Here is a 57,671-nt window from a genome sequence, read left to right on the forward strand (position 1 = left end):
GCAGAAAAGTCCCATCTCTTTTGTTTAAAACAGGAAAAAAGGCGCATACTAGCAAAAAAGAGGAAAAAGGAGAGAAAGAAAAATGAACGCAAATGCAGAGCTTCTGAATTTTGTCTACCAGAATTCCCAGATGGGGATCGACACATTGAGTCAGATCATCGAAATAGCAGAAGATGAAAAACTGAAAGAGTGTCTGAAAAATCAGAAGGAGAAATATGAAGAATTCCACAGAGAAGCTGCAAAGCTTCTGAGGGAAAACGGACATGACGAAAAATCCATCGGCATGTTCGATAAGCTGAAAACGTATTTTATGATCAATATCCAGACGATAAAAGACAAGTCTTCTTCTCATCTGGCACAGATGCTTATCGAAGGCAGCAGTATGGGAGTAACGAATGCGCTTCAGGATTTGAGAAAATATGAGAAGGCGGATACGGACAGTCTTCATCTGATGAGGAAACTTTACAAATTTGAAGAAAACAATGTGGAAAAATACAAACAGTTCCTATAAAAAGAACGCAGGCTATCTGTCTTTGATAAGCGGATAGCCATAATGTTCATTAGAAATACTTACATATAGAAAGGCGATTACCACTGGAATACCAGTGGTAATTTGCGTTATAATGGAAAAGAAGCATGAAAAACAAACGGCAAAGGAGAAAATTCATGGAAATGTTATCAATCGAACAGGAACTGAAAGGCAATTCTTACCCGGGAAGAGGTATCATTATCGGAAAGTCACAGGATGGAACAAAGGCAGTGACTGCGTACTTCATTATGGGAAGAAGTGAGAACAGCCGAAACCGCGTATTCGTCGAAGAGGGTCAGGGGATCCGCACACAGGCTTTTGACCCGTCCAAACTGACGGATCCGAGCCTGATCATTTACGCACCGGTAAGAGTGCTTGGAAATAAGACGATCGTGACGAACGGGGATCAGACGGACACGATTTACGAGGGAATGGATAAGCAGCTCACATTCGAACAGTCCTTAAGATGCAGGGAATTTGAGCCGGATGCACCGAACTATACACCTCGTATTTCCGGTATCATGCATATCGAGAGCGGAACATATAACTATGCGATGTCTATTTTAAAGAGCAACGGCGGAGATCCGGACAGCTGCCACCGTTACACATTTGCGTACACAAATCCGAAAGCAGGAGAGGGACATTTTATCCACACGTACAAATGTGACGGAAATCCGCTTCCAAGCTTTGAGGGAGAACCAAAACTGATCTCCATACCGGACGACATGGATGTCTTTACAGATCTTTTGTGGAACAGTCTGAATGAAGACAACAAAGTTTCTTTATTTGTAAGGTATATTGACATCGCGACAGGCGAGTATGAATCAAGAATTGTAAATAAAAACAAATAGGAGCGGATGAAATAATGAAAGAATTAGAATTGAAATATGGGTGCAATCCAAACCAGAAGCCGGCAAGTATATTTGTAAATGACGGACGTGAGCTTCCGATCAAAGTGCTTTGCGGACGTCCGGGATATATCAACTTTATGGATGCGTTCAACGGATGGCAGCTTGTGAAGGAGTTAAGGAAGGCTACAGGACTTCCGGCAGCAACTTCATTTAAGCATGTATCCCCTGCCGGTGCAGCGGTAGGACTTCCGATGTCCGACACACTGAAAAAAATCTACTGGGTGGATGATCTGGGAGAATTGTCCCCGCTTGCATGTGCGTATGCGCGCGCAAGGGGAGCGGACAGAATGTCCTCTTTTGGAGATTTCATTGCACTTTCTGATGTATGTGATGTCTCTACTGCAAAGATCATCAAAAGAGAGGTGTCCGACGGCGTCATTGCGCCGGGGTATGAGCCGGAAGCACTGGAAATACTGAAACAGAAGAAAAAAGGAAATTACAATATTATTGAGATCGATCCGGACTATGTTCCGGCGCCGGTTGAGCATAAAGATGTATTTGGCATCACATTCGAACAGGGAAGAAACGAACTGAAAATAGATGACGAGTTGTTTTCTAACATCGTGACAGAAAACAAAGAGCTTCCTTATGAGGCAAAGATCGACATGGCGATTTCTATGATCACACTGAAGTATACACAGTCCAACTCCGTCTGCTATGTGAAAGACGGACAGGCTATCGGTATCGGTGCAGGGCAGCAGTCCCGAATCCACTGTACAAGGCTGGCAGGAAATAAAGCGGACAACTGGTTCCTGCGTCAGTGTCCAAAAGTCCTTGAACTTCCGTTTGTGGATGGAATCGGAAGAGCGGACAGAGACAACGCCATCGATCTGTATATCGGAGAAGAATACATGGATGTGCTGGCAGATGGAGCATGGGAGAAAATCTTCAAGACAAAACCGGACGTATTCACTGCAGAGGAAAAGAGAGCATGGCTTGATCAGATGACAGATGTGACTCTGGGATCGGACGCATTCTTCCCGTTTGGCGACAATATTGAGCGTGCGCATAAGAGCGGGGTAAAATATATTGCGCAGCCGGGAGGATCTGTGAGGGATGACAATGTCATCGCCACATGCGACAAATATGGAATGGTTATGGCATTTACCGGAATTCGCCTGTTCCATCACTAAAAGAAATTGCTGACAAAAAAATTGTACGAGTTCGTAATGAACCCGTACAATTTTTTACATCCGGGACATAAACTGGATGGATTGGATAATATGCCGCAGATTTGCCATAACCGTATCAGGATTGCTGATGACGACGTCCGGATGATGATCCCATATTTCGGAATAGAAGTTGTCGAAAAGATTCCGGATCATCGTATTGTTAAAAGAAACGATGTTTTTTTCAGCATTGCTTTTGACAAGCCTTAAATAACTGAAGATATCGGACAAAAACAGACAAGGATTGGCGATATATTGAAAGTCTGATACAAATTTGCCTCGGATCAGTTTGACTTTGAGCTGACGGTTTTTCTTTAGCAGCGACAGAAGATGCTGGACAAAACAGAGGCGCTGCTCAAAATTCAGATACACTTTGTGGTTATAAAAATCCAGTTCTCCGGATACGGCAAAATCATTGAGAGCTGACTCATACAGCATAATCTGTATGGACGCTTCATCGAGAATGCCCTTTGTGAAACTGTGAATGCGCTGAAGTTCTGTGATACCGATCTCCCAGTCCCCGGAAGAGTACGCCTTCATAAGAATCTGGTCGAACAGGTCATCCGGAAGAAAATGTTCCGTCATGTGACCGAGAAGCCAGCGCAGTTTTGTGGAAAGAATGGATTGGATATAGTTATAGTTTTTTAACATGTCCTGCATGGTAATCTTGCGAAAGATCAAAGACTCCCGGTTGAACATGGACTTCAGATTATGATATAAAGTATTGCAGATTTCCGGATCTTCTGTTGTAGTGACTGACATACAGTGATTTTGATCAAGAAGCATGCCTGAGATTGCAAATGCATCTTTTACGACAAACATTGCTTTCCCGTAAGCCTGAGTCCCGCCATAGAGCTGGAAATCCACGTTGGCAAAGCTGGTAAGCATATTGATCAGAAAGATCGAATCGTACACATAGTCCAGATCTTTGAGATCCAGGTTGATCAGCATAGAAAAGTGCACGTTTGGATAATCACCCTCATTGACAAGGTGTGAGTTTTGGATGCCTGCGATGGCAAGACGATATTCGTGCTCCATAGAAAGGATATCCATGGCGCACATGATATCCAGACTTTTGACGCGCCTCAGAACAGGATGCCACATTTTTGAGACAAACTGCGGGAGCGTAAGCTCTGGAAAAAAGGAAGTTTTAGGAGCAATGTCATGGCCGGTACTTTTTTTCAGCCCTTTGACATAGTTGTACTCCGCCGAGAGATGATCATAGACAGCCATTTCAAGATCGTGCTCTGTATCGACCCGATAGTCATTGTAAAGCGTCTGCTTGACAGCCGGATTCAGCGAGCAGACAATGGAATGGCTGATTTCCCGCAAGACTTTGGCCGCACTTTTTTCTGCAGGCAGCATTTTCCCGCTTACCCATTTGCTGATGTACGATACGTCGTACTGGAGGTCCTGGGCAAGCGTATAATTTTTCAAATCTGCTGTCTGCATCAATTGCTCCAGCAGATTGCTGAATCTGTTCTTTTCGTTCATTTCCCCACCTCATTCAAACAAAAGTTAATAAAAACAGTGTAACACAACCAAAAAGAATCGACAAGAAAAAGCAGTGAGAGCAGATTGGAAAATAGTGAGTCTTTTTTCTCACTTTTTATCCGGAAATATCCGAAAATATCCGGGACGTCATATAGATGGAAAAACCCCTTAAAACCGTTTGTTTTCTATGGGAAACAAAGGGGGTTTTTGTTGACAAACATATGCGGGAAGAGTAATATAACTATATACGTCAAAGGGGTTTTTCTGCCCTGAAATAACGGCGTAGGTTATCTGTTCTAGGGGAAAGTAAGGGGTAGATCAGACATTGCTGCAACACTCTTCGGAAACGAGGATACTTTCTTTGGAGAATGTTGAGGATAACCAGATAAGATGCCGGTTTTTCGGATCTTATCTGCCGCGGAAAGGGGAATACCCGACCTGCGGCGTCGGTACTTCCACTTGCAGACAGAAAAGGCTTCTAAAGGATTGAGGACACAGGATCATCTGAATTTGTAAAGTGTGACGTACTTGCAGGATTCCTGCACAGGATGCGGTCAAAGGGCTGCGTCCGGATTACAAATTTCATTATTTTAAGAGGAAAGGGGAAGAGAAAATAATGAGAAAAAGAATGAAAACCATTCTTGCTGTCATGCTTGCTGCATCCATGACAGTAGGAGCGGTACCTGCTGTGGCTCTGGCGGAAGACGCACAGACAACACAGGAGACAAGCACTTCTTCCGGGTTGAATCCGGCAGCGGCTGCGCAAGAGAGAGCGGATTCTTTCCTGAAAGCGGCAAAGATGCTGGGACAGACTTCCGCGATTTCTCAGCAATCTGCGGAAGAAAGCCAGGAAGCGCAGACAGTAAGAAAAGCTCTGGAGGCTCGTTCTGTCGACTATGAAGCAGTCAAAGGTGATATCGAGGAAAATATTTTCCTGGAGCCGGAAGCTACTGCCATGTATCTGTCCGAATACGGACTGAAGGCAGAGGAGGCGGAAGCCATCACAGAACAGGTGCTGACAGAGAACAGCGCCGACACACTGGTGGAGACGGAAGTGATCGCGGGAGCAGACGGACAGGCAGACGTCCTGACGATTTCCAGAGATCCGGCGCTCAAAGCCGCATCTGAGGAAGTAAGCGAACTTGCAGACGGCGAAGGCGGGGACGGAAGCCAGGAAGGCAGTGTCCCGATGACAGACGAACAGAAAACGGAGATTTTGACAGCCTACGCGCAGTATCAGGCTTTCATCGACTCTTATCCGGATATCTTCGGCGTGCAGACTCCGTTCTATGGCCAAAAGGAATCAGAGTCGACGGAAGACAGATGGTACGGACCACTTGGTTCCCTCCTTGTCACAGCTGGAATTTCCCAACAGGATATAGCAGACGGAAAAGTTGACTACATGACACTTTACGGCACTGTCATGATGTTCCAGTTGGGAAATGCGAAGGCAATGCAATATTATGGACAAGATCTGGCTGCCGCTATCCAGGAAGGAGTGAGCCAGATCAAAGATGGCATGACGACGGTACAGAAGCTTCTCGTCCTGAACGACTGGCTGGCAGAGTGGTCACAGTTTGACATGGGCATGCTCATGGGCATGACTTCCCCGGAGCCGGGCAAATCCTGGGTTCCGGCAGACGACCCGGAGATTCCGGCAGAAATGGCTGGAAATATCGAAGGACTCTGGAAAGGGAACCAGTTCGGACCGCTTGTCATGAAGAACGGCGTATGTCTTGGATACTCCAACGCGTACACTCTTCTTGTCCAGAATGCATTCCCGGAAATCTATAAAAACGAAAACGGATCCTGGAAGACAAAGCAGCAGCTGAATTACGTCAAGACAGGCGAAGAGCAGGCTGTTGATGAAGACGGCAATCCGGCGGTGGATGAAAACGGCGATCCGGTTATGGTTGACGTACAGGAGTGGAGTCCGGACGCGCCTTACATGGTAGACTATGTGCGCATCACATACGATGCAAGCGTTACCATGTTTGGAGAGGAGCAGGACAAATTCGATTCCGACCACTACTGGAACGCAGTGAAGGTGGACGGAAAATGGTACTATGTGGATCCATGCTACACGGACATCTACATCGAGTGTATGATGCGTGACCGCGTGGAGACAGACGGAAACATGAACCACCTGTACTTTATGGTAAGCGACAGCACGATCCGGAAGCTGTACGACGGCAATTACAGCAACATCGATACGTTATATCAAAATATTGCCACCGACACAACTTACGAATCTTCCTGGCTTCCGTTTATCAAGAGCCCGGTAGACGTGGTGGACGGCAAGTACTACTATTTCTATGATTCCACAGACATGGTTTCCATGCTTGGACAGTTCGGTGGTATGAACGGTGTTTCTACACAGGCTGAAGACGGCAACTCCGGCTGGGGAGACTGGCAGGAAGACACAGACTACCAGCTTGTTTATCACGATGGAAGTGAGGCGGACACATCCAAGACATTTACTACACTTGTAGACTTTGTGGAAGGTACTGTACTGGTTGACGGACAGATGGTGGCAAACGACCTCATCAAAGATCTGTATGCAAAACACCAGGCATACCAGGAAAAATATCCGTCCATCCAGATCTCCGGATCTGTGTACAACGGACTGTTCTACTTCAATATCGCCAATACAGTTTGTACATACAATCTGGAAACAGGCGAAGTAAAACAGATCCTGGAATACAATGAAGTCAGCGCGAAGAGAGATATGACGGTTGCACTTGGAGGACTTGGATTCAATGTTGTGCCGAACGACAGCGAGGACAAGGATATCACTCTTTACGACAAACCGATCGCATCCATGACGATCAAGAATGATGGCAACATGTACGTGTCTGTTGCCACAAACCTTGGCTGGATTTCCGGAAAAACAGGCATGGATGACCAGGAGAATCTCGGATATGCTTTTGAAGAGACAAACTACACGCCGGGATACAATTCCTACTTTAACTACAACAATGAAGTCAACGACAATGATGAATTCATGTGGAGTGCGAACTTTGTGGATGTAAAATCCATGAGTGAACTTACAGGCACAAGCCATAACTATACAGACGTCACGGTTGCTCCAAGCTGCGAGACAGAAGGGTACACAGAAAGCCGCTGTGCAGACTGTGGTCTCATCGAAGGAACAGAAAGGACAAATGCGACAGAAGCGCTTGGCCATCACTATCTCCCGGTAGAGGAGCAGTACTACACGAAAGATGAAAGCGGCAACTGGAATACAGGTTCCACGAACGTATGTCCGCGCTGCCTTGCTGCAAAGGATGAACTGGAAGAAGGAGATCCGACAGGACATACATACGGCGCAGTAGAACCGACATATTCATGGTCAGAAGATTATTCTACATGCCAGGCAACATTCCAGTGTGATGTATGCCCGACGGCGCTTGTTGACTGTGTTTACGGTCAGGATATCCCGACAAAAGTCGTTTCCGCTGAAGTCGAAAAGACATACGAAGAAGGATTTGAATGTGCTAAGGGCGGTAATGTGACTTACACAGCAAAAGTCAGCGAAGGCGGACATGAATGGACAAATTCTGAGACTGTGACACTTCCGGCCGGAACGCATGTAGAAAAATATACGTACAACAATGACGGAACACACAGCGCAGTATGTGAAGTGTGCGGTACTGTAATCGTAGAAAATGAAGCATGTACATACGATGAAAACGGTATCTGTACAAAATGTGGTTCCAAAGATGTTTCTGTCACATATATGAGTCATGTACAGACATACGGCGATCGTCCGTGGGTATCTGACGGCGAATCTTCCGGAACAGAAAATGAGAGCAAGCGTATGGAATCCATCTATATCAAGTTGGAAAATGCGACAGCGGAAGATTCCATTCAGTATAAAGCTCACGTACAGGGCATCGGCTGGCAGGATTGGGTAGAAGACGGCGAAATGGCCGGAACTCAGCTGCAGAGCAAACGTGTGGAAGCAATCCAGATCAAACTGGATGGACCGATTGCAGACAAATATGATGTATACTATCGTGTACATGCACAGCAGTTTGGATGGCTTGACTGGGCTAAGAATGGCGAAGAAGCTGGTACAGCAGGATATGGATACAGACTGGAAGCATTCCAGGTTAAACTTGTGAAGAAAGACGCAGAAGCTCCTGGCGACACAGAAAATCCATTTGAAGAAAAATTGATCGAGTATTCCGTACACGTACAGAATTATGGAGATCAGGGATTTGCTTATGATGGAATGACAGCCGGTACAGTAGGCGAAAGCAAGCGTCTCGAACAGATTCGCATCAATCTTCCGACAAACGATGGCAAGAGCAGTATCAAGTACAAAACACATGTACAGACTTATGGCTGGGAAGATGCATGGTCAGCTGATGGACAGCGCTCCGGAACACAGGGAGAAAGCAAACGTCTCGAAGCAATCCAGATCAAGCTGGAAGGCGATATGGAAGAGAAATATGATGTATATTACTGCGTACATGCACAGCAGTTTGGATGGCTCGGATGGGCTAAAAACGGCGAATCCGCAGGTACAGCAGGATACAGCTACAGACTGGAAGGCATCAAGATCATGCTGGTAGAAAAAGGTGCAGATGCTCCGGCACCAGTAGGAAGCGAAACAAGCGCTTTCAAAGAGAAATAAAAAGATTTTTTGCTGCCAGGCATCTTTGCCTGGCAGATAAAAAATAAATACATAAAAGAAAGGGAGTTATTTGGAAATGAAAAGGAAATGGCTGGCAGTTTTTGCAGCCGCAGTTGCTGTAACAGTGGGCGCAGGTACAGCGCCGCTGATGACAAAAGCAGCGGATACTACCGCGACAGAAGCGGATGCTGCCGTAACAGAAGACGGAAAGTCTGTCGTCAAAGATGTCTCAGTGATCCATTTTAAAGATCGCTATGTAGTGGAGACTTACGATGGAGAGGCACACGGACTTCAGGCGGACGTCTACAATTCAAGAGGCGAAAAAGTCGCAGAACCTACACTGTATTATGTGGGAGTGGATGGAAAATATTTTGATACAGAAAAACCGGTAGATGCCGGAACGTATCAGGTTACCGCAAGTTACCTCGGAGATGAAGATCATCTCCCGGCTGTAGATGTCTATGCAATGCTTGTCATCGAAAAAGCGCCGGAAGCTGTTGTGAAGATTGATGACATCACAACAGAACTTGGAAGCACGGATCCGATTGAATACACGTATCAGACAACAAACGTGGCTGCAAGAGATATTGACACGATCCTGGCTTCCATCGCATGTGAAGGTGCAGATGATGCTGTGGGACAGCACCCGATTAACGGTGTTGCAGATGAAACGACGGCATCTAACTACGAAAAAGTGACCGTGATCCCTGGAACGCACACGATCATTGAAAAAGAGGAACCGATAGATCCGGTAGATCCAGTGGATCCAGTGGATCCGACAGATCCGGAAGACCCAACGGACCCAACAGATCCGTCCAACCCGGAAGAGCCAGAAAATCCGACAGATACAGCGGGTAATGAAACTACAGGGGCAGAACAGAAGCCAGAGACAGTAAAGACAGGAGATAACGCTCCGGTTGCTGCTCTGTCTGGGGCAATGGCTGTTGCACTGGGTGCTGCTGCAGTTGTGATTTCTAAAAAGAGAAAATTTTAGTCACAGGAAATAAAATGGGTTCATTTTAGAAATCCTGAGGGTGTCCGAAAACCAGGAAATGGTTTGAGGACACCCTCTTTTAAAATATCAGATGCCCAAGACACGAAAAAGCACACTCGAAAGTGTGCTTTTTCGGAATTTAGGAAACATTTTGAGAGATACACATAGTGTAAAAAACTATTATATAAATAAATCTTTATACAAGAGTTTTTCCAAGTTCTATACAACTATTCTCGGCTTCTGCATCCGGGTCTTCATTACAGATGACCGGATTACACGTAAGAGAAGCACCATAGCCTTTGCAGTCTTCTTCCCAGTTTCGCATCCACTCTCCATCGCCCCATCCATAGGAACCGAACAGCGCGATTTTTTTCCCGCTTAGCTTGGATGTACATTCCTGGAACATCGGTTCAAACTCAGACTCTTCCAATTGTTCTGCACCCATGGAAGGGCAGCCAAACGCAATGGAATCAAAATCATCCATCATGGATGCATGGAATTCAGAGGCTGTCAGTACTGTGACATCTCCTCCGGCGGAAGAAGCGCCTTCTGCTACCTTGTTTGCCATGGCTTCGGTATGTCCGGTACCACTCCAATATACTACAGCAATACGACTCATTTGTGTTTACCTCCTGATAATAAATAGTATTATTCTTTTACATGAATGAATCTTTTTTTATTCGTAGGCAGCTACAGTGAGCTGCTGGATCGATCTGATCTGATAATAAAAAAGCCGTGTATAAACTTCCCGGCATTTATTGAATTTCTGAAATAATTTCTGTTTTGACTTTTCGTCGTCATAAACTTTCCAATAACCGCAGCATTTGCAGTTTTTTCCGCCGTTCTCGATAAAACCTTTCACGTCTTCAAAAGGATAACCGAGAAAAAGTCCGATCTCATGCGGGAAGGATTTTGATTCCTGAAGACGGCTTTTCAGTTTATGGATCGCCTGAAGAGCGGTAAAGTCTTCATATCCATAGTTTTTCAAAAAGCTTTTTACACACTCTCGTTTTAAGTCGGACTCAAGCCTGCCAGTGCGGCAGACATAAATAAGCGCGTTTTGATTCGTTTCTTTGAGAATGAAAAGAGTAATTCCTTTCGTATTTAAGCTCAGGTTCCAGCTTGCAACAATATTCTGGAGATCGTCTCCTGGGCAAAGCGAATAGGAAAAAAGATTCGCTGTCTTTAAACCAGCCAGGACAGCGGAACAATGTTCGACTAATTTTCTATCAAACATATACAAGTACCTCCTTAAAACGAGAGTTAGTAAAAGCTAACTAAGGAAGAAAAAAAGAAACGGATTAGGTAAAACTACCCGTTTGTTTTGGTTAGCATAAACTAACTAATGAAAAGATATCACAAAGAGAAAAGGTTGTCAACTGTTTTTTGGAAAAAAAGAAAAAATATGTATAGACAAAATAAACAGGAAATAGAGTTGCAAAATGGGACTCAGGTGGATATAATAATATAGACGCATGCAAATAGTACAAAAAAATCGGCAGATAAAACAAAAATATAAAGGAGTATAAGCGATGGGAAAATATTTTGGTACAGACGGATTCAGGGGAGAAGCAAATGTCGGACTTACGGTAGATCACGCTTTTAAAGTGGGACGATATCTGGGGTGGTATTATGGAAGAGAACACAAAGCCCGCATCGTCATCGGAAAGGATACGAGAAGAAGCAGTTATATGTTTGAATATGCGCTGGCCGCAGGACTTACTGCATCAGGTGCAGATGCGTATCTGCTTCATGTTACCACAACTCCAAGTGTTTCTTATGTGACAAGTACAGAAGATTTTGACTGTGGTATCATGATCTCTGCCAGCCACAATCCATTTTATGATAATGGAATCAAACTGATCAATGGAAAAGGATATAAGATGGAAGCAGAAGTGGAGAATAAGATTGAAGCTTATATCGATGGAGAAATCGAGGAACTTCCGCTTGCTGTGCGGGATGATATCGGCCGTACTGTTGATTATGCAGCGGGAAGAAACCGGTATATTGGCCATTTGATTTCCGTCGCTACAAGATCATTTAAAGATATGAAGATTGGTCTTGATTGTGCAAATGGAAGCGCATTTGCCATTGCAAAGAGTGTATTTGATGCACTTGGGGCGAAAACTTATGTGATCAGCAACAATCCGGACGGTACGAATATCAATACTGCATGTGGATCTACCCACATCGAAGTGCTGCAGGCACATGTGAGGGAAAAACATCTGGATGTGGGGTTTGCGTATGACGGAGATGCAGATCGCTGCCTGGCTGTGGATGAGAATGGAAATGTGGTTGACGGCGATTTGATTCTTTACATATGCGGAAAATATCTGATGGAGCAGGGAAGATTAAATGGAAATACGATCGTCACTACGATCATGTCCAACCTTGGTCTTTACAAAGCATGTGATAAGATCGGTATGAAATACGAAAAGACAGCTGTGGGGGACAAATATGTGTATGAAAATATGATGCAGAATAATTTTGTCCTTGGCGGGGAACAGTCCGGGCACATTATTTTCAGCAAGTATGCGAAGACGGGAGATGGGATCCTTACTTCCCTTATGTTGATGGAAGTCATTCTGGAGAGGAAGATGAGTCTTTCAAAACTGGCGGAAGAAGTGATGATTTATCCTCAGCTTTTAAAGAACGTCCGGGTGGCAGACAAGAAAACAGCACGGGAAAATCCAGAAGTCATCAAAGCGATAGAAGATGTGAGCGCCGCTTTGGGGGATAACGGACGTATCCTTGTGAGAGAGAGCGGCACGGAGCCGGTTATCCGTGTCATGGTAGAGGCGTCTTCGGATGAACTCTGTGAAAAATACGTAAAACAAGTTGTAGATGTGATGGAGAAAGAGGGGCTTGTGACGGCGTAAAATTATAAAAAGAGAATAAAAGAAAAAACGGGATGTGTTTCATGCCAAATGTCAAAAGAAACACATTCCGTTTTTTTGATGCCGTGCACGTCCAGATGCAGAAAGAGCGTCCGGTCTGTCAAGATCTTTGCAGCTGATTTTGGTTTCTCCATGTACGTGGAGAGAGACCGTACACATTTTTAAAAGCCCTGGAAAAATGAAGGGGATTTGAGTACCCTACAGCGCTCCCGATATCCTGAACAGTAAGTTTGGTAAGTTTCAAAAGCTCTGCTGCTTTGATCATACGATATTGGATCAGAAATTCCTGGGGAGATTGCCCGAGGGCTTTTCGAAAAATTGTGCCGAAATAACTCCGGTTCAGTCCACAGCGGGCCGCGATGTCTTCGATAGATATATCGTTTTGAAAATTCTGCTCAATAAAATTGATGGCTTCCTTGATATAAAATTCCTGGATAGATCCGCTCTTCATAAGGCGGAATGGCGTGATAGAGCGGGTAAAATAATCCAGAAACAGGTAGGCATGGCCAAGAAGATGGAGAGGAGGCTCTTGTGGATGATGTACAATATAGAGCATCTCTTCCTTCATGCTTTGACGGAGTTCTCTCGAGTGGGAGTGGTATACTGGCTGATCCTGTGAAAGGCCGGCAATCTGGACAGATTCTTTTACCTTCAGACCGTCAAATTCGATTCATGTATATTCCCAGGGGAGATCTTTGTCTGCCGTGTATGTACAGATTTGATTTGGGAAAATCATAAACCCCTCTCCGCTTTTGATCGTATAGCGGACGGTCTCTCCTTTCTTATTGTCGGCATAGAGTGTTCCTGTGCCGGAAATGACATAGTGGAACAGATAGTGATTTCGGGTAGCTGGCCCAAATGTATGTGCCGGGGCACAGTGTTCCCAGCCGTATTGATATAAAGCAAGATCGATAAAATTCTCATTTGGGAAAATTGAGAAAAGAAGATTGTTCATAGCGTGTCCCTCCTGTGCATATTATATACCAAAATGCTGGATTATATCAAATAATATGGCATAAAAACAGCATATGGGTATAAAACAGGCAAAAACATACCATTTTAGCAGCCTTGTTGCCATGTTATACTATTTACAGCAAAAGCAAGAAGAGAAAGGAGAAAAATCATGAGAAAGGGGAAAAAAGTAATCAGTGCTGCTTTGGCAGGATGCCTGACGGCCGGCATGTTCTTAAGCGGATGTGGGGACGGCGGAAACGACGGAAAAACAGAGATCGAGATTCTGCAGTACAAGCCGGAAGCTGCGAAGTATTTCGACTCTGTGGAAGAAGAATTCAACAAGACACACGATGATATTCATCTGACGATCGATTCGCCAAACGATGCATCTACTATCATGAGGACAAGGTTTATCAGGGAAGATTATCCAGACATTATTGGAATCGGGGGAGATATCAACTATTCCTATTATGTTGATGCAGGAATTCTGGCGGATATCTCCGATTTTGAAGGAATCGCAGATGTAAAACAAGCATATCTGGATATTGGGGAAGCGTTGAAGATCGTGCCGACAGATGGAACGTACATCTTGCCATATGTGGCAAACGCGGCTGGTGTACTGTATAACAAGAACATTTTTGAGGAGCATGGGTGGGAGATCCCGACGACATGGGAAGAGCTCATAGCGCTCTGTGATGACATCGAGGCGGCAGGACTTCAGCCATTCTACTTTGGATTTAAGGATACATGGACTTGTCTCGCACCTTGGAACTCTATGGCTGTGGATCTTGCTCCGGCGGATGTGTGCAAACAGGTAAACAGAGGCGAGACGACATTTTCAAAAGAGTATGGGGAAGTGTCTGAAAAATATCTGGAGCTTTTGGAGTATGGACCGGAAGACCCGTTCGCGTACAATTATAACGACGCATGTACTGCATTTGCGAGAGGGGAATCTGTGATGTATCCGATCGGAAGCTATGCTGTACCTCAGATCCTGTCTGTAAATCCGGATATGAACATCGACTCCTTTGTAATGCCGGCCAACAGTGATGCTTCAAAGAACACGCTGAACTCTGGTATTGACCTTGGATTTGCCGTGACTGCGGACTGCAAGAACAAAGAGGCGGCATATGAAGTACTTGAATTCCTCTATGAGGATGAGAATATCCAGAAATACATTGACGATCAGAACGCGATCCCGTGCAAAGAAGGAGACTTCGATCTGGCGCCGATGCTGGACGGCATGCAGGAATTCATCCAGTCAGGAAATATGACCGACTATCAGGACCATTACTATCCGTCCGAAATGGCGGTGGATGCGCAGATACAGACATTCCTGATCAATCAGGATGTGGACGCTTTTCTGAAGAAATTTGACAAAGACTGGCAGAGATACAACCGGGATACAATACGCAAAGTTCAGGAATATGAAGAAGAACAAGGGAATGCCGAATAGGAAAGGAGAGGAAAAAGATGAGGAATATGAATGAGAGAAAACGTACCTATCTGTTGATTACGATACCGATTCTGGCATTGTTTATTTGCTTCAATACCGTACCGCTGATCAGAGGCTTTATTTACAGTTTTACGAATTTTAAAGGGTTCGGAGATTATGACTGGGTAGGTTTCCGAAACTATGTAGATCTTTTTCAGGATCCGCGTGTCGGCAAATCCTATTTGTTTACCTTTAAGCTTGCCATCGTGGCGACAATTGTGACAAATGTTATAAGCCTTATCCTGGCACTTGGTTTGAACGGAAAGATCAAAGGAAAGAGCTTTTTCCGGGGGGCTTATTTCATTCCGAATGTACTTGGAGCATTGGTTGTAGGTTATATTTTCAATTATTTCTTTACATATATCCTGCCTGGAATGGCAAAAATGGCAGGGATCGACTCTTTGAGCGGAAGTATGCTTTCCGATACGAAGACAGCCTGGATCGCGATCGTAATCGTATGTGCATGGCAGGCGATCGCAATGAACACGATTATCTATATATCCGGTCTTCAGACTGTACCGGAAGATGTGTACGAGGCTGGATCCCTGGACGGTGCAACCGGATGGAAGAAATTCAAACATTTGACCTTCCCTCTGATCATTCCATTTTTCACGATCAACATGGTTCTTTGTGTAAAGAATTTCCTTATGGTATTCGACCAGATCATGGCGCTGACAAAAGGCGGTCCGGCACAGAGCACAGAATCCATCTCTTACCTGATTTACAACAATGGTATGTCAGGCGGACAGTTTGGATTCCAGAGTGCCAATGCAGTCATCTTCTTTATTGTGATCGTGGCAATTTCTGTTGCACAGATGCAGATTTCCGGTAGGAAGGAGGAACAGTTATAATGAAAGCGAAAGTAAAAGAAAAAACAAACTGGCCGGTAATGATCCTTTTGATCCTTGGGCTGATTACCGTCGCCTTTCCTCTGTATATGACGATTGTGATCGCATTAAAACAGCCGTCAGAAATGACGAACAGTATCGCGGGGATCTTATCTCTGCCGAAGAGTTTCAGCCTTTCCAACTTCAAAGAAGCAATGGAAGTAACAGATTTTTGGAATTCACTGAAAAACAGTTTACTTATTTCTGTGATTACAGTAGTATTATCTATTGTGGTCCACTCACTGATGGGATACGCTGTCGGAAGAAATAAAGCACACAGTAAATTCTATAAATTTGTATACATGTTTGTAGTAAGTGGTATGTTCGTACCGTTTGCCATCCTGATGATGCCTTTGGCAAAACAGACGGCAGAGATGGGACTTGGAAACTGGGTCGGAGTTATCATTCTGTATGTGGTATTTTATATGCCGATGAATGTCCTGCTCTACTCCGGATATCTCACGAACATCCCGATTGCCCTGGAAGAAGCAGCCAGGGTCGACGGAGCAAGCACATGGAAGACCTACTGGAAAGTCATCTTCCCGATCATGAAACCGATGCATGCGACAGTGGCTGTTCTCACAGCTCTGGCTGTATGGAACGATGTCATGACACCGCTTGTCATCATGGCAGGTACAGGACAGAACACACTGCCTTTGGCACAGCTGAATTTCCAGACGCAGTTCGGAACGAACTATAACCTTGCATTTGCGTCTTATCTGCTTGCATTGATTCCGATCGTAATTTTCTATATTATCTGTCAGAAACAGATTCTGAACGGCGTAGTAAACGGCGCAGTGAAATAAAAAATAAAAAGGACCGCTTAGGAGGACATAAATGGGAATTACATATCAGAAGGAAAAACAGATTTTTAATTTGCATACAGAGAATACAACGTATCAGTTTCTCGTGGATAAATATGGGTTTCTGCTGCATTTATACTATGGGAAACGGATAAACGGCGACATGGATTATCTTCTTACTTATTATGACAGAGGATTTTCCGGTAATCCGTCCGATACCGGGGCGGACAGGACGTATTCGATGGATGCGCTTCCGCAGGAATTTCCATGTCCAGGTACAGGCGATTACAGAAGTACTGCTGTTGCTGTGCGCAATGCAGATGGCTCATACAGCTGCGACCTGAGATTCCAGAGATATGAAATCTGTAAAGGAAAGTATTCTCTGGAAGGTCTTCCGGCAGTATACGCCAAAGACGAGGAAGCGGAAACATTGAAAATCTACTTGGAAGACCCGGTTACAAAAGTACAGGCTGTACTTTTGTATGGGGTGCTTCCGGAAAAAGATATCATCACAAGAAGTGTACAGATCATCAATCAAAACGAAGAAAAAATAGAATTGATTCGTGCTGCTTCGGCCTGTCTGGACTTTGTGGCCGGAGATTATGATCTGATCACATTTTATGGAAGACATGCAATGGAGAGAAATTTCCAGAGGGTACCTGTAAAGCACGGAAAACAGATGATCGGAAGCAAAAGAGGCTCTTCCAGCCACCAGTATAATCCATCCCTCATTTTGGCAGATTCTGGAACGGACGAGAAAAACGGAGGCTGCTACGGCATGGCGTTTGTGTACAGCGGAGGATTCGAGGCAGAAGCGGAGAAAGACCAGTTCAACCAGACGCGGGTCATGATGGGATTATCTTCAGACCAGTTTTGCTATCCCCTGGGAAAAGGAGAGATGTTCACTGTACCGGAGACGGTCATGACATACTCATCGGAAGGTTTCGGAGGGCTGTCATGGAATTTCCATCGGTGTTTCCGAAGGAATCTCTGCCGCGGGAAATACAGGACGAAACAGCGACCGGTGCTTGTCAACAGCTGGGAAGCAGACTATTTTGATTTTACAGGGGAGACACTTGTTACGCTTGCCGAGCACGCGGCGGAACTGGGGATCGATATGTTTGTCCTGGATGACGGCTGGTTCGGAAAGAGAGATGATGACAACTCCGGGCTTGGCGACTGGCATGTAAACGAAGAGAAGCTTGGCTGCACGATGGGAGAACTGATCGGAAAGATCAATGACCTGGGATTAAAATTCGGTCTTTGGATCGAACCTGAGATGGTATCGGAAGACAGCGACCTTTACAGACAACATCCGGATTGGGTAATGGCGATACCGGGAAGAAAACCGGTGCGTGCCCGCAATCAGCTCGTCCTTGATTTTTCCAGAAAGGAAGTCAGGGAAGAGGTGTTCAGACAGATTTCCCATGTGCTGGATCAGGGAAATGTGGAGTACATCAAATGGGATATGAACAGAAGCCTTGCGGACATTTATTCCTCAGTGACAAAGGATCAGGGGAAAGTACTTTACGATTACGTTCTTGGCGTATATGATTTTCTGGAGAAACTTACAGAGAAGTATCCGGATATTCTGATTGAAGGATGCAGCGGCGGCGGCGGACGTTTTGACGCAGGCATGCTTTACTATACCCCGCAGATCTGGTGCAGCGACAATACGGATGCGGTAGATCGGCTGGACATCCAGTATGGAACATCCTTTATCTATCCGATTTCCTGTATCGGATCCCATGTATCAGCGGTGCCGAACCATCAGACAGGAAGAGTTACATCACTCCACACGAGAGGAGTCGTCGCAATGGCTGGGACATTCGGATATGAGCTGAATCTTGGTATCCTTCCAAAAGAGGAGAAAGAAGAAATAAAACAGCAGATCAAAACTTTCAAAAAGCACGAGGGGCTGATCCACAATGGACGCTATTACAGACTTTCCTCTCCTCAGACGGACGAGATAGGCGCATGGGCATTCGTATCGGAAGAGCGGGAAGAGGTGCTTGTGAATGTGGTCATGCTGGCAATGCATGGAAATATGACTGTAAACTATGTTAAGCTGCAGGGACTTGATCCGGACGGTATCTACGAAGACGAGAATGGAAGAAGATACGATGGCGTCGGGCTTATGGAAGCCGGAATACCGCTTCCTATCGTGGCTGGCACATACCCTGCATGGCAAATTTATTTGAGGCTGGTTAAGGAAGAGAATGAAAATTCAGATGCAAAATAAAAACGAATTTGAAAGACGTCTGGAGGCCCGTAGAGATGAGCTGAAATGGCTGTACATGGAGTTGTACCAAAACGAACCTATGTTTCAGGAGCTTCTGGATCAGATGAAAGCGTTTTACAAAAAACGGAAAGAATCGCTGAAGGAACGGGACAGAGCAAGAGAAAAAGATAAAGAATGGTACCGAAAAAAGGATATGCTTGGCATGATGCTTTATATTGACAATTTTGCCGGGAACCTGAAAGGGGTACAGAGAAAAATTTCTTATCTGAAAGAGTGCAATGTAAGTTTTATTCACCTGATGCCGTTTCTGGATACCGTACCGGGAAGATCAGACGGAGGCTATGCAGTGGCGGATTTCAGGAAAGTGCGTCCGGATCTTGGAACGATGGATGACTTGGAGAACCTGGCGGACAAATGTCACGAAAAAGAGATCGACCTTTGTATGGATTTTGTCATGAACCATACATCGGAGGATCATGAGTGGGCAAAAAGGGCAAAAAAAGGCGAAGGGGAGTATATGAGCCGTTACTTTTTCTATGATAACCCATGGTATCCGCAGGAATACGAAAAAACGGTGCCTCAGGTATTTCCTACGACGGCGCCGGGAAATTTTACTTACCTGCCGGAGATCAGGCACCATGTCATGACTACGTTTTATCCGTATCAATGGGACCTGAACTACCGAAATCCAAGGGTGTTCAATGAGATGATGTACAATTTCCTGTTTTTTGCGAACAAAGGAATGGATATTATACGGATTGATGCGGTTCCATATATCTGGAAAGAACTTGGCACTTCCTGCAGAAATCTTCCGCAGGTACATACGATCGTGAGAATGATGCGGATGATCGGCGAGATTGTCTGTCCCGCCACCATCCTTTTGGGAGAAGTTGTCATGGAGCCGGAAAAAGTGCTTCCGTATTTTGGTACGGTTGAGAAACCGGAATGTCATATGCTCTACAATGTGACGACAATGGCTACCACATGGCACAGTGTGGCGACATCGGATACGAGGCTTTTGAAAAAACAGCTGGATATTGTGAACGGATTGCCAAAACAGTATACGTTTCTCAATTATCTGAGATGCCATGACGACATCGGCTGGGGACTGGACTATGGAACACTGGGAAAGTGGGGCTTTCAGGAAATCCCTCATAAGAAATATCTAAACGATTATTTTACGGGAAAATATCCAGGAAGCGAAAGCAGAGGAGAGCTCTACAACGACGATCCTGTCACGATGGATGCGAGATTCTGTGGTACCACCGCGTCCATGTGCGGAGTGGAAAGTGCAGGATTTGAGCAGGATGCCAAAAAGATGGAAAAAGCCATCAGGAAAGATTTGATGCTTCACGCGTACATGCTCATGCAAAGCGGCATTCCTATGATCTACAGCGGCGATGAGATCGGCCAGGTAAATGACTATACATACAAAGAGGATGAGGATAAAAGGGAGGATTCCCGATATATCCACCGCGGAAAATTCAGGTGGGATCTGGCGGCTAAGAGAAAAGGCGTCAGGAGTGTGGAAGCAAGGATATTCCGGACATTAAACTTCATGGAACAGATACGCCGCCAGGAATCGGTATTTGACCCGGATGCACTGGTCGGTACATGGGATATGCAGGATCCGTCCCTGCTCTGTATCGTAAGACAAAAAGGGGAGAAGATTCTGACAGGAATATTTAACTTCTCTGACTTTGAGAAAGAAGTGTGGATTCCGGGAGAAGGAGATTACCGAGATCTACTGAACGGCAATAAGATCCCGGAAAGAAAACTTCGGCTGCCGCAATACGGATTCGTGTGGGCATATAAGATGATGTAAGACGTTATCTCATATTTGAATAAAAAATAAGGACAATGACACTTTGCCAACTCTCTTGTCATTGTCCTTATTTTATTTATACGGTGTGGAAACCACGTCCGATGATCTCGCTTGTGTTTGAAATCAGAATGAAGGCATCCGGTTCTGTCTCTTTGATAAAATTTCGGAGACGTACGGCCTGCGGACGGTTTAAAGCTGTCAGGACAATATATTTTTTCCTTCCGGAAAAAACGCCCTGGGCAGAGTATACGGTAACTCCTCTGTGCAGTTCGTGGATAATGAAGTTACAGATAAGCTCAGGATTGCTGCATACGACATTGAAACATTTGGAAAGGTTGAAACTTTCGATAAAGTTGTCTGTCATGAAAGAGCGGAGAACGAGCCCAAGCAAAGAGAAAAGTCCTGTCTGCATTCCAAAAATAAAGCATCCGCCCACTGCGATGGCGATGTCGGACAAAAGGAGCGCCCTCCCGATATCAAATCCAGTGTATTTTTTCATGATCATGGCAATGACATCTGTACCGCCGCTGGAAGCGCCCATGTTAAACAGAATAGCTGATCCGAAAGCAGGGACTGCTACTGCAAACATGAGCTCCAGGACTGGTTGATCCGTAAGAGGATGTGTCATAGGATAAATCCGTTCCAATGCGGAAAGGGAGACGGAAAGCAGGACGCTGCAGTAGCAGGTCTTGGCGCCGAATCCTTTTCCAAGAACGATAAATCCAAGTACCAGAAGGACGATATTGCATACAAAGTTGAAATCACTGGCTGTCATGATTCCTGTTTTTGCAACGAGCACTGCAAGACCGGTCAGTCCTCCGAAAGCGAAGTTATTTGCGAATTTAAAAAAATAGATTCCCACGGCCATGACGATGGTTGCAGCAGTCATCATCAAAAATTCTTTTACCCGTGATTTCGGCTTCAGCTGAGAAGTAGGCTTGGGAATCGAATGTTTCATATGTGTCTTTTCGTACGTGTTCATTTTTCTTCCTCATCTCTTTTATTTTTCAATGACATTTTTTACCCTCAAAATTGTAACGCCGACAGGTAAAAAAGTCAACGGATGTGGAAATACTATGTGAAAAAAGGAGGAAAAAAATGATGTATCGATATTTACCGATCAAAGATATATATGCAAGAGAAATTTTGGATTCCAGAGGAAATCCGACCATTGAAACGGAGGTACTCACGGAGGATGGAACAGTAGGATGCGCTTCTGTTCCGTCGGGCGCCTCCACCGGGAGGTATGAAGCAAAGGAACTGAGAGATAAAGAAAAACAGGACCGTTACTGCGGACGTGGTGTGGAGCTGGCAGTCAATCACGTCAACGATCAGATAGCACGAGAAGTGATCGGGATGAATGTGTATGATCAGCTTGAGATCGACCGTCTGTTAGTCCGAATTGACGGGACGGAAGACAAGAGCAATCTCGGTGCAAATGCCATCCTGGGAGTATCCATGGCGGCGGCAAAGGCGGCAGCTAAAAGTCTGGATATCCCACTTTACCGGTACCTGGGAGGAGTCCACACAAAAAGAATGCCGGTACCGATGATGAACGTCTTAAATGGAGGGCGCCATGCAGACAATATCATCGATTTTCAGGAGTTTATGCTTATGCCGGTAGGGGCGTGCTGCTTTAAGGAAGGACTCCGGATGTGTACGGAAGTGTACCACATGCTCAAAGCACTTTTAAAAGGGAGAGGATACCACACCGGGGTAGGAGATGAAGGCGGGTTTGCGCCGGATCTCCCGGATACGGACAGCGTATGCAAGATCCTTCTGGAAGCCATTGAGACGGCAGGGTATATCCCAGGGAAGGAGATAGCGCTTGCATTAGATGCAGCTGCTTCTGAAATTTATGACCGGGATTACGGGAAATATGTCTTTGTAGGAGAGAGCAGGGGACGTGAAAAGAAAGTGACACGGTCCACGGAAGAACTCATCGACTATTACGCAGAACTCATAGAGAAATATCCGATCGTTTCCATCGAAGATGGACTGGAAGAGTCGGATTTTTCCGGATGGGAATTGATGACAGCCAGACTCGGCCTTCAGACACAGCTTGTAGGGGATGACCTGTTTGTGACAAATTCCAAAAGACTTGCGAAAGGAATCGACTGCAATGCAGCCAACGCGGTCCTTGTAAAGGTTAACCAGATAGGGACGCTGAGCGAGGCGTTTGATACAATCTGTCTTGCAGAAGAAAACGGATATCGTTCCATCATATCCCACCGTTCTGGAGAAACAGCTGACACGACGATTGCGGATATAGCGGTGGCATTTGGGACAGGACAGATCAAGACCGGTGCTCCGTGCCGTTCAGAACGGGTGGAGAAGTACAACCGGCTTATGAAGATCGAAGAAGAGATCGGGATGGAGGCCGAATACAAAAATCCGTTTATGGATGGGAAATAAGCGGCAGAAATATGAAAACATGGAAGAAACTGCTTGCGGAACTACTGGCTTTGTGATAGACTATATATGGTTTATCCGCAGGAGGTGTGAAAGAGTGGAAATTTTAAAAATTGTGATCACAATCTTATTTGTAATAGACTGTATTGCGTTGTCAGCAATTGTTCTGATGCAGGAAGGAAAATCTGCCGGACTTGGATCCATCGCAGGTATGGCAGATACGTACTGGGGACAGAATAAAGGACGTTCCATGGAAGGGACGCTTGTAAAAGTGACAAAGGTACTTGCTGCATTGTTTATTATTTTTGCTGCAGTATTAAACTTAAAAGTATTTGCTTAGGAACTGGATGCAGAACACTCTATTTCGGAAACAAGATAGAGTGTTCTTTTTTATTTTCGTTGTGAAAGGAAAATAGATAGAATGTATGAGAAAAGAAAAAAACTGATCTATCAGTTTATCTGTGATGATTTCTACGTTCCCATGAAACTGAAAGAACTGGCAGTGATGTTCCAGGTGCAAAAGGAAGAGCGCCAGATACTCAAAGAGATTCTGGATGAATTGGAATCCGAAGGGAAGATCCACAGAACACAGACAGGGAAATATGTAAAGGGACAGGCTGGAAAGCTTGTCGGCATCTATCAGGCCCACGCGAGAGGGTTCGGGTTTGTGACGGTAGAAGGATTTGACGAGGATATTTTCATTTCCGAGGAAGATGCGGGGCAGGCGCTCCAGGGCGACGAAGTAGAGATCATCCTTACAAAAAGCGGGAAAAACCGGCAGGAAGGGAAGCGCCAGGAAGGGAAAGTGGTAAAGATCATAAACCGCGGGACATCCCAGCTTGTAGGATATTTTCAGAAAAATAAAAATTTTGGGTTCGTAGTGCCGGATAACCAGAAATTTTTGCAGGATATTTTTGTTCCGGAAGAGAGATCGAAGGGAGCGGTTACAGGGCATAAAGTAGTCGTAAAGATTACTTCCTATGGCGGGGAAGGCAAGAATCCGGAAGGGGAAGTTGTTCAGATCCTAGGACACGTCAATGACCCGGGGACAGATATTCTGAGTATCGCCATGTCTTATGAGCTCCCGATGGAGTTTCCTGAAAAGCTTTTGAATCAGGCGGAGCGGGTGGCAAAGCCGGTAAGCGGTGCGGATTGTGCCGGCAGAAAAGACCTGAGGCATGTAAAGATGGTTACTATCGACGGGGAGGATGCGAAAGATCTGGATGATGCCGTCTCCCTGGAGAAAAAGGAAGGATTTTATTTCCTTGGCGTACACATTGCAGATGTGACCAACTACGTGCAGGAAAACAGCGCTCTTGACCGGGAAGCAAAGAAACGGGGGACAAGTGTGTATCTGGCGGATCGTGTGATTCCGATGCTTCCGCATATTTTGTCAAACGGCATCTGCTCCTTGAATGCAGGAGAAGACAGGCTGGCATTGAGCTGTCTGATGAAGATTGACGACAAAGGTGTGATCGTGGATCATGAGATTGCGGAGACGGTTATTCATGTAGATCGGAGGATGACATACACGGCGGTAAAAAAGATTCTGGAAGACGAAGACGAGGAGACATGCCGTGAGTATGAGGAGTTCGTCCCGATGTTTCAGGAAATGGAAAAACTTTCCCGGATTTTGAGGAATAGAAGGCACAAAAGAGGTGCGGTGGATTTTGATTTTCCGGAGACGAAAGTTATCCTTGACGATGAAGGACGGCCGGTGGAACTGAAAGCCTACGAGAGAAATACTGCTACGAAGCTTATAGAAGATTTTATGTTGGCTGCAAACGAGACGGTGGCGGAGGATTTCTTCTGGAGGGAAATTCCGTTTGTGTACCGTACGCACGACACACCGGATGAGGAAAAGATACGAAAGCTCTCTGTCTTTATCAATAATTTTGGCTACACCATGCACATTGGAACCAAAGAAGTACACCCAAAAGAGATTCAGAAATTGCTGGAAAAGGCAGAGGGAACGCCCGAAGAGCCGATGATCGCAAGACTTGCGCTCCGCTCTATGAAACAGGCAAAGTATACACCGGAAAATACGGGACATTTTGGACTTGCAACATCATACTATACGCACTTTACATCCCCGATCCGCCGCTATCCGGATCTTCAGATCCACAGGATCATCAAGGATACACTCCGCGGCAGGATGAATGAGAAGAAGATTGAACACTACGATGCGATCCTGCCTGAAGTAACAAAACATTCCAGCGAGATGGAGCGAAGGGCGGATGAGGCTGAACGGGAGACGGTAAAACTGAAAAAAGTGCAGTTTATGAAAAACCATATCGGAGAGGTGTACGAAGGAACCATTTCCGGGATCACAAAATGGGGCATGTATGTGGAGCTTCCTAATACGATCGAAGGACTCGTTCATGTGGCCAATATGACGGATGATCATTATGAATATGTGGAAGAACAGTACGAGATGAGAGGAGACCATACCGGAAGGACATACCGCCTTGGAGATAAAATTTTTATCCGCGTCATTGCGACAGATGAACTGCAGCGAACGATTGATTTTGAGATAGCGAAGGAGTGGGAGACGGATTATGACAAAGACGAATGTGAAGCTTATTGCGAACAATAAGAAAGCGTATCACGACTATTTTATATTGGAGACATACGAAGCGGGAATTTCGCTTGCCGGCACGGAAGTAAAATCCATGCGGATGGGAAAATGCAGCATCAAAGAATCCTTCATCCGCATTGAGAACGGCGAGGTATTTGTCTATGGAATGCATATCAGTCCGTACGAAAAAGGAAATATTTTCAACAAAGACCCGCTTCGGGTCAGAAAACTTCTTCTGCACAAGCAGGAGATCCACAAACTTCTCGGAAAGATGAAGGAGAAAGGCATGACTCTTGTGCCCCTTCGGGTGTATCTGAAAGGAAGTCTTGTCAAAGTGGAGATCGGGCTTGCCAAAGGAAAGAAACTTTATGACAAGAGGGCAGATATCGCAAAGAAAGATCAGACGCGTGAAGCGCAAAGAGATTTCAAAATCAGAAATTTTGGCTAGAATCATTTTGGAAAGGAAGGTATAATAATGGTACCGGTTACAAAAAAAGATCTGAGGACATTGGTTTCTCAGACCACGATCGAGACATACGAGGAAATGACGCCGCAGCTTGTGCAGCTCATTGATATGACAAGAAAAGATGAGCGTTTAAGCGATGCGCAAAAATGGGATGAAATCTCTCTTCATATGCTGGGTTATGTAAAATCCTGCACAAATGAGATCATCATCGAAGTTCTGGCGGAAATCCTCGGGTTGGACGACGAAGAATAATATACAGACAGTAGGAGGCCATGTAAATGATACACAAAGAGATTCCCGTTACAATAAATGGAAAAGAGACAGATGCCAGATTATATACGTATTTCTGGAGTAATTCAGAAGAATTGTATGACGGGAGGAAGAGGCCTTGCGTATTGATCTGCCCAGGTGGAGCGTATCGGATGACGTCGGACCGGGAGGCAGAAGGAGTAGCGGTCAAATTCATGGATATGGGGTGCCATGCGGCAGTCCTCCGCTACACGACCGCTCCTTCGGAAGTATTCCCAGACGCATTTCTGGAAGTGGCTGCCTGCGTGAAAATGCTGAGAGAAAATGCAGAAAAATGGTATATTGACACGGAGAAGATACTTATTCAGGGATCTTCGGCCGGAGGACATCTGGCAGCTATGTACGGTACATACTGGAACAATGAAAAATTGGCGGAGATTCTTGATACTACAGTGGAAGAACTTCGTCCAAACGGACAAATCCTGAGTTATCCGGTCATCACGACAGGAAAGTTCCGGCACAAAGATACATTTCGGAATCTCCTGGGAGATCTGTGGGATGAATTCAAGGGAACCTGTTCCCTTGAATGGAATGTCTCAGAGAATACACCGAATACGTTTATATGGCATACTTTTACTGACGCCACTGTGCCGGTAGAAAATTCACTCATGTATGTCCAGGCGCTGGTAAAGGCGGATATACCGGTGGAATTCCATCTTTTCCCAGAAGGAGAACATGGTCTTGGGACGGCTACACAGCTTAGTCTTGGAGCGGACGGAAGAGGCGTGCAGAGACAGTGTGCAAGGTGGATGCCGCTCGTAAAAGCCTGGATTGATACCTTGTGATATGTGGAAAAGATTCCCCTTGACAGAAAAACTTTTCTGCGCATATAATATAATGTGTCTGCAGAACCAGGGCTTGTACTGGTTTCGACGGGGGTTTTGAAGTTGGAGAAGCCATCCGCGGGACGGGACCGCGCAGTAAACCGTAATCTAAAAATAAACGCAGACAATAATAAATTAGCGTACGCTGCCTAATTTCGGCAGCAGTCGGCCTTAGGCTTCCCGCAGCTTAAGCAACCGGCTTCGACTTTTGCGGGGCACTTCACTCCCAAAGCTTTGAGGGAATGGAAGATTTTATGAAGCTACCAAAGAAATCAGCCTGTCATTAGGCGGGTTTTCGAGGGAAACTTAAAATAATGACTGTGATGGGAGATGCTTCGATGGAGAGGCTTTCGGACGCGGGTTCGATTCCCGCCAGGTCCATCTGAAAAGCGCCGTGTTTACGGTGCTTTTTCTATTTTTTGTTGTATATCTTCATCTAGAACTGCAGGGAAGGACCGTAACAGGTCCTTTTTTTTTGCATAAAATGAAGAGAAAGGGCAGATCCGAAAGAATACTCTTTTCGGAAACCGAAAAAAGAAAGGACAGATATTATGGAACAGATTACAAATTATATCAAGCCGGAATTGATCGTGGTGGCCGTCGTGCTGTATATGATCGGGGCAGCGATCAAACGGACAAAGGCTGTAAAAGACAAATACATTCCGCTGATCCTGGGGGCGGCTGGGATCGCGTTTTGCGCAGTCTGGGTACTGGCAAACTGTCCGTTTGGATCAGGAAGAGAAATTGCGATGGCGGTATTTACGGCGGTCGTTCAGGGAATCCTTGTGGCAGGAGCAAGCACCTATGTGAATCAGGTCGTCAAACAGCTTCACAAGGAGGAATAAGCTATGACAGTCTACAACGTACATGCAGGACATTGTCCTCAGGGGAAAGGGGCTTATGGTGCCGTAGGGATTCTGAAAGAATCGGTGGAAAATCGTCTCGTCAAAGATGAAGTCATCCGTCTTCTCCGCGTGGAAGGGCACACGGTTTATGATTGTACCTGTGAGGAGAATACAACACAGGATGGATGTCTTCGGAAAATTGTCACAAAATGTAATCAGCACAATGTGGCGCTTGATGTATCGATCCACCTAAACAGCGGCCGAAACGACTACAAAGGAGATAACAGCACCGGCGGAACAGAAGTTTGGAATTATGATACGAGGACGAAGGTAATTTCCGACCGTATCTGTTCAAACATTGCAAAAGAGCTTGGTATCCGGAACAGGGGCACGAAGTACAACAAAAATCTGTATGTGCTGAACAGTACAAATTCCCCGGCACTTCTTGTGGAGTGCTGCTTTGTGGATGATAAAGACGATGCTGATCATTGGAATGCGAAGAAATGTGCCAAGGCGATCGCAGAAGGAATCCTGAATAAAACCATATCTTCCGGTTTTTCGAAGCCGGAAAACCCTCCAAAACCAGTCAATCCGGATGGCGAAGTAAAAGACAATGCCGGAATGTTCCAAGAGAAAAAGGACCGTACAGGAGAAGTGTCTTACCAGGGGCATCTCCGGCAGATCGGATGGGCAAACTGGCAGTGCGACGGAAGGATGATCGGAAGCATAGGCCAGAACAGAAGGATCGAAGCCCTTCGGATCAAGCCGGTAAATCATATGGATGTCACAGTTCATATCCGGAACATTGGAGATAAAGTGTATAAGAATATCACAAAAGATACAGTCATAGGTACAACAAAACAGAGCCTCCGTCTCGAAGCGATGAAGATCGAATCGGGCGATACTGTGTATCTCTACCGTGTACATCAGAAAGATATTGGATGGTCCAGGTGGTGCGTAAATGGACAGTGGGCAGGCGTCAAAGGCAAGAGCAAACAGATCGAGGCCGTAGAGATCAAAGCGGCTAATATCGCTTATCTCGCACATGTGCAGGGAGCCGGCGATACAGGCTGGATGGCAGACGGCATGACAGCCGGCACCATCGGGCAGCAGAAACGAATGGAAGCGCTCCGGATCAAATCCCAACATTGCGGCAAAGTATATGCGCAGGCTCACATCCAAGGGATCGGCTGGAAAGATTTTGGGGAAATAGACCAGAATACGGTTATCGGAACTGTTGGGGAAGACAAACGACTGGAATGTCTGAGATTAAAAGGCAATTTCGAGTGGAGGGCGCATATTCAGGGAACCGGGTGGACGGCCTGGACAAAAGCGGACGGAGTGGTCACACTCGGTACGGTTGGGCAGAGTCTTCGTCTTGAAGCAATCGAAATGAGAAAAGGATAAGAAATATCATCCAGGGCAAGATCCGGAGAATATCACTGTATCTTCATATTGTGTTTCGTGTGGTATAGTGTTATCTTTAGAACGGAAGATGAAAGAATATATATAGAAAGATATGGAAAAGTACAAATGAAAAAGACAAGAAGAACAAAAGGTGCCAGGGCATTGGCTTGTGTCCTCATCCTGTCACTTGCAGTATCTGTTCTTTCTGGATGCGGAGGAAGCAATGTATATGCAAAGGAGACAAAGATTATCGATCTGCGTACAGACGGTGTGGAAAATCCTGTGGGGATCGACAATGCTGCACCTCGATTTAGCTGGAAGATGAAGTCTGGAAAAATCGGAATCCGCCAGATAGCCTACCAGATTGTTGTGAAAGAGGAAGATGGAAATACGGTATGGGATTCCGGAAGAGTAAAAAATGCGGAATCTGCAGATATCCGCTATGGCGGCGAAAAGTTAGAACCGAAAACACGATATAAATGGACAGTAAAGGTAGAAGATGAAGAAGAAAATATCTATACGTCAAAACCTGCGTATTTTGAGACCGCTTTGATGGATGAGACACTTGCTTCATGGGATAATGCCAATTGGATCGGGCCAGATGAAACTGCATTTGATGCGGCTTCTTCTGTATATTTCCATATCCGGACAGAAGTGCAGATGGATAAAAATTCTGGAAAAGCATCGCTGATCTTCGGGGCAAATGATGAACGGCTGAAGGATCCATACAGGAATGCAGAGCATATGGCAGGAGAACACTATTTTCGGGTCGAGCTGGACGTGTCTCAAATGAAGAATGGGAAAGGCGCTGCCCTTCGCATCTATCGTGTTGGGTACCAGAAAACAGACCGTAAAGACACACCGCTTTTTTCGGTCTCAGCAGCGTCTGTGAAAGCTGCAAATCTGGATCGGATTTTTACTCAGAAAAACAGATTTTCTGCCCATCAGCTGGATCTGCAGGTAAGCCAGGGGAAGATGCAGATCTGGATTGACGGACAGGCAGTCATACTCAGTGATCAGGGCAACAAAATGATCCTGGATCTGACAAGCTCTTATGGAATTTACCCGTATCTGAACTCGGTTGGTTTTTACGCTGATCCCGGTGGGAAGGCTGTTTACAAGAATTATCAGATCTGTAATACGGGGTATGGAACGGGCGTCCTTTTTGACGAAAATACGGGTGCCGGGATACGCATATTCGACGGTAATGAAGGAGTGTCAGTAGAAGGGAACGTGATTACGGTAGATGGAGGAAAAAATGGAATCCTCTGTTGTGCGGATCCAAGCTTTGGTGCGTCTCCGATGCTGCGAAAAGAGTTCCATGTCAAGGAAAATATAGAGAAAGCAAGACTGTACATCAGCGCCCGCGGAATCTATGAGGCAAAGATCAATGGAAAGCGGACGGACGACTCCTGGTATCAGCCAGGAAATGCGGAATATCGCGAAGAGATGCCATATCAGACATATGATATCACAGAGCTCGTGAAAGAAGGAGACAATGCAATTGGAGTCTGCCTTGGAAGAGGATGGTGGAGCGGATATCTTTCTCCGAAAGAAGAAAATCATGACTACTACGGAGAGGTCAACGCGCTGCTTGCAAAGATCGAGATTCAATACGCTGACGGGACAAAAGATACGATCGTGAGCGATCCGTCCTGGCAGTATTACGGAGACGGGCCTCTCAGATCAGATTCCTTTTACCATGGTGTCCGGTACGATGCGGGAAAAGAGAAGCAGGTTCTGGGATTTTCGAAAGCAGAGTACGAAAACGCCGAACTCAGATCCGCCAAAGTGATCGATGTGAGAAAAGAATTTTCAGATTACAAGATGAAGGCAAGATGTGCAGGTGCTGTACATAAAGTCGGGCAGAAAAAGGTAAAGAAAGCGCTTGGCGAATCACGGGAAGGTTCCAGATCTTATATATACGATATGGGAGAAAATATAGCCGGTGTGCCGAGCATAACGATCCCAAAAGAATATGCCGATGAGGGAAGCGTGATCACGGTCAGATATGCGGAGATGCTCTATCCGGACACGGAAGAATACAAAGAGAGAGATTTGGATGGACTTTTGATGACGGAAAATTACCGTACGGCGCTCTCGACTGATATTTACACTATGTCTGATGAAGAACTTGTCATCGAGCCGCATTTTACTTTGCACGGCGGTAGATATATTGAGATTACCGGACTGAAAAAAGAACTTCCAAAGGATTATATCCGGATGCTCGTCCTGTCGTCAGGGGAACTGACGGCTCGATATGAAAGTTCAGATCAGCTTGTAAACCTCCTGTTTCAGAATATACAGAATTCCCAGACAAGCAATTTCATCTCTTACCCGACAGACTGTCCCCAGAGGGATGAACGGCTTGGATGGCTTGGGGATGCACAGATTTATGCAAAAGCGGCATCCTATCAGGGGGATGTGTATGAATTTTACAGGCGCTGGCTTGACACTGTCCGCGCAGAACAGGCTGAGAACGGAGAACTTCCAGCTTATGCGCCTTCCTATGACAAGATAGAAAACGGAACGGTACGGCTGGGAAGTGATGCAGAATGGGATGGTATCGTCTGGAAAAGCGCCATCGCAGTGATCCCATATACTTTATATCTGCAAACCGGGAGAAAGGAGATTGTGGAGGAAAATATCGAGGCGGTGTACAGGTATATCAAGTACCTGGACAGTGTAGATTTCCGGTATGCGAATGCTAATAAAGTGATCCAGACGGAGAAAGCACTTCCAGGGAAAACAGGATTTCTTGCAGACTGGCTTGGCAGAGTGGAGACAGACGAGACACTGATCAATCATGCATACTATGTGTACATGCTGAAGATCGCATCGGAAATGGCTGGAATTGCAGGTCAAAAGGAGATGGAATCAGAGCTTTGCTCCATGCATGAGCTGGCAAAGAACGCATGGAATACAATTTATATCGATGAAAAAAATGGAATGACGAGAGGAGCAGATGGCAAAATCCAGAATACCCAGGCGTCTTATGCAGTTCCGCTGAGTCTGAATGTCATCTCTGAAAAGACCGCGCAAAAAGCAGCGGAAAATCTGGATAGACTCATCAAAGAACCGCAGCCGGGGAAGGATGGGGAAGGCGGAGAAATTCTTCCGTATACATTGACGACCGGATTTGCAGGGACATCGAATCTTGTGAAAGCACTGAGCAAATATGGATATGCAGATACGACAAACAGGCTTCTGCAGTCAAAAGACTATGCGTCGTGGCTGTATCCTGTTGTTCTTGGAGCAACAAGTATCTGGGAGCGTTTTGATTCTTATACGGAAGAAACCGGGTTCGGGAACAATCACATGAATTCTTTTAACCATTATGCTTTGGGGGCGGTTTTTGAATGGATGATGGAATACCAACTTGGAATATGCGCGGATAAGAAAAATCCGGGTTATAAAAAATTTATCCTGCAGCCGTCTGCCGGAGGAACGTTTACATCCGCAAAGGGAAGCTTCCAGTCGCCATACGGAGAGATTGTGAGCGGCTGGACGGCGGAAGATGGAAAAATTCATACATATGAGGCGGTCATTCCGCCAAATACAAGTGCAGTGTTATATCTGCCTGTCGAAAAAGCAGTGGATGCAGACTCGATCAAGGGAGCTATTTTTCAGGAAATGGCAGAATGGAATGGACAGAAATGTGCAAAAATCTTTCTTGAAGCAGGATCCTATCAATTTAAGATCAATGGGAACCGGATAAAAACAGAATATTTGAAAACATCTTAGAGGAAAAGGAGAGGTAAGGAAGCCTCTCTTTCTTTTTTGCCTGCTGCGTATGAGAGAGAAGAAAATATTTCGGCAAGATGGTTTTAAGGATGAGACGTGACGGAATATGACTGATTGTGAATATATAACAAAAAATAATATGATATTTTGTGAATATGTATGATTGAATATGAACGAAAATGATTGTATAATAGATTCAGAAAGTGAGGAAGAGAACATGATCTATACTGTTACTTTTAACCCATCGCTGGATTATATCATAACTGTGGATGATTTCCGCATGGGAAAGACGAATCGGACGACAACTGAACAGATGATGCCGGGAGGTAAGGGAATCAATGTATCCACAGTACTGCAAAATCTGGGAGTGGAAAATACAGCGCTTGGATTTCTGGCCGGTTTTGTAGGTGAAGAGATTGGAAGACAGGCAGAAAAACTTGGCATCCGTCATGACTTTATCCGAATTTCGGGAGGCTGTTCCCGGATCAATATAAAAATGAAGGATTTTGACGGAACTGAGATAAACGGACAAGGTCCGGTTATTTCGAGGAAAGATGTGGGTCAGCTTATGGAAAAGCTGGATCAGCTGAAAGACGGAGATATACTTGTTCTTGCGGGAAGCATCCCAGGAAGCATGCCGCCTTCCATCTACCGGGATATTCTCCGGAGACTGTCCGGGAAGGGGATACGGTTTGTTGTGGATGCGACAAAGGAACTTCTGATGAATGTGCTGGAATACGCTCCGTTTCTGATCAAGCCGAACAATCATGAGTTGGGAGAAATTTTCGGCGTGGAACTTTCCACACGGGAATCTGTTGTCCCATATGCAGAAAAAATGAAAGAAAAAGGTGCACAGAACGTGCTCGTGTCCATGGCAGGGGAAGGCGCGGTGCTCCTGGATGAAAACGGGACAGTCCATATGCTGCCGGCTCCACAAGGGACGCTTGTCAATGCAGTGGGAGCGGGGGACTCTATGGTTGCAGGATTTCTTGCAGGATGGGACAGAAAGCACGACTACGATTACGCATTCAAAATGGGGATTTCGGCAGGCAGCGCCAGTGCATTTTCAGAGTTTCTGGCGACAGAAGAAGAAATCCAAAAAGTTTATGAGATGTTATAAAATCATTTTTGAAAAGGGAGGAGAAATTAAGATGAGAATCACAGAATTGCTGGACAGACGCAGTATCTGCCTTGACGGCGCGCCGACGTCCAAGGGGGAAGCCCTTGATCAGGTAGTGGATCTTATGGCAAAAAGCGGTAAGATAAGAGATGTGGAAGTATACAGAAAAGAAGTGTATCACAGGGAAGAAGAAAGCACCACCGGAATCGGAGCCGGGATTGCTATTCCACATGGGAAATGCGATGCGGTAGAAAAACCGGGGCTTGCAGCCATGGTAGTAAAAAAGGGAGTGGAATTTGACTCCCTGGATGGACAGCCGGTTCATCTGATCTTTCTGATCGCAGCGCCTAACACGGAAGATAACATCCATCTGGATGTATTAAGTAAACTTTCCATGCTCCTGATGGATGAAACGTTTATTGAAAAGCTGAAAGGGGCATCCACACCGGATGAATTTCTGGAGATTATCGATGCGGCCGACAATGAGAAGCCAGATCTGGATGATCAGCTTGCGGCTCAGTCGAGCCAGACACTTACGGACGCTGCATGCCGCATTCTTGCTGTCACATCCTGCCCGACTGGGATCGCCCATACATATATGGCAGCAGAAGGGCTGGAAAAAGCGGCAAAAGCGAAAAACTGTTTTATCAAAGTAGAGACAAGAGGTTCCGGCGGGGCGAAAAATGTTTTGACAGAGCAAGAGATACAGGAGGCAGACTGCATCATCATTGCCGCAGACGCCCAGGTGCCGATGGAGCGCTTCCACGGGAAAAAACTCATTGAATGTCAGGTGTCAGACGGAATCAGCAAAGCAGATCAGCTCATTGAAAGAGCGATAAAAGGAGATGCCCCGGTTTACCAGAATGGAAATCCGACGGCGGTATCCCGGAAGAATGCTTCCTCAGGTGGAGCGCACAAAATCTATACACAGCTTATGAATGGAGTGTCACACATGCTTCCGTTTGTCGTAGGAGGCGGTATCCTGATCGCCCTTGCCTTTCTTATTGACGGGCTGAGTGTAGATGTCAACACTCTTTCCGACGAGGCGCGTTCTGCTTTCGGGACAATTACCCCGGCGGCAGCGACACTCAAAGGGATCGGAGACCTGGCATTTAGTTTCATGCTCCCGATTTTGGCTGGTTTTATCGCTATGAGCATTGGAGACAGACCGGCGCTTGCGGTCGGATTTGTGGGCGGTGTGATTGCTTCCCAAGGAAAATCCGGTTTCCTTGGGGCACTCCTGGCCGGATTTATCGCAGGTTATCTGATTCTTCTGCTCAGAAAGATATTTGAAAAGCTTCCGCAGGCGATAGAAAAGATCGCTCCGGTACTTCTGTACCCTCTGTTTGGCATTCTGCTTATGGGCCTGATTATGAACTTTATTGTGGAACCTCCGATCGGAGCATTGAATACAGGGTTGAATACGGCGCTAACAAACATGAGCGGCAGCAGCAAAATCCTGCTTGGCCTTCTCGTAGCAGGTATGATGTCTATTGATATGGGAGGCCCGTTCAATAAAGCGGCATATGTATTCGGGACGGCATCGATCGCCGCCGGAAACTATGATATCATGGCTGCTGTCATGATCGGGGGAATGGTACCGCCATGTGCCATCGCGCTTGCAACTCTGCTCTTCAAAAACAAATTTACGAAAGAAGAAAGAGAGTCCGGCCCGGTCAATTTTATTATGGGTCTTGCATTTATCACGGAAGGAGCTATCCCGTTTGCGGCATCCGACCCGCTGCATGTTCTTCCGTCCTGTGTGATCGGAGCGGCGGTATCGGGAGCTTTGTCCATGGCATTTGGCTGTACATTGATGGCTCCGCACGGCGGTATCTTTGTGTTCCCGGTTGTGGGAAATGCGCTGATGTATTTGATCTCACTTGTGATCGGAACCATAGTCGGAGCAGTACTCCTTGGAATTCTGAAGAAGAGAGTGACGGAATAGACGGTTGCCGGAACGCGCTTTTGGATGTAGAATAGTGTCAGATCATTATGAAAGGAAGGAATCCGTATTCCGAAAGATAAAAAAGATGCTGACAGAAAAAAGACAAGAAGAAATCATGCGGATGCTGAAAGAAAAGGGAAGCGTGACAGTACAGGAACTCAAAGAACGATTCGGGGCATCTGAGTCTACGATACGCAGAGATCTGAATGCTCTGCACAAAGCTGGTAAACTGGTCAAAGTCTTCGGTGGGGCAGTGCAGTCTGAGGAGAAGATGAATGTGAAAGAAGAGCAGGTTTCCCTAAGGGAAGAGCTAAACCGGGACGAAAAGATACGAATCGCTAAAATGGCGGCAAAGCTCATCGAGCCGGATGATTTTGTCTACCTGGATGCGGGGACGACGACCGGATATATGATCCCGTTTCTTTCAGTACAGTCGGCCGAATTTGTGACTAATGCGGTATCCCATGCGCTGAAACTTGCCGAAAAAGGGTTCCGTGTGACGCTGATCGGAGGAGAGCTGAAAGCGGCCACGGAGGCTATAGTTGGAAATGAGGCGTATGTAAATCTGCAGAAATACAATTTCACAAAAGGATTCTGGGGGACAAACGGAGTGAGTCTCCATTCCGGTTTTACAACCCCGGATATCAATGAAGCAATGATCAAAAAATGTGCTATGACACACACCCAGACCCGGTATATTCTTTGTGACAGCTCTAAGTTTCACAAAGTATCTCCGGTAAGCTTTGGGGAGTTTGGTTCCGCTCAGATCATCACAGACAAACTGCCGGACGAATCCTACCGGCAATATGAAAATATAAGGATAGCCTCGGAAGAGGAGTAAAAGAAGCATACAAAAACAGACAGTCGATCAGAGAAAGATCGACTGTTTTTTTCTGCCTGCTCTTGACAAATAACTGCCTTGTATTATAATGTAGTTAAAGGAACCTTACATTACAAGGTAGATGAAGGGAGAAGAAAATGAGTATGATTTTGGAAGCTAAAGAGATTATCAGAAATTACTCTAAGAATGGGGAAGGAGCCTATCTGGATGACGGGGATATAAAGGTATTAAAAGGGATTGATCTTTCTGTGGAGGAGGGAGAGTTTCTTGGAATCATGGGGAAGTCCGGAGGCGGGAAGACGACGCTTCTGAGAGTGTTGGGGCTTTTGGACCGCCCGACGTCGGGGCAGATCTTATTTGAAGATTTTGATACGAAGGAACTGTGGAAAGACGAGCTTTCTGATATACGCAGAAGGGATATCGGATTTGTGTTTCAGGATTTCTTTTTGATGGAGAGCATGACAGTAAGGGAAAATATTATCCTTCCAATGATACTGGATAAGGCAAAATCAGAAGATATGCATCGGAAAGCAGAGAAGCTGGCAGAGCAGTTTCAGATCACGCATCTTTTAGAGAAGAGGCCGACAGAACTTTCCGGAGGAGAGAAACAGAGAACTGCTATCTGCCGGGCACTTATCAACGATCCGAAGTTGATCCTTGCGGATGAGCCTACCGGAAATCTGGATTCTCAGTCTGGAAAAATTGTTCTGGAAGCACTGAAAGAGATCCATTCATGGGGAAAGACGATCATCATGGTTACCCATGATCCTCAGCTTGCCAGCAACTGCGAGAAAGTGCTCCTTCTGAAAGATGGTGTGATCCTGAAAACGTTGAAAAGAAAAGACGACAGCAAAGAAGAAGGAGATCGATTTTACAGGACAATCTTAGGAGAGATGGAGCAGCTTTAAAAATAGGAAAAGGAGAGAGGCAGGTAGAAAAAGTTGGATAAGGCACAGCTCATGAAAGGGATTCTGGAAGGATGCATTCTGAAGATCATCGATCAGACAGAGACATATGGGTATGAGATTGTGACACGCCTCTGGGATTACGGTTTTACAGATGCGAAGGAAGGGACTCTTTATCCGCTTTTGCTGCGGTTGGAAAAAAAGGGTCTTATAAAGGGAACATTTAAAGAAAGTCCACTGGGGCCTAAGAGAAAATATTATTCTTTGACAAAAGAAGGAAAAGATTACGTGCAGTATTTCTATGAGGCCTGGAAAGAAGTGGAACAGTCGGTAAAAAACATTTTTGGGGAGGAGGGTAAATGATGAGTTTTTTTCAAATGACTATACAAGAATCCGAAAAAAAAGAGCTGATCGGAATTGCAAAGGAAGCGGAGCTGAAAGGAATATCGCTGGAGGAGCAGATTGGCATGCAGGGGAAAGAGTTCTGTGACAACTTGCTGCAAGAAGGGGAAGTAAAAAGAAGCTGGACAGAATATGTGGTAGAAGGTATGTTTTGGTTCCTTATCTTTTCACTTGCAGTTCAGATTACAGAGATGCTCGCATTATCTACACCGGGGGCCATGGCGCAGCTGGAGCTGGACAAGGGAATTGCGATGGTCGTCTGCGCAGTGTCGGCAACTGTGATGGAATACAGAACGGTTGCAGAGTACAGTGGAAGACTGGCATTTGATAACAAACAGAAAGAGCGTAGACTATGGAAATATGCGGCTTGTTTTTTGGGGCTGCTTCTATTGTTTGTTCTCCTGGGCCTAGACATGGATATGACATTGGGAATCAGTAATCTGGCTGTCGCAAGTATCCTTGTGATCCTGGTCTTCTTTTGGGGATTCTTACGAAAGAAATACTGGAATATACAGTCGGAAAAGTACAGCTGGAAATAAATGTTTTGGCCTGCAAAAAAAGAGGAGCCGTGAAAACGGCTCCAAAGGAAGAGAGAAAAATCTATATCGAATGCAGCGTCTTGTATATCGACGCTAAACTTATTGTTGGTCGAAGGACAATAACCATAAAGAATTAGGAACTCGATACAATCATTGTCTCCTTCTTTAGAAGTTACTTATACTATAAAACAGAAATGTGAGTATTTTGTGACATTGCCGTGAAGCTTTTATAAAAGAACTTAAGAAAATCTAAAGTGTAGCTGAATGATTCGGAAACTGTTGAGATACAATAAGAATAAACAGGATTTCCGGAGGAGTTACGTGTGAGGAACAAAAGCAAAAAGCGGCGTATTCATCTTTTTTTTCTATTGGTATTTCTGTCCGTGGCAGGGCTTATTTCCTTTTTCAGGCAAGGGCAGACAGAGACAGACACAGGAACAGATATTGCACAGTATGCATCCGGCAACATGCGGGTGCATTTTATCGATGTGGGGCAGGCAGACTGCATCCTCGTACAGGCGGACGGCAGAAATCTGCTGATCGATGCGGGGGGAAACGAGAGCGAACAGCTTGTAGTTGAGTATCTGCGGGATCAGGGAGTCATCTATCTGGATTATGTGATAGCCTCCCATGCGCATGTCGACCATATCGGAGGGATGGATGCGGTCATACGCAATTTCCCTATCGGCATGTTCTTTCTCCCGAAAGAAAAATATGACACGGAAAGTTTTCAGGACGTTTTGATAGCTGTACGGGAAAAAGAGATCACGATACACAGACCGGAATTCAAAGAAGCATATCGGCTTGGGGAAGCAAGATTTCTGTTTGTCACACCGGATTCAGAGAAGCAGTACGAGGATGTCAACGATTTGTCTCTGGGAATCCGGATCAGCAATGGAGCACACAGCTTTTTGATCTGCGGCGATATCAGTAAGAAAATGGAAAAGCAGATACTGAAGTCCAGGGTTTACATTCGGTCGGATGTCATGAAACTCAATCATCATGGAAGCAGCGATGCCAACTCGTGGAAGTTTTTAAAGCAGGTAGATCCATCCTTTGTTGTCCTCACATGTGGAAAAAGCAATGATTATGGCCATCCTCACAGGAGTGTCATGAAGCGGATCAAAAAATTGGATGCAGGAGTTTTCAGAACAGATCGACAAGGGACGATCGTCTTTGAAAGCGACGGCGAACATCTAACGAGCAGCAAAAGCCCGGATGAAGAACGTTAGAAAAGCGGGCATGTACACAAAAAGGACATATTTATCTGCTAAAATATTGGAAAACGTGTAGAAGGGATGACTGTTATGGAACAGATAAAGATATTGGTAGTGGATGATGAGAGCAGGATGCGCAAACTGGTCCGGGATTTCCTGGAGAGGGAAGGCTATGAAGTGCTGGAGGCCGGGAACGGTATGGAAGCAATGGATATCTTTTATGAAAACAAAGATTTAAGCCTTCTGATCCTGGATGTCATGATGCCAAAGATGGATGGATGGGAAGTGTGCCGCGAGATCAGAAAAGAGTCCAAAGTTCCGATCATTATGCTGACGGCAAGGGGAGAAGAAAGGGATGAATTAAATGGATTCGAACTCGGGGTAGACGAGTATATCTCAAAACCATTCAGCCCTAAGATTCTCGTTGCGAGAGTCAATGCACTTCTCAGACGGACCAGCGGTCTTTCCATGGATGAAATTTTACGTGCCGGCGGTATTGAGATTGACAAAGCCGCTCATATTGTCAAAATAGATGATCAGGTTATCGATTTAAGCTTCAAGGAATTTGAACTCCTTACATACTTTGTGGAAAATCAGGGAATCGCTCTTTCCAGAGAAAAAATTCTCAACAATGTATGGAACTATGACTATTTCGGGGATGCCAGAACAATCGATACTCACGTTAAGAAACTGAGGAGCAAACTTGGAGACAAAGGAGAATATATCCGGACCATATGGGGTATGGGATATAAATTTGAGGTGTCAAAATAATGGGAAAATTCGGGGCAAAATATTCCATCAGAAAACAGATGATGGTTATTTTTGTCGGGCTGATCCTGTTTCTTCTGATTCTTCTCGTTTCTGTAAACGGGCTTTTTTCTGAGTGGTACTATATTCAGAATAAAAAGATGGATCTGATGAATGTATATCATGAGGTTTATACCGTTCAGAAGAAGGGAATGCTGAAGGACTCGGATGAAATCGAAAAGATAAACCGAATGGCGGAGAAGAACAACCTGTCTATCCTGGCGATCCAGGTAGTGAGCGGGGAGATTGCGGTCGAGTATACGAACGTGAACGATTCCCAGAAGCTCATGGATCAGATGTACAGCTATGTATTTAACCGTGTATCCGGGTACGCAAAAGTGATGAAACAGACAGACAAATATGTGATCAGCCGGACAAGGGACGTAAGAGAAGGTGGAGAATATCTGGAAATGTGGGGCGAGTTTGCAGATTCGGGCTACATGCTCATGAGGAGCCCGCTGGAAAGTATTCGGGCCAATGTAGGAATCTCCAATGAGTTCATTCTCTACACCGGGATTTTGATGGTCCTTGTGGGAACACTGCTCGTCTGGTTTTTCTCCAGGCGGATTTCAGAGCCGATTCTGGAGCTTGCCGAACTTTCAAAAAAGATGGCAAAACTCGACTTTAATGTAAAGTACACAAGAGGCGGGGATGATGAGATCGCGGTGCTTGGAGAAAGTTTCAATACAATGGCCGATGAGCTTGAAACGACCATCTCAGAACTCAAGACAGCAAACTATGAGCTTCAGAAAGATATACGGAAGAAAGAGCAGATCGAGACGATGCGTACAGAATTCATAGGAAATGTATCACACGAGCTGAAGACTCCTATAGCTCTCATTCAGGGATATGCGGAAGGACTCAAAGACGGTATCACGGACGATCCTGAGAGTATGGACTTTTACTGTGATGTCATCATTGATGAGGCCAATAAGATGAACCGCATGGTAAAAAATCTCCTGACACTCAATCAGCTGGAACTTGGAAAGGACGAGACTCAGTTTGAGCGAATCGACATTACGAGTCTGATTTCGGGCGTCGTACAAAGTGTGGAGATACTTGCAAAGCAAAAAGAAGTGCAGATCCAGATGAATACGTCCGAGCCAGTGTATGTGTGGGCTGATGAGTTTAAGATTGAGCAGGTAGTCCGCAATTATATCAGCAATGCACTCAATCATGTGGATGAAAACTGCATTGTGGAAATTCGGATTGAAGAGGTAGAAGAGAAAGTCAGAGTAAGTGTATTCAACAGCGGAAATCCGATCCCGGAAGAGGATATTGGTCATATCTGGGACAAATTTTACAAAGTGGACAAGGCACATACAAGGGAATATGGAGGAAATGGAATTGGCCTTTCCATCGTCAAGGCGATCATGGAATCCTTCCACCAGAAATACGGCGTGAAAAACTATGAAAACGGGGTAAAATTCTGGTTTGAGTTGGATCGAAAATAGAGTGACGGAAATAGAATGAACAGAAGATATACAGAGATGCGGAATTTTATCAGAAAAGCTTTCCGTATCTCTGTCTTTTATTTTCGGAAGGTGTGTGGTAAACTTAGAAAGATAAGGAGTGGATGCATATGATAGCGTTGATAGATTACGATGCCGGGAATATGAGAAGTGTGGAGAAAGCACTTATCCATCTCGGCGAAAAACCGATCGTCACAAGAGATCGTGAGAAAATTCTTTCTGCCGACAGAATTATTCTGCCGGGGGTAGGGTCCTTTGGGGATGCCATGGAGAATCTGGAGAAATTCGGACTCCCGGCTATTTTAAAAGAAGCGGTAGACAGTGGAATCCCACTTCTTGGGATTTGCCTTGGAATGCAGGTTCTCTTTGAAGAGAGCGAGGAGAGCAAAGGGGTAAAAGGGCTTGGTTTTCTGAAAGGAAAAATTCTGCGGATTCCGGCAAAAGAAGGTCTTAAGATCCCGCATATGGGGTGGAATTCTCTGGAATATCCGAGAGAGGGAAGGTTGTTTCAGGATATTCTGGAACACTCTTATGTCTACTTTGTACATTCTTATTATTTGAAGGCTGAGGATGAGGATATTGTGACAGCAACGGCTGATTACGGTGTGAAGATCCATGCATCCGTCGAGAGAGGAAATGTGTTTGGCTGTCAGTTTCATCCGGAGAAAAGCGGAGAGATTGGCCTTCAGATATTGAAAAATTTTGTGGAAAGACAGGAGGGATTCTGATGTTTACAAAAAGGATCATCCCGTGCCTGGATGTCAATAACGGGCGTGTCGTAAAAGGAGTCAATTTCGTAGATCTGAAGGATGCCGGAGATCCGGTGGAGATCGCGAAGGTGTATGACAGGGAAGGGGCGGACGAGTTGGTGTTTCTTGATATTACAGCTTCATCGGACGCCAGGGCCACAGTCATCGATATGGTAGAGAAAGTGGCGGAGAACGTTTTCATTCCGTTCACAGTAGGAGGAGGGATCCGCACAGTAGAAGATTTCCGCACTATCCTGCGTGCCGGTGCGGATAAGATTTCCATCAATTCGTCTGCGATCAACACTCCTGATCTGATCTCGGATGCCGCATACAAATTCGGAAGTCAGTGCGTGGTGGTAGCCATTGATGCAAAAAGCCGGACGGACGGAAGCGGTTGGAACGTGTACAAAAACGGGGGACGGATCGATACCGGTCTGGATGCAGTAGAATGGGCCATGGAAGCGGAAAAGAGAGGCGCAGGAGAGATCCTTCTCACAAGTATGGATGGAGACGGGACAAAGGCAGGATATCAGCTTGACTTGACCCGTACGATTGCGGAACATGTGTCGATTCCTGTCATCGCATCCGGAGGAGCAGGACAGCTTTCACATTTTTACGATGCGCTGAGTGACAAAGGGAAGGCAGATGCAGCGTTGGCCGCATCGCTGTTTCACTATAAAGAACTGAAGATCAGAGAAGTGAAGGAATACTTAAAAAGCAGGGGGATCCCTGTCAGATTGTAGAGATAAAGGAGCGGAATACATTATATGGGCGCAATTCAGAATGACTGGCTTTTGGCCTTGCAGGGGGAATTCAGACAGCCTTATTATAAGAAGCTGTTTCAGACAGTAAACGAGGAGTACCGGACAAGGAAAATTTTTCCTCCATCGAATGATATTTTTAATGCATTTCATCTTACCCCGCTGAAAGATGTAAAAGTGGTAATCTTAGGTCAGGATCCGTATCACGGAGACGGGCAGGCGCATGGACTTTGTTTTTCCGTAAGGCCAGGGGTAGATATCCCGCCGTCCCTTGTCAACATTTACAAGGAGCTTCACGATGATCTCGGATGTACGATACCGAATCACGGCTGTCTGACCAAATGGGCCAGACAGGGGGTGCTGCTTTTGAATACCGTGCTTACGGTTCGCGCTCATCAGGCAAATTCCCACAAGGGGATCGGATGGGAGGAGTTTACTGATGCGGCGATCCGCCAGGTAGACAAACAGGACCGGCCAGTCGTGTTTATCCTGTGGGGAAGACCGGCACAGATGAAGCGGGCGATGCTGCACAATCCAAAACATCTGATCCTGGAGGCGCCGCATCCAAGCCCGCTTTCCGCATACAGGGGATTTTTCGGAAGCAGACCGTTCAGTCAGGCAAATCGTTTTCTGGAGGCCCAGGGAGTAGCGCCGATCGACTGGCAGATCGATCCGATAGAATAGTGATAAAGGGAGTATGATAATGAGCAGAAGAACAGAATGTATGGAGACAGAATGTTGTGACTGTCTGGAGCTGCATGGAGACTGCATCAAAAAGGTAGAAGAAAATATGCCAAAGGAGGAGATCCTTAACGATCTTGCGGCGCTTTTCAAGGTATTTGGGGATCCGACGAGAGTGAAGATTCTGTATGTGCTGTTTCAGTCGGAACTTTGTGTATGCGATCTTGCAGAAGTGCTGAATATGTCTCAGTCAGCAATATCCCATCAGCTGCGTGTGCTGAAGCAGATGAAGCTCGTAAAGAACAGAAGAGATGGAAAGACAGTCTTCTACTCTCTGGCAGATGATCATATCCAGACGATCATGAATCAGGGAATGGAGCATGTACTGGAGTAGAAAGAATAATAAAGGTGGTAGAAAGAATGAAGAGAAAAGTATCTCTGGCAGCAGTGCTTTTGCTGTCCGGCGCCATCCTGACCGGATGTGCTACACAGATAGAGAAGGGGACGAGCCTTCTGGAAGAGAAAAAGTACGAGGAAGCGGCAGAAGCTTTTGAGAAGGCTTCAAAGAAGAGTTCCATGGAAAAGGAAGCCTATAGGGGACTTGGCATCAGCTACTACGAACTGAAACAATTTGACAGAGCCAAAGAAGCTTTTGAGACGGCTCTGGAAAAAGGAGCTGAGGAGACTCCTGAGCTTTACGCCATGCTGGGGGCTTCCTGTATGGAGGTCGGACAGTATGAAGAGGCGGCTTCCTATTTTGAGAAGGGAAGTCAAAGTGGCGAGATGGAAGATTCGATGAAAAAGGAGATGCTCTTCAATGAGATTTCAGCTCTGGAGAAGGCCCAAAAGTATGCGGAGGCAAAAGAAAAAGCCGATGCGTACCTGAAGCTTTATCCGGATGACGAGACAGTGCAGAAAGAAGCAGAGTTTTTATCAACACAGGCGGGGAATGAATGATTGATTTTAGTAAGAAAAAAGAAAAAGTAGTTCTTGTGGCAGTGGCGCTTGAGGAGGAAGAGAAGGCAAAGAGTTCTCTCGAAGAGCTGGAAGAGCTGGTAAAGACTGCAGGCGCAGAGGTAGTAGGGACGGTTATTCAAAATCGCGATGCCATCCACCCGGGAACATATGTCGGAAGTGGAAAACTGGACGAACTGAAATGGCTTGTGTGGGAAACGGAAGCCGACGGTATCGTCTGCGACGATGAGCTGAGCCCTGCCCAAATCGGAAATCTGAAAGATGTACTGGACTGTAAGATCATGGACCGGACACTTGTGATCCTGGATATTTTTGCAGGGAGGGCGTCCACGAAAGAAGGAAAGATCCAGGTTGAGCTGGCTCAGCTAAAGTACCGGCAGTCCAGACTTACAGGGCTTGGAACAAGTCTTTCCAGACTTGGAGGCGGTATCGGGACAAGGGGCCCTGGAGAGAAAAAGCTGGAGATGGACCGCAGGCTTATAAAAAGCCGGATCGCCCAGCTTAACAGGGAGCTTCAGGATGTCAGGCGGCACCGGGAAGTGACAAGGGAGCAGAGAAGCAGAAATCATGTGCCGGTGGCGGCTATTGTCGGATACACCAACGCAGGAAAATCCACGCTCCTGAACCAACTGACAGATTCGGATGTGCTGGAGGAAGATCAGCTTTTTGCAACATTGGATCCGACCACCCGGGCTCTGAAACTTCCGGGAGGGCAGAGGATTCTTTTGACCGATACGGTAGGATTTATCAACAAGCTTCCGCACAATCTCATCGAAGCTTTTAAAAGTACACTGGAGGAGGCAAAATATGCAGATCTGATCCTCCATGTTGTAGACATGTCAAATCCGCAGATGGACGAGCAGATGTATGTGACGTACGAGACGCTGGAAAATCTTGGTGTTTTGAATAAAACTGTCATCACGGTATTCAATAAATGCGACAAGGCGGAACCGGGGACGCTTATCCGGGATTTTAAGTCTGATGCAAGAGTCACGGTCTCTGCGCGCACGGGAGAAAATATTCCTAAACTTCTGGATATGTTGGAAGAATGGAGCCGCGGCAGGAACATGGAGATCAGAAGAGTATATCCGTACAGTGAGGCAGGAAAGATCCAGATTATCCGTGCATATGGGGAAGTGCTGAAAGAGGATTACCGGGAAGAAGGAATCTATGTGGAAGGCAGTATCCCGAAAGAGTTGTACGGGAAAGTCAATTAGGAGAACAGAAGATGGCATTACAGTTTATTTTTGGGAGTTCCGGTTCAGGGAAGTCCCATTCTCTATATCAGAACATCATAAAGGAAGCGCTGGAAAATCCGGAGAAGACATATCTTGTCCTTGTGCCGGAGCAGTTTACGATGCAGACACAGAAAGACCTGGTCATGGCACATCCGGGACATGCCATTTTAAATATCGATGTACTGAGTTTTGGGCGGCTGGCCTACCGTGTCATGGAAGAGACAGGAGGAAACCAAAAGATCGTCCTGGACGATGAAGGGAAAAATCTCATTCTGCGGAAGATTGCAGGAGACTGTGAGGAGGAGCTTACCGTACTGAAAGGAAACCTGAAAAAGCAGGGATACATCAGTGAAGTCAAATCTGTCATCTCGGAATTTACGCAGTACGATATTCGGGAAGAAACGATCGACCGTATGATGGAGGAGGCAGGAAAAGGAAGTTCCCTTTATTACAAACTTTCCGATATGAAAAAGGTCTACAAGGGATTTTACCAGTATCTGGAAGAAAAATATATCACAAAGGAAGAACTTCTGGATGTCCTGTGCGGCAGGGTGTCCGGATCAGATATGTTGAAGGGGAGTGTCGTCGCGCTGGATGGATTTACGGGATTTACTCCGGTACAGAACCGCCTTGTGAGGGAGTTTTTAAGACTCTGTGAGGATGTCAGAGTGACCGTCACGATACCTGCGGATGAAGATCCATATGTGTACCGGGGACCGTATCAGCTCTTTTCCATGAGTAAGGAGATGACATCCAAGCTTCTTTCCATCTGCAAAGAGGAAGGGATCCATGTGAAAGATCCGGTTGTTTTGGACGGGAAGATCCCATACCGTTTTCGGGAAAATTCAGCTCTGGCTTTTCTGGAAAATCATTTATTCCGCTATCATAGAGCGGTGTACGAAAAGCAGCAGAGTGCTGTCCGGATCCATTGTGCATCAGACCCGAAACAAGAGACAGAGGCAGCGGCACAGGAAATCCGCAGACTTGTGCGGAAGGAAGGCTATCGCTACCGGGATATCGCGGTAATCGCAAGTGATCTTGAAATCTACTCGGATCAGATTCGAACGGTTTTTTCCCGGTATGGTATCCCGGTGTTTGCAGACCAAAAGAGAAGTGTACTTTTAAATCCTTTTGTGGAATATGTAAGAAGCGCAGTCTCCATGGTGCAGAAGCGTTTTACATGTGAGAGTGTGTTTCGGTTTCTGAGGACAAACCTGACAGGGTTTACTTTTGAGGAAGTTGACGAGTTAGAAAATTATGTCCTTGCGATGGGGATCAGAGGTTACAAAAGATGGCAGGAAAAATGGGTGCGAAAGACGCGGGGGATGGATGAGGATGGACTTTTGAGAGTCAATCACCTGAGAGTCCGATTTGTGGAAAAAGTGGATTCCCTCGTTTTTGTACTGAGACAGCCGCGGAAAACGGTTGTGGATATCACGCGGGCACTGTATGAGTTTCTCGTAAAAGAAGAATTGCAAAGACAGTTAAGAGAACAGGAAAAGCGGTTTGAGGAGCAAGGGAAGCTTGCACTTGCCAAAGAATACTCTCAGGTATACCGGATCGTCATTGAACTTTTCGACAAGTTTGCAGCGCTTCTCGGGGATGAAAGGGTTACGCTGGAAGAGTACTGTGATCTCCTGGATGCAGGACTACAGGAGGCCAAAGTCGGAGTTATACCACCTGGGACGGATGAAGTAGTAGCCGGAGATATCGAACGTACGAGAATCAAAGATATCCGTGCGCTTTTTTTCCTCGGAGCAAACGACACTCTTCTTCCCGGGAAGATGGGTGCAGGGGGGATCTTGTCCGAGTATGACAGAGAAAAGATAAAGGAAGCGGATATCAAGCTTTCGCCGGGAGGCAAAGAGAAGACTTATATACAGAAATTTTATCTTTACATGAATCTCACAAAGCCTTCAGACAGGCTGTACATCTTCTTTTCCAATGTATCTTCCGACGGGAAGTCCCTTCGGCCGGCATATCTTGTGCAGGATCTGAGAAAATTGTATCCAAAGCTTTCTGTCGTGAGGGAAGATGAAAGGACGCTTGCAGAGACAGAACTGACGAGAGAGACTGGAATTCAGGCACTGATAAAAGTTATGCAGGAAGATGAGGGGATGGAAAGGGCAGACTGGAAAGAACTTTATGCTTGGTACGAGCGTCGAGATGAAACCCGGACACGCATCGAATCGGTGCTGGATGCATATTTCGGAAACAAGAGGGAAGACGGGATCAAAGAGCAGACGGCCAAACTCCTCTATGAGGAGAATATAGAAAGCGGAGTGACAAGGCTGGAGAGGTATGCTGCATGTGCATTTGCGCATTTTATGGCGTACGGACTCCGCCTCAATGAGCGGCAGGAATACGAATTCCGGCCCCTGGATTGGGGGAACATTTTCCACCGCGCCATGGAACATGTGGCAAAAAAACTTGCGCGCATGGAACTTTCAGACGGAGAACTGCCGGATGATGTGCGTGTGAGGATTGCAGAAGAGAGCGTGGAGGAAAGCATCGTGGATTATGAAAATACAGTCCTCTACAGCACGAAACGGAGAGAATACCTGATCACAAGGATGAAGCGTCTGGTCGAACGGACCGTATGGGCATTGCTAAAGCAGCAAAAAAGGGGGGATTTTGTTCAGACCGGAGCGGAAGTCAGGTTTGAAGGAGGAAAGATCGACCGTATCGATACATGTGAAACAGACGATCAGGTTTATGTGAAAGTGACAGATTATAAGACGGGATCGAAATCATTTGATATCGCTTCTTTTTATTATGGGATCCAACTTCAGCTTACCGTTTACATGAATGCAGCGCTGGAGATAGAAAAGAGGAGGCATCCGGGAAAAGAAGTGATTCCGGCCGGCATTTTTTATTACAAGATGCAGGATCCTATCGTTGAGAAGACGAAGGCAGAGAATCTGGAGGAGGCCATTTTAAAAGAGCTTCGCCCGGACGGACTGATCAATGCGGATCCGGAGGTTTACAGGCATTTCGACCGAGAAGTGCAGGGAAGTTCTCTTGCTGCTCCGTTTGGAGTCAACAAAGACGGAAGTCTGAAAAAGACGTCAAAAGCGGCCACAGGGGAAGAGTTTGCCCTCCTGTCCCGTTATACGAAGCGCAAGACAGAAAACTTAAAGGAAGAGATCCTGAAGGGAAGGACAGAGGCAAAGCCATACGAACTTGGCACAATGACAGGCTGTGCGTATTGTCCGTACCAGAATATCTGTGGGTTTGACGAGCGGCTTTCAGAGTGTACTTACAGGGAGCTTGCCGCCATGAAACGGGATGAAGCGTTCCAAAAAATCCGAGAGGAACTGGAAGAGGAAGGAGACAAGTAGCAGATGGGAGTGTCATGGACAAAAGAGCAGCAGCAGGTTATTTCTCTGAGAAATAGAAATATTTTAGTCTCCGCAGCAGCAGGTTCGGGCAAGACGGCAGTACTCGTGGAGAGAATCATAACGAGGCTTACGGATGAAAAGAGCCCTCTGGACGTGGATCGGCTTTTGGTCGTTACATTTACTGAGGCGGCAGCGGCGGAGATGAAAGAGAGGATCCGAGGGGCCATCGAGAAAAAGCTGGAAGAGGATCCGGAAAATGTACATTTGCAGCGTCAGGCGACAATGATCCACCATGCGCAGATCACAACGATCCACAGTTTCTGTCTTTCCGTCATCAAAGACTATTTCCATACGATCGATCTGGAGCCGGGATTTCGGACAGCTGAGGAAGGAGAACGAAAACTTCTCATGCAGGAAGTCATGGAAGAACTTTTGGAGAAAGCGTATGAGGAAGCTTCAGAGCCATTCCTGTTTTTTGCTGAAGCCATGGCTCCCGGAAGAGATGACAAAAAACTGGAAGAACTGATCTTTGAACTCTACGAATTTTCAAGGAGCAATCCAAAACCGGAGGAGTGGCTTGAACAGTGTGCGGTAAGCTATGAGAAAGCAGGAACCTGCAAATGGGATGAACTTTCGTTTGTGCAGTGTGCGGCAAAGAATACGTGCAAGTATCTGGAAGATATGGAGGAAAGCCTCCTGTTTGCCAAGTCTGTCTGCCAGGAAGCAGATGGGCCGGCGGTATATGAAAAGGTTATTGATTCCGATATCGGCAAGATCCGGGATTTTTCTTCTGCCGACGGATTCACGGAACTTCAGAAAAAAATGGCAGGATTGAAATTTGATCGCCTTCCATCCAACAGGGATCCGTCTGTGTCGGAAGAAAAGGCAGAGCTTGTAAAAAAATTAAGGGACCAGGTCAAAAAAGAAATATCCAGCCTGAAAGAACAGTATTTTCAGGAGCCGGCCATGGAGCTCCAAAAGGATATGGAGATGGCTGCCCCTGTGGCCCGTGAGCTTGTTCGGCTGACGATTCTTTTTGCAAGGGCATTTGAAGAAAAGAAGCAAGAACGGAACATGATCGATTTCAGTGATATGGAACAGTATGCACTGAGAATCCTGGAACATGAAGAGGTGGCAGACGAATTCCGGGACAGATTCGAGGAAGTCATGATCGACGAATACCAGGACAGCAATCTCATTCAGGAGACATTGCTGATGCAGATTTCCAGGATGAAAAGAGGGCAGTACAATGTATTCATGGTAGGAGATGTAAAGCAGAGTATCTACAGTTTCCGATTGTCCAGACCGGAACTTTTTATGGAGAAATATGAGTCCTATTCCATGGAAGACGGAAAGGAACAGCGGATCGATCTGCATAAAAATTTCCGAAGCAGAAGAGAAGTACTTGATGCGATCAATTTTCTGTTTTATCAAATTATGACAAAGGAACTTGGGAAAATTCAGTACGATGAAAATGCGGCCCTGTATGTGGGAGCCACTTTCGAAGAGGCGAAAGATTGCGAAACCGAACTGCTTCTCATAGAAGAAGGGGAAGAGCTTCCGGCAAGAGAGCTGGAGGCAAGAGCTGTGGCGGCGAAAATCAAGGATATCGTAAAGCATGGGCAGGTCAAAGATAAAGAGACCGGACGATACCGAAATGCTTCCTACAAAGATATTGTGATCCTTCTCAGAAGTCTCCAGGGATGGAGCGACGTGTTTGCCAAAGTGTTGAGCGAACAGGGAATTCCCACATACAGTGGGACAAAAGAAGGATATTTCAAGACGAGGGAGATCGGACTTCTGCTTGATTATCTTCGGGTGCTGGACAACGAAAAGCAGGATCTGCCGCTTACGGCAGTGCTTACGTCTGTTTTTGGAAAGATGACAGATGAGGAGCTGGCACAGATCCGCCTGGCCTACCCAAATCTTCCATACCATGAGGCAGTGTCACGATACAGACAGGAACATGAAAACAAGAAACTGCAGGAATTTTACGATATGCTGAGAAGATTTCGGGAAAAAGTTCCGTATACGGCCATGCATGAGCTTCTGGAAGAGCTTGTGACAGAAACAGGATACAGGGATCATATTCTCGCCATGCCGGGAGGGATCCAGCGGAGCGCCAACCTGGATATGCTGATAGAAAAAGCGAAGGCTTTTGAAAGCTCCAGCTACAAAGGCCTTTTTCACTTTATCCGTTATATAGAGCAGCTGAAAAAATACGATATCGACTACGGGGAAGCCATCACAATGGATGAAAATGCAGACACTGTCCGGATCATGAGTATCCACAAGAGTAAAGGACTGGAATTTCCTGTCGTAATCGCAGCCGGGATGGGAAAGAGGTTCAATCTTCAGGATATTACGAGAAAAGTTGTGATCCATCAGGATTTTGGGATTGGACTTGACGCAGTCTATCTCAAAGAGCGGATGCAGACAGCTTCCTTTTTAAAGAAAGTTATTCAAAAAGAAATCCGGCTGGAAAATCTCGGCGAAGAACTTCGGGTGCTGTATGTGGCGCTCACAAGGGCAAAGGAAAAACTCATCATGACAGGTGTCGTGGGTAATGCGGCGGAAAGTCTGCAAAAATATGAACGGATCCGGAGACGGGAAGTACTCCCACTCTCTTTTGGAACTCTTGCATCAGCAGGAACTTATCTGGACTTTCTTCTTCCGGCGATGGTACGCCTGGAAGACAGGAAGCGAAACGGGGAAGAAATTCCACTTCGCATGGATGTGATCAGTGAAAAAGAGATTCTTCTGGAGACCAGTCTGGAAGAAGTGCAAAAGCAGATCACAAGGGAAGATATCCGAGCAATGGATATTCATACTGTGTATGATTCACAGATGAAAGAGAAACTTTCGGAGTCATTTTCCTTTTGCTATCCGTACCTGGAAGAGAGCGGATGGAGCAGAAAATTTACGGTGTCGGAATTGAAACGAAGAGCGTATGAGCCGGAGACAGCAAAGGAAGAGACAGACGGGGAGCAGCTCTACAAAGAGGATCCGGAGGATATCATTCCGGCATTTATGAAGGAAGAAGTGGCTGTAGAGGGAGCTTCCAGGGGGACAGCCTACCATCGGATACTGGAACTTTTGGACTTCACAGCAACATATACGGAGAAAGAACTCAACACCGCCATCGCATCTTTTGTAAAAGAAAATAAAATTACAGATGAGGCGGCAAAAGCAGTTGGGAGAAAAGGGATCCTTACATTTCTTGGCTCGGAATGTGCCGGGCGCATCAGAAAAGCAGCTCTTGAAGGAAAACTAAAAAAAGAGCAGCCATTTGTCTTTGGAATTCCGGCCAGTCGAATCTATGATGTGTCGGAAGGGAACGAAGAGACGATTCTGATACAGGGAATCATTGATCTTTATTTTGAGGAAGACGGGGAGATTGTTCTGCTGGATTATAAAACAGACTGGGTCAAAAAAGAAGAGGAACTAAGAGAAAAGTACCGTATTCAGTTGGATTATTATGCGGAGGCTCTGGAAAAAAGCCTGGGAAAAAAAGTAAAGGAAAAAATCATTTATTCCTTTGCTCTTCGAAAAGAGATACGGGTATAGGAGGAACAGATGAAGTGGGAATACGGAATTGCTGTGATGGCAGCGTGGAACATAGCTGTATTTGCTCTCTATGGAATCGATAAGTGGAAGGCAAAACACCAGAGGTGGAGAGTTTCAGAATCAGCGCTCCTCTTATGTGCATTTTTGGGAGGTAGTTTGGGGGCGTTGGTTGGAATGGAAGTTTTCCGGCACAAGACGAAAAAATGGAAATTTCGGATTCTCGTACCGGTATTTCTGATTCTGCAGGCAGCTGTGGCTCTTTGGATCATCCGGTAAAAAGGATTTCGGTTTGCGGGGGACTGGCAATTGATTTGCCGGTCCCTATTTTTGTGGAAAAGAGTATCTTAATAAAATATTTCGAAATTCTTCCATGGATATACATTGACCAACAATATTATATGACATATAATATAGATATAAAAACAATATTACAGAATGACAAACAGACGAAGGGTGTGAGATCATGGTATTTAATACCGGAGCAGCTCTTCTCGATGCGATCGTCCTTGCCATTGTATCGAGAGAAGAAGAAGGCACGTACGGATATAAGATCACACAGGACGTACGAAAAGCCATAGAAATCTCAGAGTCCACACTGTATCCTGTGCTTCGGAGACTTCAAAAAGATGAGTGTCTGGAAGTCTATGACAGACAGTTCGATGGAAGAAACCGCAGATATTATAAAGTGACAGAGCGAGGGATGGCACAGCTGAATCTATATAAGGCAGAGTGGATTCGATATTCTAATAAGATCACAGATCTATTTGAGGGAGGAATGAAAAAATGAATCGTCAGGAATTTATAGAAAGACTGAGAGAACTTCTTGGCGATCTTTCCGAAGAAGAAAGACAGGAGGCAATTCAGTATTATGAAGATTATTTTGCCGATGCAGGAGAAGAAAATGAGGAGCGTGTCATAGAGGAACTGGGAAGTCCCGAGAAAGTAGCGCTTATGATAAGGGAAGGACTGCAAGGCGAAGATGGAGGCAGTGAATACCGGGAGACTGGTTATGCTCAGACAAGGTACGAAGAGAGAGAGGTGCCTCAAAGCCGGCATTCGAATGAAGAAAGGGAGCAGAGCAGAAATCAGAAGCCGTGGACGAGCAGACCACTTAAGATCCTGTTGATCATTCTGATCATCTGTGTCGGTTTTCCGGTTGTCGTCCCGGTTATCGGAGGGATTGTGTTTGGGGCTCTGGCAATCCTCTGCGCATTCTTTGTGATTTTTTCTTTGCTTCGCGGGAAGAAGGTCTCCAGAACATCTTCAGAAGAAGGAATGAAGACATTCGGTGCGTACCAGGGGATCAAAAAGCTGAACATAAAAGTAAAATCCATGAACCTCTACTTCCAGATTGATGAGAATCTGAAAGAGGAGATGTGGGTCCAAGGAGAAAATCTCGATGACAGGACGGAGGTCGATATCCGGCAGGATAAGGAAGAACTCATCGTAGATTCATCTTCACACAAAATGCTTGGACGGCCTGCGGACAATACGACATCAGCACTCAGGATTTCTCTCCCGCGGGATTTTCAGTTTGACAAGACATGTATCAATGTCGGCTCCGGGAGCGCTTATGCAGAACAGATTCTCAGCAGAAAGATGAAAGTCAATGTGGGGTCCGGGGCAGTAGAGATGGATCAGTTCAAAGCGGAAGAGCTTGATATTGACTGTGGCGCTGGAGGAGTTACGATGCTTGGCGGCAATGCTCCGGAAAAAGTTTTAATAGACTGCGGCGCCGGAGGCGTGAGTCTGGAATTTTCGGGCTGCAGAAGACAGTATGATTACGATCTGGACTGCAGTGCCGGAAGCATCAGCATCGACGGAGAAGAACAGATAGCCGGTTTTGGCGGGAAAAGAAAGATCGACAACAATGCGCAGAAAAAAGTGAAAGCGGATTGTGCAGCTGGTGGGATCGAACTTACATTTGTACAATAAACCAGAAATCATGAAGGAGGAAAAGGAATGGAACCGAAAAAAAGATTGTATCGCTCGAGAGACAGCAGGATGCTTTGCGGAGTATGCGGCGGGGTGGCAGAATATTTCAATATCGATCCGACTATCGTGCGGCTTGCCTATGTGCTCTTTTCGTGCGCAAGCTTTGGAACAGGAGTGCTTGCATACTTTATCGCTGCAGTTATCATGCCGGATCAGGTTGAATAAGATTGGAAAGGAATGGAAATACTCTCTCCAGGAAAGGAGAGAGTATTTTTATGACTGCAAAAAAAGAAAAAAAGATTAACCTGGATGAACTGACAAAAGAAGAAAAAGTAAAATACGAGATCGCGGAGGAGCTTGGACTTTTGGACAGGGTACTTACACAAGGGTGGAAATCTCTTTCATCAAAAGAGACGGGAAGGATCGGAGGTCTGATGAACAAAAGGAGACAGGAGAAAGACAGGCAATAGAATTCAGTTCCCAAAACAGGCGTTTCCATATGATCTTTGGCTTTACAAAAGTGTTAACAAGTATGAATGTTTTGTTAGATGTGTTGAAATTCCTATGTGTCTCTGCTATAATTGTGCGGCTGGGAATATATAGGTGGTATTATGAGTGAAAAAATTAAGGTATTAGGGGTGCTGATCGATAGCCTGACGGCCAAGGCGGCTATGCAGGAGGCAATCCGCTATATGGAGACGGAACCGATCAACACGATCGAGGTGTTGGCAGGACAGGCAGTGATCGAACTTGTTGAGACGGGAGATCTCAGAGAAAAACTGGAAAAGATGGATCTTCTTGTTGTGGGAGACAAGACGCTTTTGGAATTATCCAATGTGGAGGACAGAAGGCTTATACGTGAAGCAGAGACAAACCTTTTTCTTAAGATGTTCATGCGCTATCTGGATAAGGGAAAGAAAAAAGTTTTTCTTATTGCCAGAACTCAGGAAAATCTGGAAGCGTTTCAGGCACATATCGAGAAATATTATCGTAACATGGTAATTTCCGGTATGGAGGCAGTGGAAGAGAGACCGGGGATCGATGACATGATCATCAATAAGATCAACGGCGCGGAGACAGAGTGTGTCCTTTCCGCCCTGCCGTCGCCGTTTCAGGAAGATTTTGTGGAAAGAAGCGCTCATCTTTTGGACGCCAGACTGTGGCTTGGGATCGGAGAAGGTATCCAAAATACCAGACATACGAATGTAAAGAAAAAAAGAATACGGGATATATTTGTGAAGCTGATGCTGAAGTCAGAAATAAAGAGAAAAGAACGTGAGCAGAGCTGAACAAAAAAGGGTTTCTTTTGGTAACAATGCACAGTGGAAAAACATGAAAAAAGCATAGAAAAAAGAGGAAATGCATAAAAAAGTATGATTTCCTCTTTCTTTTTTTGTGGATTTATATTAGTATATATCGTAGGTATATTTAGAATCTTGGAAAAAACATAAACAGTGATTGTGAAAATTGCTGTAAAAAAAAGAAGAAAAGAGGAGTCCAGATGATATCAAATCAGATATTGCAAAACACGATTGAAGGATTGAAAGGGATAACAAGGATCGATTTATGTGTCATGGATATCGACGGGAAAGTGTTGGCATCAACATTTCAGGAAAACGGCGATTACGAGAATGCAGTGCTTTCTTTTGTGGCATCCCCTGCGGACAGTCAGGTTATTCAGGGGTATCAGTTTTTTAAGATCTTTGATGAACATCAGTTGGAATATATTCTTCTGGCAAATGGTGG

48 protein-coding genes, 1 other RNA gene and 1 pseudogene (1 of these 50 running past the window's edge) are annotated in these 57,671 nt (G+C 45.7%); 45 read left to right on the forward strand and 5 right to left on the reverse strand.

From position 1 onward, the window contains the following. The first annotated feature begins 82 nt into the window (after nt 1–82). From FLB61_RS08750 to FLB61_RS08760, 3 genes are all read left to right on the forward strand, one after another. The gene (locus tag FLB61_RS08750; RefSeq protein WP_221919915.1) at nt 83–511 is read left to right on the forward strand and encodes a hypothetical protein; all 429 of its coding nucleotides are present in this window, start codon (nt 83–85) and stop codon (nt 509–511) included. 155 nt (nt 512–666) lie between these two features. Continuing rightward, the gene (locus FLB61_RS08755; RefSeq protein WP_087203073.1) at nt 667–1,380 is read left to right on the forward strand and encodes an IMP cyclohydrolase; all 714 of its coding nucleotides are present in this window, start codon (nt 667–669) and stop codon (nt 1,378–1,380) included. A gap of 14 nt (nt 1,381–1,394) precedes the next feature. Continuing rightward, nucleotides 1,395–2,573, forward strand: coding sequence for a phosphoribosylaminoimidazolecarboxamide formyltransferase (locus FLB61_RS08760; RefSeq protein ID WP_221919916.1), 1,179 nt, complete (start codon nt 1,395–1,397; stop codon nt 2,571–2,573). Nucleotides 2,574–2,627: 54 nt separating this feature from the next. Here the strand turns inward: FLB61_RS08760 and FLB61_RS08765 are convergent, their stop codons facing one another. Then, nucleotides 2,628–4,103, reverse strand: coding sequence for a hypothetical protein (locus FLB61_RS08765; protein WP_221919917.1), 1,476 nt, complete (start codon nt 4,101–4,103; stop codon nt 2,628–2,630). A gap of 616 nt (nt 4,104–4,719) precedes the next feature. Here FLB61_RS08765 and FLB61_RS08770 point away from each other — a divergent pair. Continuing rightward, nucleotides 4,720–8,745: a hypothetical protein gene (locus tag FLB61_RS08770; RefSeq protein ID WP_221919918.1), complete on the forward strand. Its 4,026-nt coding sequence runs from the start codon at nt 4,720–4,722 to the stop codon at nt 8,743–8,745. A 76-nt stretch (nt 8,746–8,821) separates the two neighbouring features. Continuing rightward, on the forward strand, nt 8,822–9,739 hold the full coding sequence (locus tag FLB61_RS08775; protein WP_087203077.1) for an LPXTG cell wall anchor domain-containing protein: 918 nt from the start codon (nt 8,822–8,824) through the stop codon (nt 9,737–9,739). A 196-nt stretch (nt 9,740–9,935) separates the two neighbouring features. Here FLB61_RS08775 and FLB61_RS08780 read toward each other — a convergent pair whose 3' ends face one another. Together FLB61_RS08780 and FLB61_RS08785 are read right to left on the reverse strand one after the other, a co-directional pair. Further along, a complete protein-coding gene (locus FLB61_RS08780; RefSeq protein WP_221919919.1) occupies nt 9,936–10,358 on the reverse strand; it encodes a flavodoxin in 423 nt (140 codons plus the stop codon). A gap of 57 nt (nt 10,359–10,415) precedes the next feature. Then, nucleotides 10,416–10,976 carry a DUF3793 family protein gene (locus FLB61_RS08785; protein WP_087203079.1) on the reverse strand — a complete coding sequence of 187 codons (561 nt, stop codon included), beginning with the start codon at nt 10,974–10,976 and terminating at the stop codon, nt 10,416–10,418. Between the two features lie 295 nt (nt 10,977–11,271). Here FLB61_RS08785 and glmM point away from each other — a divergent pair, with 295 nt between their 5' ends. After that, on the forward strand, nt 11,272–12,618 hold the full coding sequence (gene glmM, locus FLB61_RS08790) for a phosphoglucosamine mutase (protein WP_221919920.1): 1,347 nt from the start codon (nt 11,272–11,274) through the stop codon (nt 12,616–12,618). A gap of 118 nt (nt 12,619–12,736) precedes the next feature. Here glmM and FLB61_RS13390 read toward each other — a convergent pair. After that, nucleotides 12,737–13,591: pseudogene (locus FLB61_RS13390) on the reverse strand (AraC family transcriptional regulator). 168 nt (nt 13,592–13,759) lie between these two features. On the opposite strand from FLB61_RS13390, the gene FLB61_RS08800 reads away from it, so the two are divergent. The 5 genes from FLB61_RS08800 to FLB61_RS08820 are packed head-to-tail and all read left to right on the forward strand — an operon-like array spanning nt 13,760 to nt 20,842. After that, entirely contained in the window at nt 13,760–15,046 is a 1,287-nt protein-coding gene (locus FLB61_RS08800; RefSeq protein WP_087203082.1) for an ABC transporter substrate-binding protein, read from the forward strand. 17 nt (nt 15,047–15,063) lie between these two features. After that, entirely contained in the window at nt 15,064–15,936 is an 873-nt protein-coding gene (locus FLB61_RS08805; protein ID WP_087203083.1) for a carbohydrate ABC transporter permease, read from the forward strand. Then, on the forward strand, nt 15,936–16,778 hold the full coding sequence (locus FLB61_RS08810; RefSeq protein ID WP_087203084.1) for a carbohydrate ABC transporter permease: 843 nt from the start codon (nt 15,936–15,938) through the stop codon (nt 16,776–16,778). The genes FLB61_RS08805 and FLB61_RS08810 overlap by 1 nt, the downstream gene beginning before the upstream one ends. A gap of 31 nt (nt 16,779–16,809) precedes the next feature. Next, entirely contained in the window at nt 16,810–19,017 is a 2,208-nt protein-coding gene (locus tag FLB61_RS08815) for an alpha-galactosidase (RefSeq protein ID WP_221919921.1), read from the forward strand. Beyond that, on the forward strand, nt 19,007–20,842 hold the full coding sequence (locus FLB61_RS08820; RefSeq protein ID WP_221919945.1) for an alpha-amylase family protein: 1,836 nt from the start codon (nt 19,007–19,009) through the stop codon (nt 20,840–20,842). The genes FLB61_RS08815 and FLB61_RS08820 overlap by 11 nt, the downstream gene beginning before the upstream one ends. A gap of 76 nt (nt 20,843–20,918) precedes the next feature. Here the strand turns inward: FLB61_RS08820 and FLB61_RS08825 are convergent, their stop codons facing one another. Further along, complete coding sequence (locus FLB61_RS08825) at nt 20,919–21,734, reverse strand: YitT family protein (RefSeq protein ID WP_405121562.1); 816 nt, start codon at nt 21,732–21,734, stop codon at nt 20,919–20,921. A 209-nt stretch (nt 21,735–21,943) separates the two neighbouring features. Between FLB61_RS08825 and eno the strand changes: the two genes are divergently transcribed. The 34 genes from eno to FLB61_RS08995 all read left to right on the forward strand — a co-directional run. Continuing rightward, nucleotides 21,944–23,257, forward strand: a complete 1,314-nt coding sequence (gene eno / locus FLB61_RS08830; RefSeq protein WP_087212863.1) for a phosphopyruvate hydratase — start codon at nt 21,944–21,946, stop codon at nt 23,255–23,257. A 94-nt stretch (nt 23,258–23,351) separates the two neighbouring features. Continuing rightward, complete coding sequence (gene secG / locus FLB61_RS08835; RefSeq protein WP_087203096.1) at nt 23,352–23,594, forward strand: preprotein translocase subunit SecG; 243 nt, start codon at nt 23,352–23,354, stop codon at nt 23,592–23,594. Nucleotides 23,595–23,666: 72 nt separating this feature from the next. Further along, complete coding sequence (rnr, locus tag FLB61_RS08840) at nt 23,667–25,850, forward strand: ribonuclease R (RefSeq protein WP_087203087.1); 2,184 nt, start codon at nt 23,667–23,669, stop codon at nt 25,848–25,850. Beyond that, complete coding sequence (gene smpB, locus FLB61_RS08845) at nt 25,813–26,280, forward strand: SsrA-binding protein SmpB (RefSeq protein WP_087203088.1); 468 nt, start codon at nt 25,813–25,815, stop codon at nt 26,278–26,280. Before rnr ends, smpB begins: the two co-directional genes overlap by 38 nt. A gap of 27 nt (nt 26,281–26,307) precedes the next feature. After that, entirely contained in the window at nt 26,308–26,550 is a 243-nt protein-coding gene (locus FLB61_RS08850) for a hypothetical protein (RefSeq protein WP_087203089.1), read from the forward strand. Nucleotides 26,551–26,576: 26 nt separating this feature from the next. Then, nucleotides 26,577–27,392 (forward strand): alpha/beta hydrolase, encoded by an 816-nt coding sequence (locus tag FLB61_RS08855; RefSeq protein ID WP_087211940.1) that lies wholly within the window; start codon nt 26,577–26,579, stop codon nt 27,390–27,392. A gap of 69 nt (nt 27,393–27,461) precedes the next feature. Beyond that, nucleotides 27,462–27,815: a transfer-messenger RNA gene (ssrA, locus tag FLB61_RS08860) on the forward strand. 167 nt (nt 27,816–27,982) lie between these two features. Further along, on the forward strand, nt 27,983–28,276 hold the full coding sequence (locus FLB61_RS08865; RefSeq protein ID WP_221919922.1) for a phage holin family protein: 294 nt from the start codon (nt 27,983–27,985) through the stop codon (nt 28,274–28,276). Between the two features lie 3 nt (nt 28,277–28,279). Then, on the forward strand, nt 28,280–29,683 hold the full coding sequence (locus FLB61_RS08870) for an N-acetylmuramoyl-L-alanine amidase (RefSeq protein ID WP_221919923.1): 1,404 nt from the start codon (nt 28,280–28,282) through the stop codon (nt 29,681–29,683). Nucleotides 29,684–29,809: 126 nt separating this feature from the next. Beyond that, nucleotides 29,810–33,427 (forward strand): alpha-L-rhamnosidase, encoded by a 3,618-nt coding sequence (locus tag FLB61_RS08875; protein ID WP_221919924.1) that lies wholly within the window; start codon nt 29,810–29,812, stop codon nt 33,425–33,427. A 217-nt stretch (nt 33,428–33,644) separates the two neighbouring features. Continuing rightward, a complete protein-coding gene (pfkB, locus tag FLB61_RS08880) occupies nt 33,645–34,547 on the forward strand; it encodes a 1-phosphofructokinase (protein ID WP_221919925.1) in 903 nt (300 codons plus the stop codon). A gap of 31 nt (nt 34,548–34,578) precedes the next feature. Next, entirely contained in the window at nt 34,579–36,495 is a 1,917-nt protein-coding gene (locus tag FLB61_RS08885) for a PTS fructose transporter subunit IIABC (RefSeq protein WP_221919926.1), read from the forward strand. 85 nt (nt 36,496–36,580) lie between these two features. Beyond that, nucleotides 36,581–37,336: a DeoR/GlpR family DNA-binding transcription regulator gene (locus FLB61_RS08890; RefSeq protein ID WP_087202865.1), complete on the forward strand. Its 756-nt coding sequence runs from the start codon at nt 36,581–36,583 to the stop codon at nt 37,334–37,336. A 137-nt stretch (nt 37,337–37,473) separates the two neighbouring features. Next, a complete protein-coding gene (locus FLB61_RS08895) occupies nt 37,474–38,244 on the forward strand; it encodes an ABC transporter ATP-binding protein (RefSeq protein WP_221919927.1) in 771 nt (256 codons plus the stop codon). 33 nt (nt 38,245–38,277) lie between these two features. Beyond that, nucleotides 38,278–38,604 (forward strand): PadR family transcriptional regulator, encoded by a 327-nt coding sequence (locus tag FLB61_RS08900; protein WP_246599178.1) that lies wholly within the window; start codon nt 38,278–38,280, stop codon nt 38,602–38,604. Beyond that, entirely contained in the window at nt 38,601–39,182 is a 582-nt protein-coding gene (locus tag FLB61_RS08905; RefSeq protein ID WP_221919928.1) for a hypothetical protein, read from the forward strand. Before FLB61_RS08900 ends, FLB61_RS08905 begins: the two co-directional genes overlap by 4 nt. Before the next feature lie 323 nt (nt 39,183–39,505). Continuing rightward, nucleotides 39,506–40,414, forward strand: a complete 909-nt coding sequence (locus FLB61_RS08910; protein WP_221919929.1) for a ComEC/Rec2 family competence protein — start codon at nt 39,506–39,508, stop codon at nt 40,412–40,414. Nucleotides 40,415–40,489: 75 nt separating this feature from the next. After that, the gene (locus FLB61_RS08915) at nt 40,490–41,170 is read left to right on the forward strand and encodes a response regulator transcription factor (RefSeq protein WP_087202854.1); all 681 of its coding nucleotides are present in this window, start codon (nt 40,490–40,492) and stop codon (nt 41,168–41,170) included. Further along, nucleotides 41,170–42,660 carry a sensor histidine kinase gene (locus FLB61_RS08920; RefSeq protein WP_087202853.1) on the forward strand — a complete coding sequence of 497 codons (1,491 nt, stop codon included), beginning with the start codon at nt 41,170–41,172 and terminating at the stop codon, nt 42,658–42,660. The genes FLB61_RS08915 and FLB61_RS08920 overlap by 1 nt, the downstream gene beginning before the upstream one ends. Before the next feature lie 128 nt (nt 42,661–42,788). Then, nucleotides 42,789–43,406 carry an imidazole glycerol phosphate synthase subunit HisH gene (hisH, locus tag FLB61_RS08925; RefSeq protein WP_221919930.1) on the forward strand — a complete coding sequence of 206 codons (618 nt, stop codon included), beginning with the start codon at nt 42,789–42,791 and terminating at the stop codon, nt 43,404–43,406. Beyond that, nucleotides 43,406–44,170, forward strand: coding sequence for an imidazole glycerol phosphate synthase subunit HisF (gene hisF / locus FLB61_RS08930; protein WP_087202851.1), 765 nt, complete (start codon nt 43,406–43,408; stop codon nt 44,168–44,170). The genes hisH and hisF overlap by 1 nt, the downstream gene beginning before the upstream one ends. A 24-nt stretch (nt 44,171–44,194) precedes the next feature. Then, entirely contained in the window at nt 44,195–44,872 is a 678-nt protein-coding gene (gene ung / locus FLB61_RS08935) for a uracil-DNA glycosylase (protein ID WP_221919931.1), read from the forward strand. A gap of 19 nt (nt 44,873–44,891) precedes the next feature. After that, on the forward strand, nt 44,892–45,263 hold the full coding sequence (locus tag FLB61_RS08940) for an ArsR/SmtB family transcription factor (RefSeq protein WP_330620530.1): 372 nt from the start codon (nt 44,892–44,894) through the stop codon (nt 45,261–45,263). Nucleotides 45,264–45,289: 26 nt separating this feature from the next. Further along, a complete protein-coding gene (locus tag FLB61_RS08945) occupies nt 45,290–45,826 on the forward strand; it encodes a tetratricopeptide repeat protein (RefSeq protein WP_221919932.1) in 537 nt (178 codons plus the stop codon). Continuing rightward, nucleotides 45,823–47,061 carry a GTPase HflX gene (hflX, locus tag FLB61_RS08950; protein WP_221919933.1) on the forward strand — a complete coding sequence of 413 codons (1,239 nt, stop codon included), beginning with the start codon at nt 45,823–45,825 and terminating at the stop codon, nt 47,059–47,061. The genes FLB61_RS08945 and hflX overlap by 4 nt, the downstream gene beginning before the upstream one ends. A gap of 11 nt (nt 47,062–47,072) precedes the next feature. Next, nucleotides 47,073–50,423, forward strand: coding sequence for a helicase-exonuclease AddAB subunit AddB (gene addB / locus FLB61_RS08955; protein ID WP_221919934.1), 3,351 nt, complete (start codon nt 47,073–47,075; stop codon nt 50,421–50,423). A gap of 3 nt (nt 50,424–50,426) precedes the next feature. After that, nucleotides 50,427–53,990 (forward strand): helicase-exonuclease AddAB subunit AddA, encoded by a 3,564-nt coding sequence (addA, locus tag FLB61_RS08960; protein ID WP_221919935.1) that lies wholly within the window; start codon nt 50,427–50,429, stop codon nt 53,988–53,990. A gap of 9 nt (nt 53,991–53,999) precedes the next feature. Then, nucleotides 54,000–54,266, forward strand: coding sequence for a DUF1294 domain-containing protein (locus FLB61_RS08965; protein WP_221919936.1), 267 nt, complete (start codon nt 54,000–54,002; stop codon nt 54,264–54,266). 187 nt (nt 54,267–54,453) lie between these two features. Then, nucleotides 54,454–54,777 (forward strand): PadR family transcriptional regulator, encoded by a 324-nt coding sequence (locus tag FLB61_RS08970; RefSeq protein ID WP_087202844.1) that lies wholly within the window; start codon nt 54,454–54,456, stop codon nt 54,775–54,777. Further along, on the forward strand, nt 54,774–55,925 hold the full coding sequence (locus FLB61_RS08975) for a DUF1700 domain-containing protein (protein WP_221919937.1): 1,152 nt from the start codon (nt 54,774–54,776) through the stop codon (nt 55,923–55,925). Before FLB61_RS08970 ends, FLB61_RS08975 begins: the two co-directional genes overlap by 4 nt. A gap of 27 nt (nt 55,926–55,952) precedes the next feature. Next, entirely contained in the window at nt 55,953–56,150 is a 198-nt protein-coding gene (locus FLB61_RS08980; protein ID WP_087202840.1) for a PspC domain-containing protein, read from the forward strand. Nucleotides 56,151–56,200: 50 nt separating this feature from the next. After that, a complete protein-coding gene (locus FLB61_RS08985) occupies nt 56,201–56,395 on the forward strand; it encodes a small, acid-soluble spore protein, alpha/beta type (RefSeq protein WP_087202838.1) in 195 nt (64 codons plus the stop codon). Nucleotides 56,396–56,536: 141 nt separating this feature from the next. After that, nucleotides 56,537–57,214, forward strand: a complete 678-nt coding sequence (locus tag FLB61_RS08990) for a WecB/TagA/CpsF family glycosyltransferase (RefSeq protein WP_221919938.1) — start codon at nt 56,537–56,539, stop codon at nt 57,212–57,214. Nucleotides 57,215–57,426: 212 nt separating this feature from the next. Next, nucleotides 57,427–57,671, forward strand: the 5' end (the start) of a protein-coding gene (locus FLB61_RS08995; protein ID WP_087202834.1) for a PucR family transcriptional regulator. Its footprint extends 844 nt past the window's final position; 245 of the gene's 1,089 nt are visible here — the first part of the coding sequence; the start codon lies at nt 57,427–57,429; its stop codon lies beyond the right edge, outside the window.

It is taken from the genome of Sellimonas caecigallum (genome assembly GCF_019754295.1).
Taxonomy (GTDB): domain Bacteria; phylum Bacillota; class Clostridia; order Lachnospirales; family Lachnospiraceae; genus Sellimonas; species Sellimonas caecigallum.

Coding starts and splice junctions, on each gene's coding strand:
- FLB61_RS08785 (WP_087203079.1), bottom strand. CDS start 10,976: ATGTTTGATAGAAAATTAGTCGAACATTGTTCCGCTGTCCTGGCTGGT.
- FLB61_RS08970 (WP_087202844.1), top strand. CDS start 54,454: ATGGTATTTAATACCGGAGCAGCTCTTCTCGATGCGATCGTCCTTGCC.
- FLB61_RS08975 (WP_221919937.1), top strand. CDS start 54,774: ATGAATCGTCAGGAATTTATAGAAAGACTGAGAGAACTTCTTGGCGAT.
- FLB61_RS08750 (WP_221919915.1), top strand. CDS start 83: ATGAACGCAAATGCAGAGCTTCTGAATTTTGTCTACCAGAATTCCCAG.
- FLB61_RS08820 (WP_221919945.1), top strand. CDS start 19,007: ATGCAAAATAAAAACGAATTTGAAAGACGTCTGGAGGCCCGTAGAGAT.
- addB (WP_221919934.1), top strand. CDS start 47,073: ATGGCATTACAGTTTATTTTTGGGAGTTCCGGTTCAGGGAAGTCCCAT.
- FLB61_RS08980 (WP_087202840.1), top strand. CDS start 55,953: ATGGAACCGAAAAAAAGATTGTATCGCTCGAGAGACAGCAGGATGCTT.
- eno (WP_087212863.1), top strand. CDS start 21,944: ATGTATCGATATTTACCGATCAAAGATATATATGCAAGAGAAATTTTG.
- hisH (WP_221919930.1), top strand. CDS start 42,789: ATGATAGCGTTGATAGATTACGATGCCGGGAATATGAGAAGTGTGGAG.
- FLB61_RS08760 (WP_221919916.1), top strand. CDS start 1,395: ATGAAAGAATTAGAATTGAAATATGGGTGCAATCCAAACCAGAAGCCG.
- FLB61_RS08850 (WP_087203089.1), top strand. CDS start 26,308: ATGGTACCGGTTACAAAAAAAGATCTGAGGACATTGGTTTCTCAGACC.
- FLB61_RS08805 (WP_087203083.1), top strand. CDS start 15,064: ATGAGGAATATGAATGAGAGAAAACGTACCTATCTGTTGATTACGATA.
- FLB61_RS08865 (WP_221919922.1), top strand. CDS start 27,983: ATGGAACAGATTACAAATTATATCAAGCCGGAATTGATCGTGGTGGCC.
- FLB61_RS08985 (WP_087202838.1), top strand. CDS start 56,201: ATGACTGCAAAAAAAGAAAAAAAGATTAACCTGGATGAACTGACAAAA.
- FLB61_RS08775 (WP_087203077.1), top strand. CDS start 8,822: ATGAAAAGGAAATGGCTGGCAGTTTTTGCAGCCGCAGTTGCTGTAACA.
- pfkB (WP_221919925.1), top strand. CDS start 33,645: ATGATCTATACTGTTACTTTTAACCCATCGCTGGATTATATCATAACT.
- FLB61_RS08855 (WP_087211940.1), top strand. CDS start 26,577: ATGATACACAAAGAGATTCCCGTTACAATAAATGGAAAAGAGACAGAT.
- FLB61_RS08940 (WP_330620530.1), top strand. CDS start 44,892: ATGAGCAGAAGAACAGAATGTATGGAGACAGAATGTTGTGACTGTCTG.
- FLB61_RS08915 (WP_087202854.1), top strand. CDS start 40,490: ATGGAACAGATAAAGATATTGGTAGTGGATGATGAGAGCAGGATGCGC.
- glmM (WP_221919920.1), top strand. CDS start 11,272: ATGGGAAAATATTTTGGTACAGACGGATTCAGGGGAGAAGCAAATGTC.
- FLB61_RS08765 (WP_221919917.1), bottom strand. CDS start 4,103: ATGAACGAAAAGAACAGATTCAGCAATCTGCTGGAGCAATTGATGCAG.
- FLB61_RS08770 (WP_221919918.1), top strand. CDS start 4,720: ATGAGAAAAAGAATGAAAACCATTCTTGCTGTCATGCTTGCTGCATCC.
- hflX (WP_221919933.1), top strand. CDS start 45,823: ATGATTGATTTTAGTAAGAAAAAAGAAAAAGTAGTTCTTGTGGCAGTG.
- FLB61_RS08945 (WP_221919932.1), top strand. CDS start 45,290: ATGAAGAGAAAAGTATCTCTGGCAGCAGTGCTTTTGCTGTCCGGCGCC.
- FLB61_RS08815 (WP_221919921.1), top strand. CDS start 16,810: ATGGGAATTACATATCAGAAGGAAAAACAGATTTTTAATTTGCATACA.
- FLB61_RS08810 (WP_087203084.1), top strand. CDS start 15,936: ATGAAAGCGAAAGTAAAAGAAAAAACAAACTGGCCGGTAATGATCCTT.
- FLB61_RS08780 (WP_221919919.1), bottom strand. CDS start 10,358: ATGAGTCGTATTGCTGTAGTATATTGGAGTGGTACCGGACATACCGAA.
- FLB61_RS08920 (WP_087202853.1), top strand. CDS start 41,170: ATGGGAAAATTCGGGGCAAAATATTCCATCAGAAAACAGATGATGGTT.
- ung (WP_221919931.1), top strand. CDS start 44,195: ATGGGCGCAATTCAGAATGACTGGCTTTTGGCCTTGCAGGGGGAATTC.
- FLB61_RS08755 (WP_087203073.1), top strand. CDS start 667: ATGGAAATGTTATCAATCGAACAGGAACTGAAAGGCAATTCTTACCCG.
- FLB61_RS08965 (WP_221919936.1), top strand. CDS start 54,000: ATGAAGTGGGAATACGGAATTGCTGTGATGGCAGCGTGGAACATAGCT.
- FLB61_RS08895 (WP_221919927.1), top strand. CDS start 37,474: ATGAGTATGATTTTGGAAGCTAAAGAGATTATCAGAAATTACTCTAAG.
- FLB61_RS08905 (WP_221919928.1), top strand. CDS start 38,601: ATGATGAGTTTTTTTCAAATGACTATACAAGAATCCGAAAAAAAAGAG.
- FLB61_RS08800 (WP_087203082.1), top strand. CDS start 13,760: ATGAGAAAGGGGAAAAAAGTAATCAGTGCTGCTTTGGCAGGATGCCTG.
- FLB61_RS08890 (WP_087202865.1), top strand. CDS start 36,581: ATGCTGACAGAAAAAAGACAAGAAGAAATCATGCGGATGCTGAAAGAA.
- smpB (WP_087203088.1), top strand. CDS start 25,813: ATGACAAAGACGAATGTGAAGCTTATTGCGAACAATAAGAAAGCGTAT.
- FLB61_RS08990 (WP_221919938.1), top strand. CDS start 56,537: ATGAGTGAAAAAATTAAGGTATTAGGGGTGCTGATCGATAGCCTGACG.
- FLB61_RS08875 (WP_221919924.1), top strand. CDS start 29,810: ATGAAAAAGACAAGAAGAACAAAAGGTGCCAGGGCATTGGCTTGTGTC.
- FLB61_RS08870 (WP_221919923.1), top strand. CDS start 28,280: ATGACAGTCTACAACGTACATGCAGGACATTGTCCTCAGGGGAAAGGG.
- FLB61_RS08885 (WP_221919926.1), top strand. CDS start 34,579: ATGAGAATCACAGAATTGCTGGACAGACGCAGTATCTGCCTTGACGGC.
- FLB61_RS08825 (WP_405121562.1), bottom strand. CDS start 21,734: ATGATGACTGCTGCAACCATCGTCATGGCCGTGGGAATCTATTTTTTT.
- addA (WP_221919935.1), top strand. CDS start 50,427: ATGGGAGTGTCATGGACAAAAGAGCAGCAGCAGGTTATTTCTCTGAGA.
- hisF (WP_087202851.1), top strand. CDS start 43,406: ATGTTTACAAAAAGGATCATCCCGTGCCTGGATGTCAATAACGGGCGT.